At 68.9% G+C, this 56,277-nt stretch carries 47 protein-coding genes and 2 pseudogenes (1 of these 49 only partly in view); 17 read left to right on the top strand and 32 right to left on the bottom strand.

The features are described from left to right. A protein-coding gene (locus tag ACO2Q2_RS01700; RefSeq protein ID WP_423254238.1) for a RelA/SpoT family protein crosses the window boundary here: on the bottom strand, positions 1–1,181 show its 5' portion. Its footprint begins 955 nt before the window's first position; only the first 1,181 of its 2,136 coding nucleotides appear in the window; its start codon is at positions 1,179–1,181; its stop codon lies off the left edge, out of view. 124 nt (positions 1,182–1,305) lie between these two features. On the opposite strand from ACO2Q2_RS01700, the gene ACO2Q2_RS01695 reads away from it, so the two are divergent. Further along, positions 1,306–1,803 (top strand): hypothetical protein, encoded by a 498-nt coding sequence (locus ACO2Q2_RS01695; RefSeq protein ID WP_423254039.1) that lies wholly within the window; start codon positions 1,306–1,308, stop codon positions 1,801–1,803. Positions 1,804–1,818: 15 nt separating this feature from the next. Here ACO2Q2_RS01695 and hrpA read toward each other — a convergent pair. After that, positions 1,819–5,861 (bottom strand): annotated as a pseudogene (gene hrpA, locus ACO2Q2_RS01690) (ATP-dependent RNA helicase HrpA). 121 nt (positions 5,862–5,982) lie between these two features. On the opposite strand from hrpA, the gene ACO2Q2_RS01685 reads away from it, so the two are divergent. Further along, positions 5,983–6,450, top strand: coding sequence for a Dps family protein (locus ACO2Q2_RS01685; protein WP_423254037.1), 468 nt, complete (start codon positions 5,983–5,985; stop codon positions 6,448–6,450). Here ACO2Q2_RS01685 and ACO2Q2_RS01680 read toward each other — a convergent pair. After that, positions 6,443–7,171 carry a transposase gene (locus ACO2Q2_RS01680; protein ID WP_423254036.1) on the bottom strand — a complete coding sequence of 243 codons (729 nt, stop codon included), beginning with the start codon at positions 7,169–7,171 and terminating at the stop codon, positions 6,443–6,445. The genes ACO2Q2_RS01685 and ACO2Q2_RS01680 overlap by 8 nt on opposite strands. A 669-nt stretch (positions 7,172–7,840) precedes the next feature. Here ACO2Q2_RS01680 and ACO2Q2_RS01675 point away from each other — a divergent pair. The 4 genes from ACO2Q2_RS01675 to ACO2Q2_RS01660 all read left to right on the top strand — a co-directional run bounded on the left by ACO2Q2_RS01675 (position 7,841) and on the right by ACO2Q2_RS01660 (position 18,292). Continuing rightward, positions 7,841–10,381, top strand: coding sequence for a glycosyltransferase family 2 protein (locus ACO2Q2_RS01675; protein ID WP_423254237.1), 2,541 nt, complete (start codon positions 7,841–7,843; stop codon positions 10,379–10,381). A gap of 132 nt (positions 10,382–10,513) precedes the next feature. Further along, entirely contained in the window at positions 10,514–12,277 is a 1,764-nt protein-coding gene (locus ACO2Q2_RS01670) for an autotransporter assembly complex protein TamA (RefSeq protein WP_423254035.1), read from the top strand. A gap of 10 nt (positions 12,278–12,287) precedes the next feature. After that, positions 12,288–16,091 carry a translocation/assembly module TamB domain-containing protein gene (locus ACO2Q2_RS01665; protein ID WP_423254034.1) on the top strand — a complete coding sequence of 1,268 codons (3,804 nt, stop codon included), beginning with the start codon at positions 12,288–12,290 and terminating at the stop codon, positions 16,089–16,091. Positions 16,092–16,180: 89 nt separating this feature from the next. Then, a complete protein-coding gene (locus ACO2Q2_RS01660; protein WP_423254033.1) occupies positions 16,181–18,292 on the top strand; it encodes a M13 family metallopeptidase in 2,112 nt (703 codons plus the stop codon). A gap of 403 nt (positions 18,293–18,695) precedes the next feature. Here the strand turns inward: ACO2Q2_RS01660 and ACO2Q2_RS01655 are convergent, their stop codons facing one another. From ACO2Q2_RS01655 to dksA, 9 genes and pseudogenes are all read right to left on the bottom strand, one after another. Further along, complete coding sequence (locus ACO2Q2_RS01655; protein ID WP_423254031.1) at positions 18,696–21,671, bottom strand: EAL domain-containing protein; 2,976 nt, start codon at positions 21,669–21,671, stop codon at positions 18,696–18,698. An 84-nt stretch (positions 21,672–21,755) separates the two neighbouring features. Further along, entirely contained in the window at positions 21,756–22,901 is a 1,146-nt protein-coding gene (gene dapE, locus ACO2Q2_RS01650; RefSeq protein ID WP_423254030.1) for a succinyl-diaminopimelate desuccinylase, read from the bottom strand. Continuing rightward, a complete protein-coding gene (locus ACO2Q2_RS01645; protein ID WP_423254029.1) occupies positions 22,898–23,275 on the bottom strand; it encodes an ArsC/Spx/MgsR family protein in 378 nt (125 codons plus the stop codon). The genes dapE and ACO2Q2_RS01645 overlap by 4 nt, the downstream gene beginning before the upstream one ends. After that, positions 23,268–23,618: a Spx/MgsR family RNA polymerase-binding regulatory protein gene (locus ACO2Q2_RS01640; RefSeq protein WP_423254028.1), complete on the bottom strand. Its 351-nt coding sequence runs from the start codon at positions 23,616–23,618 to the stop codon at positions 23,268–23,270. Before ACO2Q2_RS01640 ends, ACO2Q2_RS01645 begins: the two co-directional genes overlap by 8 nt. Beyond that, a complete protein-coding gene (gene dapD, locus ACO2Q2_RS01635) occupies positions 23,615–24,442 on the bottom strand; it encodes a 2,3,4,5-tetrahydropyridine-2,6-dicarboxylate N-succinyltransferase (RefSeq protein WP_423254236.1) in 828 nt (275 codons plus the stop codon). Before dapD ends, ACO2Q2_RS01640 begins: the two co-directional genes overlap by 4 nt. A 138-nt stretch (positions 24,443–24,580) precedes the next feature. Continuing rightward, positions 24,581–24,862 (bottom strand): annotated as a pseudogene (locus tag ACO2Q2_RS01630) (DsrE family protein); the annotation flags it as partial. A 482-nt stretch (positions 24,863–25,344) separates the two neighbouring features. Further along, complete coding sequence (locus ACO2Q2_RS01625) at positions 25,345–26,982, bottom strand: alpha/beta hydrolase (protein ID WP_423254027.1); 1,638 nt, start codon at positions 26,980–26,982, stop codon at positions 25,345–25,347. Between the two features lie 168 nt (positions 26,983–27,150). Further along, the gene (locus ACO2Q2_RS01620) at positions 27,151–28,821 is read right to left on the bottom strand and encodes a serine hydrolase (RefSeq protein WP_423254026.1); all 1,671 of its coding nucleotides are present in this window, start codon (positions 28,819–28,821) and stop codon (positions 27,151–27,153) included. Between the two features lie 118 nt (positions 28,822–28,939). Continuing rightward, positions 28,940–30,094 carry an RNA polymerase-binding protein DksA gene (gene dksA / locus ACO2Q2_RS01615; RefSeq protein WP_423254025.1) on the bottom strand — a complete coding sequence of 385 codons (1,155 nt, stop codon included), beginning with the start codon at positions 30,092–30,094 and terminating at the stop codon, positions 28,940–28,942. A 124-nt stretch (positions 30,095–30,218) separates the two neighbouring features. Between dksA and yidD the strand changes: the two genes are divergently transcribed. Genes yidD through ACO2Q2_RS01600 form a run of 3 tightly spaced genes read left to right on the top strand, consistent with a single transcriptional unit; the run spans position 30,219 to position 30,828 of the window. After that, entirely contained in the window at positions 30,219–30,497 is a 279-nt protein-coding gene (gene yidD / locus ACO2Q2_RS01610; protein ID WP_423254024.1) for a membrane protein insertion efficiency factor YidD, read from the top strand. A gap of 34 nt (positions 30,498–30,531) precedes the next feature. Next, positions 30,532–30,654, top strand: coding sequence for a hypothetical protein (locus ACO2Q2_RS01605; protein ID WP_423254023.1), 123 nt, complete (start codon positions 30,532–30,534; stop codon positions 30,652–30,654). A gap of 3 nt (positions 30,655–30,657) precedes the next feature. Next, positions 30,658–30,828 (top strand): hypothetical protein, encoded by a 171-nt coding sequence (locus tag ACO2Q2_RS01600; RefSeq protein ID WP_423254022.1) that lies wholly within the window; start codon positions 30,658–30,660, stop codon positions 30,826–30,828. A 13-nt stretch (positions 30,829–30,841) separates the two neighbouring features. On the opposite strand, the gene folE2 is transcribed toward ACO2Q2_RS01600, so the two are convergent. The 7 genes from folE2 to efp form a co-directional block, all read right to left on the bottom strand. Next, entirely contained in the window at positions 30,842–31,795 is a 954-nt protein-coding gene (gene folE2, locus ACO2Q2_RS01595; RefSeq protein WP_423254021.1) for a GTP cyclohydrolase FolE2, read from the bottom strand. 113 nt (positions 31,796–31,908) lie between these two features. After that, a complete protein-coding gene (locus tag ACO2Q2_RS01590; RefSeq protein WP_423254020.1) occupies positions 31,909–32,757 on the bottom strand; it encodes a squalene/phytoene synthase family protein in 849 nt (282 codons plus the stop codon). Next, positions 32,754–33,431 carry a phosphoglycolate phosphatase gene (gph, locus tag ACO2Q2_RS01585; RefSeq protein ID WP_423254019.1) on the bottom strand — a complete coding sequence of 226 codons (678 nt, stop codon included), beginning with the start codon at positions 33,429–33,431 and terminating at the stop codon, positions 32,754–32,756. The genes ACO2Q2_RS01590 and gph overlap by 4 nt, the downstream gene beginning before the upstream one ends. After that, the gene (gene ubiG, locus ACO2Q2_RS01580; RefSeq protein ID WP_423254018.1) at positions 33,428–34,138 is read right to left on the bottom strand and encodes a bifunctional 2-polyprenyl-6-hydroxyphenol methylase/3-demethylubiquinol 3-O-methyltransferase UbiG; all 711 of its coding nucleotides are present in this window, start codon (positions 34,136–34,138) and stop codon (positions 33,428–33,430) included. Before ubiG ends, gph begins: the two co-directional genes overlap by 4 nt. 22 nt (positions 34,139–34,160) lie before the next feature. Further along, a complete protein-coding gene (locus ACO2Q2_RS01575; protein WP_423254017.1) occupies positions 34,161–34,424 on the bottom strand; it encodes a YciI family protein in 264 nt (87 codons plus the stop codon). After that, positions 34,421–35,752, bottom strand: a complete 1,332-nt coding sequence (locus ACO2Q2_RS01570; RefSeq protein ID WP_423254016.1) for a TRZ/ATZ family hydrolase — start codon at positions 35,750–35,752, stop codon at positions 34,421–34,423. Before ACO2Q2_RS01570 ends, ACO2Q2_RS01575 begins: the two co-directional genes overlap by 4 nt. 180 nt (positions 35,753–35,932) lie before the next feature. Next, positions 35,933–36,514, bottom strand: coding sequence for an elongation factor P (efp, locus tag ACO2Q2_RS01565; RefSeq protein WP_423254015.1), 582 nt, complete (start codon positions 36,512–36,514; stop codon positions 35,933–35,935). Positions 36,515–36,602: 88 nt separating this feature from the next. Between efp and epmB the strand changes: the two genes are divergently transcribed. Beyond that, positions 36,603–37,613: an EF-P beta-lysylation protein EpmB gene (epmB, locus tag ACO2Q2_RS01560; RefSeq protein ID WP_423254014.1), complete on the top strand. Its 1,011-nt coding sequence runs from the start codon at positions 36,603–36,605 to the stop codon at positions 37,611–37,613. A gap of 118 nt (positions 37,614–37,731) precedes the next feature. Further along, positions 37,732–39,777, top strand: coding sequence for an EAL domain-containing protein (locus tag ACO2Q2_RS01555; RefSeq protein ID WP_423254013.1), 2,046 nt, complete (start codon positions 37,732–37,734; stop codon positions 39,775–39,777). 137 nt (positions 39,778–39,914) lie between these two features. On the opposite strand, the gene rplS is transcribed toward ACO2Q2_RS01555, so the two are convergent. The 5 genes from rplS to ffh form a co-directional block, all read right to left on the bottom strand. Continuing rightward, positions 39,915–40,310: a 50S ribosomal protein L19 gene (gene rplS / locus ACO2Q2_RS01550; protein WP_404631244.1), complete on the bottom strand. Its 396-nt coding sequence runs from the start codon at positions 40,308–40,310 to the stop codon at positions 39,915–39,917. Between the two features lie 32 nt (positions 40,311–40,342). Continuing rightward, entirely contained in the window at positions 40,343–41,104 is a 762-nt protein-coding gene (gene trmD, locus ACO2Q2_RS01545; RefSeq protein ID WP_423254012.1) for a tRNA (guanosine(37)-N1)-methyltransferase TrmD, read from the bottom strand. 34 nt (positions 41,105–41,138) lie between these two features. Continuing rightward, a complete protein-coding gene (rimM, locus tag ACO2Q2_RS01540; RefSeq protein ID WP_423254011.1) occupies positions 41,139–41,627 on the bottom strand; it encodes a ribosome maturation factor RimM in 489 nt (162 codons plus the stop codon). Positions 41,628–41,656: 29 nt separating this feature from the next. Further along, on the bottom strand, positions 41,657–41,911 hold the full coding sequence (gene rpsP / locus ACO2Q2_RS01535; protein ID WP_423254010.1) for a 30S ribosomal protein S16: 255 nt from the start codon (positions 41,909–41,911) through the stop codon (positions 41,657–41,659). Positions 41,912–42,190: 279 nt separating this feature from the next. Then, a complete protein-coding gene (gene ffh, locus ACO2Q2_RS01530) occupies positions 42,191–43,573 on the bottom strand; it encodes a signal recognition particle protein (protein WP_423254009.1) in 1,383 nt (460 codons plus the stop codon). Positions 43,574–43,680: 107 nt separating this feature from the next. Between ffh and ACO2Q2_RS01525 the strand changes: the two genes are divergently transcribed. Continuing rightward, a complete protein-coding gene (locus ACO2Q2_RS01525) occupies positions 43,681–44,478 on the top strand; it encodes a cytochrome C assembly family protein (protein WP_423254008.1) in 798 nt (265 codons plus the stop codon). A 302-nt stretch (positions 44,479–44,780) separates the two neighbouring features. On the opposite strand, the gene radA is transcribed toward ACO2Q2_RS01525, so the two are convergent. Beyond that, positions 44,781–46,160: a DNA repair protein RadA gene (gene radA, locus ACO2Q2_RS01520; RefSeq protein ID WP_423254007.1), complete on the bottom strand. Its 1,380-nt coding sequence runs from the start codon at positions 46,158–46,160 to the stop codon at positions 44,781–44,783. 300 nt (positions 46,161–46,460) lie between these two features. Here radA and ACO2Q2_RS01515 point away from each other — a divergent pair, with 300 nt between their 5' ends. Next, positions 46,461–47,021 (top strand): lysozyme inhibitor LprI family protein, encoded by a 561-nt coding sequence (locus tag ACO2Q2_RS01515; RefSeq protein WP_423254006.1) that lies wholly within the window; start codon positions 46,461–46,463, stop codon positions 47,019–47,021. A 39-nt stretch (positions 47,022–47,060) separates the two neighbouring features. Here the strand turns inward: ACO2Q2_RS01515 and alr are convergent, their stop codons facing one another. The 6 genes from alr to ACO2Q2_RS01485 form a co-directional block, all read right to left on the bottom strand. Next, the gene (gene alr / locus ACO2Q2_RS01510; RefSeq protein ID WP_423254005.1) at positions 47,061–48,149 is read right to left on the bottom strand and encodes an alanine racemase; all 1,089 of its coding nucleotides are present in this window, start codon (positions 48,147–48,149) and stop codon (positions 47,061–47,063) included. A gap of 127 nt (positions 48,150–48,276) precedes the next feature. Then, positions 48,277–49,671, bottom strand: a complete 1,395-nt coding sequence (locus tag ACO2Q2_RS01505; protein WP_423254004.1) for a replicative DNA helicase — start codon at positions 49,669–49,671, stop codon at positions 48,277–48,279. 236 nt (positions 49,672–49,907) lie between these two features. Then, positions 49,908–50,354 (bottom strand): 50S ribosomal protein L9, encoded by a 447-nt coding sequence (rplI, locus tag ACO2Q2_RS01500; RefSeq protein WP_423254003.1) that lies wholly within the window; start codon positions 50,352–50,354, stop codon positions 49,908–49,910. 146 nt (positions 50,355–50,500) lie between these two features. Further along, the gene (rpsR, locus tag ACO2Q2_RS01495) at positions 50,501–50,731 is read right to left on the bottom strand and encodes a 30S ribosomal protein S18 (protein ID WP_209619137.1); all 231 of its coding nucleotides are present in this window, start codon (positions 50,729–50,731) and stop codon (positions 50,501–50,503) included. Between the two features lie 15 nt (positions 50,732–50,746). Continuing rightward, positions 50,747–51,181 (bottom strand): 30S ribosomal protein S6, encoded by a 435-nt coding sequence (gene rpsF, locus ACO2Q2_RS01490; protein WP_404631457.1) that lies wholly within the window; start codon positions 51,179–51,181, stop codon positions 50,747–50,749. Positions 51,182–51,362: 181 nt separating this feature from the next. Then, a complete protein-coding gene (locus tag ACO2Q2_RS01485) occupies positions 51,363–51,689 on the bottom strand; it encodes a HesB/IscA family protein (protein ID WP_423254002.1) in 327 nt (108 codons plus the stop codon). A gap of 173 nt (positions 51,690–51,862) precedes the next feature. On the opposite strand from ACO2Q2_RS01485, the gene asnS reads away from it, so the two are divergent. The 4 genes from asnS to can all read left to right on the top strand — a co-directional run bounded on the left by asnS (position 51,863) and on the right by can (position 55,306). Beyond that, on the top strand, positions 51,863–53,278 hold the full coding sequence (gene asnS, locus ACO2Q2_RS01480) for an asparagine--tRNA ligase (RefSeq protein WP_423254001.1): 1,416 nt from the start codon (positions 51,863–51,865) through the stop codon (positions 53,276–53,278). Positions 53,279–53,289: 11 nt separating this feature from the next. Continuing rightward, positions 53,290–54,087: a hypothetical protein gene (locus ACO2Q2_RS01475; protein ID WP_423254000.1), complete on the top strand. Its 798-nt coding sequence runs from the start codon at positions 53,290–53,292 to the stop codon at positions 54,085–54,087. Then, a complete protein-coding gene (locus ACO2Q2_RS01470; protein ID WP_423253999.1) occupies positions 54,084–54,410 on the top strand; it encodes a hypothetical protein in 327 nt (108 codons plus the stop codon). Before ACO2Q2_RS01475 ends, ACO2Q2_RS01470 begins: the two co-directional genes overlap by 4 nt. A gap of 224 nt (positions 54,411–54,634) precedes the next feature. Next, positions 54,635–55,306, top strand: coding sequence for a carbonate dehydratase (gene can / locus ACO2Q2_RS01465; protein WP_423253998.1), 672 nt, complete (start codon positions 54,635–54,637; stop codon positions 55,304–55,306). A gap of 22 nt (positions 55,307–55,328) precedes the next feature. Here can and hutG read toward each other — a convergent pair whose 3' ends face one another. After that, entirely contained in the window at positions 55,329–56,120 is a 792-nt protein-coding gene (hutG, locus tag ACO2Q2_RS01460) for an N-formylglutamate deformylase (protein WP_423253997.1), read from the bottom strand. Positions 56,121–56,277 lie beyond the last annotated feature (157 nt).

The raw sequence follows: 56,277 nt of genomic DNA, 5'->3' as shown, positions 1-56,277 counted from the left end.
AGGTCGAACACCTCGCCCTTGGGCGTCAGCAGGTAGACGCGGTCCTCGACCAGTTCGGTCTGCAGCTCGGCGGCCAGTTCGCCGTCGCCGTCGGCGCGCGGTTCGAGCAGCTTGCGCATCCAGGCGATCTTCGACTCGAACTCCGCGTCGGCGCTGCCGCCCTCCTTGTAGCGCCAGTGCGCGGCCACGCCCAGCTCGTTGGCCCGATGCATCTCGTGGGTGCGGATCTGCACTTCCAGCGTCTTGCCGCGCGGGCCGATCACCGCGGTGTGCAGCGAGCGGTAGCCGTTGGTCTTGGGCCGCGCCACGTAGTCGTCGAACTCGCCCGGCAGGTAAGGCCACAGCGTGTGCACCACGCCGAGCGCGGCGTAGCAGTCGGCCACGCTGTCGACCAGGATGCGCACGGCGCGGATGTCGTACAGGTCGGAAAAATCCAGCGCCTTGCGCTGCATCTTTTTCCAGATCGAATAGATGTGCTTGGGCCGCCCGGCCAGTTCGGCACGGATGCCGACGGCGGTCAGCGCCCTGCCCAGTTCGGCCAGCGACTCGCGGATGAACTGCTCGCGGTCTTCGCGGCGTTCGTCGAGCAGCTTGGCGATGCGGCGGTAGGTGTCCGGTTCCAGGCAGCGGAATGCCAGATCCTCCAGCTCCCACTTCAGCTGCCAAATGCCGAGCCGGTTGGCCAGCGGGGCGTGGATGTCGCGGGTCAGCCGCGCCAGCTCGGCGCGCGCCGGTTCCGGCAGCGCCAGCGCCGTGCGCATGCGCGCCAGCTGCCGCGCCAGCAGCACGAACACCACGCGCAGATCGCGGATGATCGCCAGCAGCAGCCGGCGCAAGCCTTCGGAACTGGCCGCGCCGCCGCGCTGCGCGTGCAGCGCCCACACCTTTTCGGCGGCCTGCTGGCCGTCCACCAGCCGGCGCAGCTCCGGCGCCAGCGCGCCCGCCTGCGCCTCGTAGGCCGCCGGCGCCGCCTGCGCCAGTGCAAACCACAGCGCGGCGGCCTGGGTCTGCGCATCGCAGCCGAGCATCACCAGCAAGTCCAGCACGTCGGCGCATTCGCCCTGCAGCACCGGTGCCTCGGCGCAGGCATCGAGCGCGGCGACCAGCTCGGCGGGCAGCTCGGCGCGGCGCGCCAGCCAGGGCGCGAGCGTGGGCGTGTTGCCGTGGGTGATGGGGATCATCGCGGTGCCGTGGGAGCGAGCGGTCATTCTATGCGAGCCCGGCCAATGCCGCGGCCACCCTGTCCGTCCACCGTGCAGCTCCGGTACGCTGTGCGCCGGCCCCACATCACCACGGTAGAACGCCATGCGCCCGCTCCCGCTGCCCACGCTGCCACTGTTCTGTGTCCTGCTGCTGATCGCGCCGGTGCCTGCGGGGGCGCAACACGCCGACGTCGACCCGCTGCGGCAGCGCATGGGTGAGGCCACCTTCCGCGATGCCGGCCTGGACCACCTCAGCGCGGCACAGCTCGCCGTGCTGGAGCGATGGCTGACGACCCATCCCGACGCGATGGTCGACGCGGTGCCCGCCTCGACCATGCCCATCGCCAGTGCGGTCAGCCACAGCAGCAACCCCAAGGCCGCCGTCGACAGCCGCATCGCTGGTTCCTTCGTCGGCTGGCACAAGGGCACGGTACTGACCCTGGAGAACGGCCAGCGCTGGCAGGTCAGCGACGACAGCACGCTGACCACCGGGCATGCGATCGAGCGCCCCGGCGTGCAGGTGACGCGGGCGCTGTTCGGCGGCTGGTGGCTGCGGGTGGATGGCTACAACACCCGTGCCCGCGTGCGTCCGGCCAACTGAGTCGGCCACCGCCGCTCAGCCGCTTTCCAGCGCCTCCAGCGCCCGCGCCAGCCGCTTCGCCGACACCGGCTCGGCGGTCTTGAGCTCCTGCGCGAACAGCGACACGCGCCACTCCTCGATCAGCCAGCGCAGCTCGTCCAGATCGTCGCGGCCTTCCGCGCGATGGTTGAGGTAGGCGCGCCAGTACGGCAGCACCTGCAGCATGCGCTGCTGGTCTTTGGACGGATCCTGCCGCAGCCGCTCGGCGCGCAGGCGCATGGCCTTGAGATAGCGCGGCAGATGCGCCAGTCGCGCGGTCGACAGCTCGCGCGCGAAGCCGGCGCTGAGCAGGGCGTCGAGCTGCTCGTGCAGGTCGTCGTAGCTGGCGCGGGCGAAGCCCATCAGCGGCGGCTGCAGCCACGGCTTCAGCTCCGCCTGCGCCTCGATGATCGGCTCGGCCAGCTGCAGCCGCTCCACTGCGCAGGCGAACAGCTCGCGCGACGCCTGCGTGCGCAGCGCTTCGAAGGCGCCAGCGGTGCGCACGTCCAGTTCGTGCCGATCGAGCAGGTCGGCGAAGCCGCCCTCGACCAGATCCTCGCGCAGGCTGTCGATGCTGCCCAGCGGCGCGTACTTGAGCGACAGCGCGTGGGCGATCGGCAGGCGACGGCGCGCCTGCTTCATGTCGGCGGCCAGCGCGTTGCGCAGCAGCCGGATCACGCCGGCGCGATGCGCCTGCGCCGCCTCGTCGCGACGCTCGAACACGCGCAGCGCCACCGTCTCGCCCAGATCGACCAGCGCGGGAAACGCCAGCAGCCCGCCAGCCGAGCGCAGCTGCGCGGGAATCTCCTCGAAATCCCAACTGGCCACGTCTTCGCGGGTGAGCTCCACGTCGGTCTTGCGCGAGAACGCCTCGCGCGCCGGGCCTTCCCACTGCGCGCGCAGCGCGGCCAGATCGCGCGAGGCGGCCAGCGTGCGGCCGCTGTCGTCGTGCAGGCGGTAGCGCATGGAGAAATGCGGCGGCAGTTCCACCGCGGCAAATTCCGCGGCGCTGACCTCGACGCCCGTCGTGCGCTTGAGAAAGGCGGCCAACGCCTTCGCCAGCGGCTCGTCGCGCGGCGCCTCGGCCTCGACGAAGGCGCGGGCGAAATCCGGCGCGGGCACGAAGTTGCGCCGCAGCGCCCTGGGCAGGCCGCGGATCAGCTCGGCCACCTTCTCGGCCAGCAGGCCGGGCACCAGCCACTCGCAGCGCGCGGTGGGCAGCGCGTTGAGCATGGCCAGCGGCAGGTGCAGGGTGACACCGTCGGCGTCGTCGCCGGGCACGAAGCGGTATTCCAGCCGGTAGCGCTGCGTGCCCATCTCCAGGCTGGCCGGGAACGCCTTGGGATCGAGTCCCGCGCCACCCACCATCACGTCGTCGATCGACCAGCGCAGCGCCGCCTGCTCGGCCGGACGCGCCTTGCGGTACCACGCCTCCAGCGCGCGGCTGCTGGCGATGTCCCCGGGCAGCTTGCCCTCGAAGAAGGCGACCAGTTCGTCCTCGTGGCGGATCAGGCCCTCGCGCCGCTGCTTCGCCTCGATGCCGCGGGCGTCTTCCAGCACGCGCTGGTTGGCGCGCAGGAAATCCACCTTCGCCTCGATGTCGCCGCGCACCAGCGCCTCGCGCAGGAAGATCCGGTGCGCCAGCGCGGGATCCTGCGGCTGGAACGTCACCGCGCGCCGCTCCACCAGGTTCAGCCCGAACAGGCTCACCTGCTCGTAGGCCACCACGCAGCCGCGCTTCTTCGACCAGTGCGGCTCGCGGCAGCTGGACTTGACCAGCTGCGCGGCCTGCTCCTCGATCCATTGCGGCTCGACGCGGGCACACATCATGCCCCACACCTTGCCGCCGATATCGAGGATCTGCGCGGCGAACACCCAGTTCGGCGGCAGCCTGGCCAGCGCCGAGCCGGGGAAGATCTGGAACCTGCGCTCGCGCGTGCTGCGGAACACGCCCTTCTCGTCCTTGCGGCCGACCTGGGTCGGCAGGCCGGCCAGGAGGCTGCGGTGGATGGACTCGAACAGGCGGGATGCCGCGCCCTCCTGATCAATAGCGGGCTTTTCGCGTTCGCCCCCTCTACCCGTCGGGGAGAGGGAGCAGATCCCGAATGGGCCGAACCATCCAGCACCCAGCCCAACTCCCCCACCACCAGCAACAGCTGCCGATGCAGCTCGCGCCATTCGCGCAGGCGCAGGAACGACAGGAAATGCCGCGAGCACCAGTCGCGCAGTTTGGACTGCGTGAGCTCCTCGCTGGCGTCGTGATAGGCGCGCCACAGGTTGAGCACGCCGAGGAAGTCGGACTTCGGATCGGTGAACGCCGCATGCGCCGCGTCCGCTTGCGCTCGCGCATCGGCCGGGCGCTCGCGCGGATCCTGGATGCTGAGGAAGGACACCACCGTCAGCAGCTCGCGCAGGCAGCCGAGCCGGCGCGCCTCCACCAGCATGCGCGCCAGTTGCACGTCGATCGGCAGGCGCGCCAGCTCGCGGCCGATGGCGGTGAGCTCGCGGCGCTCGTCGATCGCGGAGATTTCGGCGAGACGGCGGTAGCCGTCGGCGATCACCCGCGAGTCTGGCGCTTCCAGGAACGGGAATTGGTCCACCTCGCCCAGCTTCAGCGCCAGCATGCGCAGGATCACGTTGGCCAGCGAGGAGCGCAGCAGTTCCGGATCGGTGTAGGCCGCGCGCGTGGCGAATTCCGCCTCGTCGTACAGGCGGTAGCAGATGCCCGGGCCGATGCGGCCGCAGCGGCCCTTGCGCTGGTCGGCGGCGGCCTGCGAGATCGGCTCCACGTGCAGCCGTTCGAGCTGGCTGCGCTGGCTGTAGCGCTTGACCCGCGCGGTGCCGGTGTCGACCACGTAGCGGATCCGCGGCACGGTGAGCGAGGTCTCGGCCACGTTGGTGGCCAGCACCACGCGGCGCTTCGGGCCGGGCTTGAACACGCGGTCCTGGTCGCCGGCGGAGAGCCGCGCATACAGCGGCAGGATCTCGGTTTCGAGGTACTGCCGGCGCGACAGCAGCAGGTGCGCGTCGCGGATCTCGCGCTCGCCGGGGAGGAACACCAGCACGTCGCCCGGGCCACCGCTCAGGGATCGGTCGGCGACGATCTCGTCGATCACGGCGGCGATGTGCTCGGCGCTGCCCTGCTGGAAATTCGACCGTAGGAGCGCACCCTGTGCGCGACCGCCTTTCGGCACGGCAGGAGAAGCGTCGCGCACAGGGTGCGCTCCTACCGGCGTGTCCACCGGACGCCAGCGCAGCTCCACCGGATACGCCCGCCCCTCCACCGACACCACCGGCGCGCCGTCGAAGTGCTCGGCGAAACGCGCCGTGTCGATCGTCGCCGAGGTGACGATGATCTTCAGCTCCGGCCGCTTGGCGGCGAGCCGCTTGAGGTAGCCGAGCAGGAAGTCGATGTTGAGGCTGCGCTCGTGCGCCTCGTCGATGATCAGCGTGTCGTAGCTCGACAGCCATGGATCGCCCTGCGTCTCGGCCAGCAGGATGCCGTCGGTCATGAACTTCACCAGCGTGCGGTCGGAGACCTTGTCGGTGAAGCGCACCTGGAAGCCGACCTGGTCGCCGATGGCGGTGCCCAGTTCTTCCGCCACGCGGTTGGCCACCGAGCGGGCGGCCAACCGGCGCGGCTGGGTGCAGCCGATCATGCCGGCTTCGCCGCGCCCGGCGGCCAGGCACAGCTTGGGCAGCTGGGTGGTCTTGCCCGAGCCGGTCTCGCCGGCGATCACCACCACCTGGTGTTTGCGGATCAGCTCGACGATCTCGTCGGCGCGCGCGGTGATCGGCAGTGATTCGTCGAGCGTCACCGCCGGCTTGGCGGCCACGCGCGCCCGCCGCTTCGCCACCGAAGCCTCGATCGCCGCGGCCAGCGCGTCGAGTTTCGCGCCATCGGGCTGGCGCGACAGTCCCCGCCAGCGTCCGAGCAGGCGGCCGAAGTCGCGGCTGCACACGCCGTCGAGCGCGCGACGCAGCTCGCGCAGGCGGGCATCAGGCGGAGCAGAGGGAGCGTGGGCGGCGGAGTCGTTCATGCGGCCGCACATGATAGCGGCAGGCTATCGCCGGCATCGGCAGGTTTCATTTCACCACCACGGTGCCTCCGACTATGCTGGAAACCCTGACACGACAAGCCACCCGAAGGAGCCCCCCCCCATGGCCATGAACATCGGTATTGCCAAGAAGGATCGTGAAGCGGTCGCCAAGCAGCTGTCCAAGCTGCTGGCCGACACCTACTCGCTGTACCTCAAGACCCACAGCTTCCACTGGAACGTCACCGGCCCGCAGTTCAACTCCCTGCACGCGATGTTCGAGACCCAGTACAACGAGCTGTGGCTGGCCGCCGACGAAGTGGCCGAGCGCATCCGCACGCTGGACGTGTTCGCGCCGGGCTCCTACAGCCAGTTCGGCAAGCTCAGCTCGGTGAAGGAAGAGTCCGGCGTGCCGGAGTGGAAGGAGATGGTGGCCCAGCTGGTGGAAGGTCACGAGATCGTGGCGCACACCGCGCGCAGCGCGATCAAGGCGGCCTCGGCCGCCGGCGACGAAGGCACCGCCGACATGGTCACCGGCCGCCTGAAGGAGCACGAGAAGACCGCCTGGATGCTGCGCTCGCTGCTCAAATGAGCTCGTACCGCTCGACCAGCAGCGCCACGAATATCAGCAGCATCCAAGTGCCGGCACTCAGCCCCCGGTCTCCATCCCGCCAGCGCTCGCGCAGCGAGCGAAAGGCGATGGGATAACGCTCCGTCCTCTTCATTTCGCTTCCCATGCGCAAGGCGGTGGGCAGATCGCCCACCGCCTGACCTCGATCAACCCTGATGCCGTCCCGATGTTTCTTCATGGTGGCCGCCAGGCGCTTGAACGGCGCCAGCCGACAGCGGCGCGCCCAACGGATCCAGGCGTCCAGCAGCGCCTTGGCCTGCGTGGCATCGGCGCTGCGGGAAAACACCTCGCGCAGCGCCTGCTTGAGCCGCCACGCGCGCGCCGTTTGCAGGTTCGAGCGCTGCAGCCAGTGCATCTGCTCGACCTGCTTGCGTGTCCACGTGGTGGCGTCCTTGAGCGTGCCCCAGCGGATGCCTTTGAGGTCGGCCTCGTGCTTGACCTCGGCCCGGCGCACCTGATCCAGCGCCGTGTTGGCCAGCGCCACCACGTGGAACGGATCGAAGCTGACCTTGGCGTTGGGACAATGCTTGCGCGTTCCGGCCTGGTAAGCCGCGCCCAAGTCCAGACTGACGTCCGTGATCGCCGCGGCGTCGCCGCCGTGGGCGGCCAGATCCTCGGCGAAGGCCTCGAAGGTCGCCGCATCCTTGCCTTGGGTGGCAAACAACAGGCGGCGCGCATCCATGTCGCAGAACATCGTCAGGTAGCGGTGCCCTTGCGCGCACTGCGTTCGTCGGCGCTGACACGGCGCACCGTGGAATAATCCTCGCGCGCCCGCGCCGCCTCGACGTGAAAGTCCAGCACGCGCCACACGCGGTCGGGTCGTTGCGCGCGTCCGGAAGCCTGCGCAAAGGCTTGCGATTTCCAGCATGGCGTGTGCGACAACCTGCCGCATGAGGCGCGCACCATCCGCGCTTGAAAAAAAATATTCGGCGCTCCGGCGTGTCACTTCACCCATCGCCAGTCCATGGGAAGACCAAGCACGGCGGCACCCCATGCTCCGAACTTGAGGATCGTCATCCCGGCGACTCTCCACCGCCGCCGGGATGACGAAAGGTGGCGAACTCCGGAGCTCGGTGCATGGGAGTGACGCCTACCCCTTCGCCACTCGATGTTCTCGTCGATGCGCAATGGCGATCAAATCCCGAGAATCCCGAGGCTGTCATTCCTGCGAAGGGCTTTCCGGTACATCGGCATCGATTGGCCCTGCGCCGGGGTTTCGGTAAGCTCCGCAGGCTTTCCGGCCTCATCGTGGAGGCTGTCCCGGGGATTTTCTTTGAGCGCCACACCAGCAACGAACGACCGTCGCCATCCCCTGCTGGTTGCCCTCCTGCTTGCCCTGATCGTGGCCGCGATGAACATCGGCCTGTGGTGGTGGGGCAACCTGCCGCACGGCCCGGACGACTGGCATGGCCCGATCAACGGCTTCTCGGTGTCGGTGTTCCAGCGCTACCAGAACCCGCTCAAGCAGGATTTCCCCAGCGACGCGCAGATCGACAGCGACCTGAAGCTGCTGCGCAAGTACACCGGCCGCATCCGTACCTATTCCACGCTGGAGAACCCGCAGATCTACCGCCTAGCGCGGCAGGACGGCCTGAAGGTGATGGCCGGCGCCAACATCGACACGCGCGAGCGCAACAACGAGCGCGAGATCGACCAGCTGATCGCGCTGGCCAACCGTTACCCCGACACCATCGAGCGGGTGATCGTGGGCAACGAGGTGCTGTTCCGCGGCGACCAGACGCTGGAGCAGATGATCCGCTATCTCGACCGCGTGCGCGCCCATGTGCGCCAGCCGGTGTCGATCGCCGAGCCGGACTACATCTGGATCAAGTATCCGGAGCTGGCCGAGCACGTGGACTTCGTCACCATCCACCTGTTCCCGTTCTGGAACGGCGTCGGCACCAACGTCGACGCGCGACGCGACGGCGCGCTGGACCAGGCGCTGGGCGCCTACGACAACATCCAGCGCATGTATCCGACCAAGCACATCGTGGTCGGCGAGATCGGCTGGCCGTCCAACGGTGACCGCCAGAAATACGCGCGCCCGTCGGTGTCCAACGAGGCAATCTTCATCCGCCACTGGCTCAACGCGGCCAAGGCACGGAACATCGACTACTACCTGCTGGAAGCATTCGACCAACCGTGGAAGGAGAACCTGGGCGAAGGCCGCACCGGCGCCTACTGGGGCATGTTCAATGCCGACCGGCAGATGAAGTTTCCGTTCACCGGGCCGGTGGTGGAGGACACCTCCTGGCCGGCCAAGGCGCTGGCCGCCAGCCTGCTGGCGCTGATCCCGATGGTGTGGTTCGGCCGGCACTTCAGCCGCTTCAAGCTGATGGGGCGGTTCTTCTACGCCGCGTTGATCCAGCTGGCCTGCGGGTTGATCGTGTGGTCGGCCACGCTGCCGTTCAACTTCTACCTGAGCTGGGTCGACTGGACCATGCTCACGCTGCTGTTCCCGGCGCAGATCGCGATCCTGGCGATCCTGCTGATCAACGGTTTCGAGTTCACCGAGGTGCTGTGGCAGAGGGACTGGATCCGCCATGCCGGCATGCTGCGTCCCGATCCGCCGGAAAAGCAGCCGTTCGTGTCGATCCACCTGGCCTGCTACAACGAGCCGCCGGAGATGGTGCAAGTCACGCTGGACTCGCTCGTCGCGCTGGACTACGACAACTTCGAAGTGCTGGTGATCGACAACAACACCAAGGATCCGGCGGTGTGGAAGCCGGTGCAGGCCTACTGTGAAAAGCTCGGACCGCGCTTCCGATTCTTCCATCTGGAGCCGTGGCCGGGCTTCAAGGCCGGCGCGCTGAACTTCGGCCTGAAGGAAACCGATCCGCGCGCCGACGTGGTGGCGGTGATCGACGCCGACTACGTGGTGCGCCACGACTGGCTGGCCAGCCTCACCGGCTACTTCCACGACCCGAAGGTGGCCGTGGTGCAGTGCCCGCAGGCGCATCGCGATTTCGAGCACAACGCGTTCCGCCGCATGACCGCGTGGGAGTTCGACGGCTTCTTCCGCATCGGCATGCACCACCGCAACGAGCGCAACGCGATCATCCAGCACGGCACCATGACCATGGTGCGGCGCTCGGCGCTGGAAGGCACCGGCGGCTGGTCGGAGTGGACCATCTGCGAGGACGCCGAGCTGGGCCTGCGCCTGATGCACGCCGGCTACGAGCTGGTCTACGTCGACGAGCTGATGGGCAAGGGCCTCACCCCCGCCGACTTCAAGGCGTACAAGAGCCAGCGCTACCGCTGGGCGTTCGGCGCGATGCAGATCCTCAAGGGTCGCTGGAGCTGGATGGTCAAGAAGGGGCCGCTGTCGGCGGGCCAGCGCTTCCACTTCCTCACCGGCTGGTTCAGCTGGTTCGCCGACGCGCTGCATCTGATCTTCACCCTGATGGCGCTGTTCTGGACCGCCGGCATGGTGGCGTTCCCGCAGTACTTCAGCCTGCCGATGCAGCTGTTCCTGATCCCGGTGATCGGTTTCTTCTTCGCCAAGGCGATCTTCGGCATCGTGCTGTACCGGGCTCGCGTGCCGTGCAGCTGGTACGACGCGCTCATGGCCTCGCTGGCCAGCATGAGCCTGTCCCACGCGATCGCCCGCGGCATCCTGCACGGGCTCACCCGCCAGAAGACCTCGTTCGTGGTCACCGCCAAGAGCCGCCGGCTGGGCGAATCGGGCTTTGCCGCCTTCGCCCCGGTGCGCGAGGAGCTGCTGATGGCGCTGGCGCTGGTGGGCTGCATCGTCGGCATGGCGCTGTCCTACGGCACACGCTACATCGAGGGCACGCTGTGGATGTTCATCCTCGGCGCGCAGGCGATCCCGTATTTCTCCGCGGTGATCGGCGCGTGGATCGCGCACAAGGCGGGCGACAAGGCCGGCTGAGCGGCCCGCTCCATCGCGCTTGTCGATGCCGGCCGGGAGCGGCCTGCGGCGCCGCGTTCATCGGATGCGCACCCGCGCTCCGGTAAGCTGCCACGCCGCATTCGTCATCCGACAAGGACGTAGCCGCACGTCATGCGCCGCCTCCGACGCCTGAGCCTGCTCGCCCTGCTCGCCCTGCTTCCCGCGGCGGCGCAGGCCGGCGTGACGCTGGTGGTGGACGGCGTGGGCAATGACCTCAAGGGTGCCGTCACCGCCGGCGTGGAGCTGTCGCAGTACGCCACGCGCGAGGTCAGCGATGCGCAGGTGCGCCGCCTGTACGCGCGCGCGCCGAACCAGGTGCGCGCGGCGCTGCGCCCCTACGGCTACTACGAGGCTTCGGTCGATGCGGACCTGCAGCGGGTCGGCAAGGACTGGCGCGTCACGCTGCACGTGAAGCCCGGCGCGCCGGTGAAGATCACCGAAGTGAACGTGGCGCTGGACGCCGGTGCCGCCGCGATCGGCCCGATCCGCCGCGCCCGGCGCGCGATCGAAAAGCTCAAGGGCCAGACCCTCAACGACGGCGCCTACGACGCCGCGCGCGACGCGCTGAGCGGCCAGCTCACCGCGCACGGCTTCCTCGGCGCGAAGCTGGTCACCCATCGGGTGGAGGTGACGCGCGCCAGCCACAGCGCGGTGATCCGCCTGGCGTGGGAAGCCGGCCCGCGCTACCGCTTCGGCACGGTGCGGTTCGAGGGTTCGCCGTTCCGCGAAGGCTTCCTCGATCGCTACCTGCCGTTCAAGCCGGGCGACTACTTCTCGCAGGACAGGCTGCTGGACCTGCAGCAGGCACTCAACGGCGCGGACTATTTCTCGGTGGTCAACGTGCTGCCCGAGGTGGACGACGCGAAGGACGGCACGGTCGCCATCGTCGTGCAGCTGGTGCCGGCCAGGCGCACCGTCTACACCGGCGGGCCGTTCATCGGCACCGACACCGGTGTCGGCCTGCGCGGTGGCGTCACCCGGCGCTGGGTCAACGACCGCGGCCACACCTGGAAGAACGAGCTGGTGGTGGCACAGCGGCTGAAGACGCTGTCCACGCTGTATTCGATTCCCCTGCCCGGCCGCAACCAGCGCAGTCTCAACGTCGGCGCCAATTTCCGCGATGCCAACACCACCACCTCGCAGTCGCGCACGCTGGAGCTGGTCGGCAACGAAACCCGCCTGTGGCACGGCTGGACACGCACGCTGGGCGCGCACGCGCTGATCGGCACGTTCACCGTGGGCAAGCGCGGCAACGAGCCGGACAACGCGCCCGGCATCGAGCACGGCCGCAGCCAGCTGCTGTTCGCCGAGGCCGCGCTGGCGCGCAAGAAGGGCGACAACCCGATCTTCGTGCGCAAGGGCTGGTCGGTGAACCTGGCCGTGCGCAGCACCGCCGGCACGCTGCTGTCGGACACCCGCTTCACCCAGCTCACCGCCGACGCCAAGTGGATCCGCGCCTTCAAGGGTCGCAACCGGCTGATCCTGCGCGGCAGCGCCGGCATCACCTCCACCGGCAACTTCGACGCGCTGCCGCCGCAGCTGCGCTTCTTCGCCGGCGGCGACCGCTCGGTGCGCGGCTACGGCTTCCAGTCGATCGGCCCGAAGAACAGCTACGGCCGCGTGATCGGCGGGCGCAACCTGCTGGTGGCCAGCACCGAGGTGGAGCACTACTTCACGAAGCACTGGGGCATGGCCGCGTTCGTCGACGCCGGCAACGCGTTCAGCGGCACCGACTACCAGCCGAAGATCGGCGCGGGCCTGGGCGTGCGCTGGCTGTCGCCGGTAGGCATGATCCGCGTCGACCTGGGCACCCCGGTGCACAACGCCGAGAAGCACGGCATCGAGCTGCACATCGTGATCGGACCGGACCTGTGAGGACGCGCGCATGACCGACGCCGCCACCCCGTCCACAGTCGGCCGCCGCCGCTGGCCGCGGCGGCTGGCGCTGGGCCTGCTCGCCGTGATCGCACTGCTCGGCGCCGCCGGCTTCTGGCTGCTCGGCACCGGCGCGGGTCTGCGCTTTGCGCTGGCGCGCGCGGCGAGCGCCAGCGGCGGTGCGCTGCAGGTGGACCAGGCAGCGGGACGGCTGATCGGCCCGCTGACCCTGCGCGAGCTGCGGTATCGCGACGCCAGCGGCCTCGACGTGCGCGTGGCGCAGGCGCAGCTCGACCTGGCCGTGTGGCCGCTGCTGCGCCGTCAGTTGCACCTGCTCGACCTGCAGGCCGACGGCATGGCCGTGGCGCTGGCGCCCGCGGCGCCGCCGACGGCCAGCAAATCCCGCTTCAGCCTGCAGCCGCCGCTGGACATCGTGATCGATCGCGCCCACGTGGGCCGCGTGCGCATCACCCGGCCCGATCGCGACGGGAAGGCGCAGCCGGTGTTCGCCTCCGACCGGCTCGACCTGGCCGGCGCCTGGACCCGCGACGGCCTGCGCCTGCGCCAGCTCGACCTGCGCGGCCCCGACGGCAGCGTGCAATTGACCGGCGAGCTGGCCATCGGCGGCGACTACCGCGGCCGCAGCGATGGGCGCTTCGACTGGAGCGTGGCCAGGGTGAACTACGCCGGCGCGTTCCAGGCCCGCAGCGACGGCCGGCAGGCACAACTCACGCTGACGCTGACCCGCCCGGCCGCAGCCACGCTGAAGCTGTCGCTGGCGCCGAGCGGCGACTATCCGTGGACGGCCACGCTCGACGCGCCGCGCTTCGACCCCGCGCCGCTGCTCGGCCCCGACTCGACGCTCACCGCGCTGGCCGCCTCGCTGCGGGCCCGCGGCGACCGTCGCGGCGGCAGCGTCGAGGGGCGCGTCGATCTCGACGACTACACCGTGCGGCTCCAGCCGCTGCGCGCACGCTTCAGCGACAACTTCGGCACGTTGCAACTGGAGCAGCTGACGCTGTCCTCGCCACAGATTCCGGGCCAGCTCGATGCCAGCGGCCTCGTCCAGCTCTCCGCCGCACCGGTCAGCGCCGCGCTGGTTCTGCGCTGGAAGGGCGTGACGCTGCCGGCCGCGCTGGTCGGCCAGCCGCTCGCCAGCGAGGGCCATCTTTCCGTCAAGGGCAGCGCCGCGCGCTACCACGCCGGCGGCGAGCTGGCGCTTGGCCCGCCCGGGCAGACGGCGCAGCTGGCACTGGACCTGGACGGCACGCCGCGGCAGATCGCCCTGCACACGCTGCGCCTGGTGCAGGCCAAGGGCCAGCTCGATGCCTCCGGCACACTGACCCTGCAGCCGGCACTCGCCTGGCAGGGCGAAGCCACCGCCGAGCGCTTCGATCCCGGCCAGCTGTTCGCCGGCTGGAGCGGCGCGCTCGACGCCGACCTGGCCAGCACCGGCGCGCGGCAGGCGCAGGGGCTGGATGCCACGCTGGAGCTGCGCCGGCTCGCCGGCACGCTGCGCCAGCGTCCCGTACGCGGCCGCGGCCGGCTGCACCTGTCGCCGGCGCAGGTGCTCGACGGCATGCTCGAACTCGCCTCCGGCGGCAGCACCGTGCGCCTCGCGGCCAAGCCGGGCGCCAGCAACGACGCCAGGCTCACACTGGCGATCGCCTCGCTGGCCGACTGGCTGCCCGACGCGGGTGGCCGTCTGGACGGCCATCTCGCCATCCGCGGCAAGATCCCGCGGCTCAGCGTGAACGGCACGCTGCAGGGCCAGCGGCTGAGCTGGCAGCAGCAGCATCTGGACGCGCTGCGGCTGATCGTCGGCGTGCCCGACATCCACGCCCCCAGCGGCAAGCTCGACGTGGACGGTCGCGGCCTGCGGGTGGCCGGCGGCCTCGCCTTCGACCGTCTGCACCTGCTCGCCGAAGGCAGCCAGGCGACCCATCGCCTCGCGCTGCAGGCCGACGGTCGCCAGCTGTCGATCAACCTGGCCCTGGATGGCTCACTCAAGAACGGCGCGTGGAGCGGCACGCTGGGCCGGCTCGACCTCGCCCCGCAGGGCCTGCCGCGCTGGCGCCTGCAACAGCCGACCGCGCTGGGATATCGCGACGGCGCGGCGAGCCTGGGCGAGCTGTGCCTCGGCGCCGGCGATCCGCTGCTGTGCGCCTCCGGCCGCCGCGACAAGGGCGGCAATCTCGACGCCAGCTACCGCCTGCGCGCGCTGCCGCTGGCGCTGATCCTCAACGCCGCCGGTATGGCCGACCTGCCGCTGCGCGCCGACGGCACGCTCGATGGCGACGGCCAGCTGCGCCGCAGCGCAAGCGGCGCGCTCAGCGGCCACGCCGCGATCCGCTCGGATGCCGGCACCGTCACCTACACCGACCATGCCGACCAGCCGCTGCTGGCCTATCGGCAGTTCGCCCTGCAGGCGCGGCTGACGCCCGGCGACCAGCGCGCCACCGTGCATGCCGAGCTCGACCACGATGGCCGTCTGGACGGCCAGCTGCGCATGCACGGCCCGGCGCAGACGCTGGACGGGACATTGGACCTGCGCCTCGACCAGCTGGCCGCGGTCGAGCTGCTCACCAGCGAGCTGGCCAACGTGAAGGGCGCGCTGGCCGGGCATGTCGTCATCGGCGGCACGCTCGGGCATCCGGCCGTGAGCGGCAACGCCCGCGTCGACGGCTTCGCCGCGGAAGTGCCTTCGGCCGGCCTCAAGCTCGGCGACGGCCGGCTCACCCTGACCAGCGCCGACGCCCGCACGCTGCAGATCGACGGCCAGGTGCACTCCGGCGAAGGCACGCTGGCGATCCGGGGCAGCGCCGGCCTCGCCGACGGCGGCACGGCCGAGCTCACCCTCAAGGGCAGCCGCTTCACGGCGGCGGACATCCCGGCGGCGCGCGTGGTGGTGTCGCCCGAGCTGGTGGTCAGGCAGGGCACGCAGGGCGTGGACGTCACCGGCCGCGTCGCGCTGGACAGCGCCGACATCGACCTGGCCCGGCTGCCCGGCGCCGGCGCCACCCGGGCATCGCCCGATGTCGTGGTAATGGACGAACAGACGCAGCAGGCAAAGGCCAAGGCGCTGCCGATCAGCGCCACCGTGGCGGTCGAGCTGGGGCCGCGCACCCACGTGGTCGGCATGGGCCTGGACGGCAAGCTGCGCGGCCAGCTGGTGGTGCGCGAGCGTCCCGGCCAGGCCACCACCGGCCAGGGCCAGGTGGACGTGGCCGGCACCTACCGCGCCTACGGCCAGAACCTGACCATCGAGCAAGGCCAGCTGCTGTTCGCCAGCACGCCGATCGACAACCCGCGCCTGAACCTCCGCGCGGTGCGCAAGCTCCATCCCAACGCCACCGTCGACGAAGGCCAGAAGGTCGGCCTGTACATCGCCGGCACCGCGCAGCGCCCGGTGCTCACGGTGTTCTCGCAGCCGGCGATGGAGCAGTCCGACGCGCTGTCCTACCTGATCACCGGCAAGCCGCTGTCCGAGGTGAGGGGCGGCGAAGGCTCGATGGTGAACTCCGCCGCGCAGGCGCTGGGCTCGGCCGGCGGCGACCTGCTGGCCAGGCGCATCGGCGCGCAGCTGGGCATGGACGACATCGGCGTGTCCAGCAACCAGGCACTGGGCGGCAGCTCGGCCTTCACCGTGGGCAAGTACCTGTCGCCGCGGCTGTACCTGAGCTACGGCGTGGGCCTGTTCCAACCGGGCCAGGTGATCACCCTGCGCTACCGGCTCAGCCAGCGCTGGAACTTCGAGGCGCAGAACGCCACCGACTTCAGCCGCGCCAGCTTCAACTACCGGCTGGAGCGCTGACCGAGGAGCCTGTCGGACTTTGGTCGGTCATGCTGCACACCGCACCGGGCAGCGCTAAGGTGGGTGACTTTCCCACCCCGGAGCCACCGATGACCTCTGCCCGCTGGATGCTTGCCGCCGCTGTCTGCACCGCCCTCGCCGCCTGCGGCCATTCGGACACCTCTGCCGACAAGACGCCGGCTCCCGCCAGCACGGCCGCCGCACCGAACGCGACCGCGGCCGCCACGCCATCGGGCATCGACCTGGCCGGCATGGATACCTCCAGGCCCGCCGGCGACGGCTTCTTCCAGTACACCAACGGCACCTGGCTGAAGAACACCCCGATTCCCGACGACCGCTCCAGCACCGGCGCCTTCCTGGCGCTGTACGAAAAGGCGCAGAAGCGCACCGCCGAACTGATCCAGAAAGCCGGCGAAGGCAACCCGGCGCCCGGCTCCAACGCGCGCAAGATCGCCGACTACTACGCCGCCTACATGGATACCGACGCGATCGAGCAGGCCGGACTCGCCCCGCTGAAGCCCGAGCTCACCGCGATCGGCGACATCAAGTCACGCGCCGACCTGGCCCGCGTGCTCGGCAGCCGCCTGCGCGCCGACGTCGACCCGATCAACGCCACCAACTTCCACACCGACCACCTGTTCGGCCTGTTCGTGACCCAGGGCCTGGAAGACCCCTCGCAGAACATCGCCTACCTGCTGCAGGGCGGCCTGGCGCTGCCCAGCCGCGACTACTACCTGTCCGACGACGCGGCGACCAAGGCCATTCGCGACCAGTACCACGCCTACGTGGTGGCCCTGCTGAAGCTGGCCGGCGACAAGGACGCGCAGGCCGAGGCCAACACCATCCTTGCGCTGGAAACCAGGATCGCCAAGGCGCAGACCAGCCTGGTCGACAGTCAGGACGTGCACAAGGCCAACAACCTCTGGTCGATGGCCGACTTCGCGAAGAAGGCGCCGGGGCTGGACTGGCCGGCCTACTTCAAGGCGGCCGGGCTGGACGGCGTGCAAGCCATCGACGTGTGGCAGCCGCAGGCCATCGCCGGCCTGGCGAAGCTGGTCGGCAGCGAACCGCTGTCGGCATGGAAGACCCTGCTGCGCTTCCACACCCTCACCCGCAATGCCACGCTGCTGCCCAAGGCCTACGCCGACCTCGCCTTCGGCTTCTTCGGCCACGACCTGCAGGGCATCCCGCAGCAGCGTCCGCGCGCCAAGGACGCGATCGACGCCACCAGCACCGACCTGGGCGATGCCGTCGGCCAAATCTACGTGAAGGACTACTTCCCCGCCTCGTCCAGGGCCGAGGTGGAGACGATGGTGAAGAACATCGTCAACGCCTTCGACCAGCGCATCGACACGCTGGCCTGGATGACCCCGGCGACCAAGGCCAAGGCCAAGGAGAAGATCAGGACGCTGCGGGTCAGCGTGGGCTATCCCGACACCTGGCGCGACTACAGCGCGCTGCAGATCAAGCCGGACGACGCGCTGGGCAACCATCTGCGCGCCGAAGCGGCCGAGTACGCCCACCAGAAGGCCAAGATCGGCCAGCCGGTGGATCGCGGCGAGTGGTGGATGACGCCGCAGACGGTGAACGCGGTGAACCTGCCGCTGCAGAATGCGCTGAACTTCCCGGCGGCGATCCTCGAGGCGCCGTTCTTCGACCCGAAGGCCGACCCGGCCGCCAACTACGGCTCGATCGGCGCGGTGATCGGCCACGAGATCAGCCACAGCTTCGACAACACCGGCGCCGACTTCGACGCGCAGGGCAAGCTGGCCAACTGGTGGACGCCGGACGACCTCAGGCACTTCGAGGCTGCCGGCCAGAAGCTGGTCAAGCAGTACGACGGCTACGAGATCCTGCCGGGCCTGCACGTCAACGGCCAGCAGACGCTGGGCGAGAACATCGCCGACGTGTCGGGCCTCACCGCCGCGCTGGCCGCCTACCACGCCTCGCTGGGCGGCAAGCCGGCGCCGGTGATCGACGGCCTCACCGGCGACCAGCGCTTCTTCATCGCCTTCGGCCAGACCTGGCGCTCGAAGATCCGCGATGCCGCGGCCCGCGTGCGCGCGGCCACCGACGTGCACGCCCCGGCGCAGTTCCGCGCCGAAACCGTGCGCAACCTGGACGACTGGTACCAGGCGTTCGACGTGAAGCCGGGCCAGACGATGTATCTCGATCCGGCGCAGCGCGTGAAGATCTGGTAAGGCCCACCCGCCGGCCGTCGCGACGGAAGTCGCTCCCACAGAGGATGGGAAAAACCAGGACCCATGTGGGAATCGCCTCGGCCGCAACACCCTCGTCATGAAAAGCGTCGGGCCGAAGCCCTGCCCACAGATCCGTCGCCGATTTCTTGTCGCAGCGCTTCATCGACGCCGAGGAGCTGGCGCAGGACGCGCTGGTCGCCACGCTGGAACGCTGGCCGGCTGATCGCGCCCAGAGGCCGGGAAAAAATCGACCACCACAGCGAGCGCGCCGCCAAGCGTTCGTGGCAAGGTGCGTGGGGGGCGAATCCGTGGAGTTTGGCGAGACCCCGATTTGCCCGCAGCGCGCCGCCGGCACGGGCGTTTGGCGACGGTCGCGGTAGGCGGGCGATTTTTTCTCGACCGGTCAGCCGGGCTGCAGCCCGGCCAGCAGCGACTCGAACTGCGCCGGCGGCATCGGCCGACCGAGCAGGTAGCCCTGGAACGCATCGCAACCGTGCTCCATCAGGAACGACCGCTGCGCCTCGGTTTCCACCCCCTCGGCAATCACCTGCAGGCCGAGCCCGTGTCCCATGGCAATGATGGTCTGCGCCACGGTCGCGTCACCGGTCACCTCGGGCAGGCGGCTGACGAAGGACTGGTCGATCTTCAGCTGGTCCAGCGGCAGGCGCGACAGATAGGCCAGCGACGAGTAGCCGGTACCGAAATCGTCCAGCGACACGCGCACGCCGAGACGACGCAGGCTGGCCAGCGTGGATGCCACCGATGCCAGGTCGGAGACCAGGGCCGTCTCGGTGATCTCCAGCTCCAGCCGCGCCGGGTTCGCGCCCGTCTCGGCCAGCACCGTCAGCACGCTGTCGACGAAGTCCGGGTGGGCGAACTGGTGCGCGCTCACGTTCACCGCCAGCACGAGGTCGCAGGTTCGGGCCGCGCCGGCCCAGGCCACCAGCAGCAGGCAGGCGCGCCGCAGCATCCATCGCCCCAGGGCCAGGATCTGCCCGCGCTCCTCGGCAATGGGAATGAACACGGCGGGTGAGACGCTCTCGCCATCGGGGCGCTGCCAGCGCACCAGCGCCTCGGCGCCGGTCGCGCGTCCGGATCGATCCACCTGCAGTTGCAGGTGCAGTTCCAGCGCATCGGTCGCGATCGCCTGATGCAGCGCTTCGGCGATGACCTCGTTGCGCTCTACGTCGGCCATCATCGCCGGCGCGAAGCGCATGCTCCGGTCGCGTCCGGCACGCTTGGCGGCGTACATCGCCATCTCCGCCTGCTTGAACACCGATGCCGCCGTACCCTGCCCCGGCACCACCTCGGCCACGCCGATGCTGCAGGTCATCGTTACCCTGGCCTCGTCGTCCAGCTCGAACGGCGGGCGCAAGGCAGCATGCACGCGTTCGGCGACGGCCATCGCCTGGGCCATAGGGTCGCCCGGTTCGCTTGGCGGGCACGCGGCCAGCAGGGCGAAGGTATCGCCGCTGAAGCGGCTCAATACGCCATGCTCGTCCAGCAGCGGACGCAGGCGCATCGCCACCAGCCACAGCAGGCGATCGCCGGCCATGTGGCCGCGCAGGTCGTTGACGCGCTTGAAATGATCCAGATCGATCGTCAGCAGGACGCCGCCCCTGCCCCCGTCCAGCAGGTGCTGGATTTGGCCATGGAGATAATGTCGGTTGGGCAGATCGGTCAGCGGATCGAAGAAAGTCATCCGCTCGGCCCGTGCATGGGCCTCCCGCTCGCCGGTCAGGTCGGTCATGGTGCAGACGTGGTGGCTGACCTGCCCGCCGCCGTCCCTCACCGACGAGATCGTCGTACGCACCACCTTGGGCACACCGGCCCTGGTGGTCACCCACTGCTCGCCTTGCCAGAAGCCTTCGGCGCGCACCTGCTCCCACAACTGCCGGTAGTAGTGCTCGTGCTCGTGATCGTGATCGTGGCGTGGCGTACCCAGCAGTGCGGGGGTCTTGCCCAGCACTTCCTGCGGCGCATAACCGGTAAGCGCGCCGAATGCCTCGTTGACCCGCTGGATCACGCCCGTGGCACTGGTCACCATCAGGGCCTCCTGCGTCTGGAAGGCCACCGCCGCGAGGCGCAGTTCGCCCTCCACCCGCAGGCGCTCGGTGATGTCGCGCGCCACGCTCAGCACGCCGGTTGCCTTCCCGTCGGGGTCGGGCATCGGTACCTTGATCACCTCGTACTGCCGCTGCGTGCCATCGTCCGCCTCAAGCGGCAGGACTGCGGCACAGGGCTGCCCGGTCGCCAGGATCTGCCGGTCCAGGGCTTCGAGCCGATCCGCGAAATCCGCCGCGGACAGATCACGCGCAGTCCGGCCCGGCAAGCCCTTGCGGCCCAGGCCCAATGCACTCTCCGCCCGCTCGTTGCGCTCCAGCAGCTTCCCGTTGCCGCCGCTCACCCACATGGCGTCGGGACTGGCGTCGAACACCGCGCGCAACCGGCGCCTGCCCGCGAACAGCTCCCGGGTTCGACGCGCGACGGCACTCCGCAGCACCCAGACCCGGAAGCCCAGCAAGGCCAGCGCAGCGAGAGCGAGCACGACGCCGATCACGATCGGCGTCAGGTACTGCCGCAGCACCGACGGCTTTCCGAGCCAGCGCGCGCGCATGGCCGCAAGCTCGGCCGGCGTGATCTCGGCCATGCCCCGCTCCACCAGCGAGAGCATCGCCGCATTCCCCTTGCGCACGGCAAAACGGAATTGGCCGGTGTAAAGCGGAAAGGCCTCGTGGAACTGGGACAACGCGTCGTTGCGGTAGAGATAGAAGTTGGCCGGATACTCGTCCATGCAGAAAATCCGGCTGTCCCTTTGCCTGGCCGCCTGCAGAAGTTCGTTGTAGTCGGCGAACAACTGCAGGTTGGACACTCCCAATGAACGCAGCTTCTCCACGCAGGCGTCGCCGCGCTGCACGGCGACCGGAAAGCCGCGCAGCGAGGCCACGTCACGCACGCCGAGGATGCGTCGATCGACGTAGATGCCCACCGGCAACGTGGCGTAGGGCGCGGAAAAGTCGTAGAGCGCCTCGCGCTCCGGCGTGCGGAAGATCATGTCGACCACGTCCGCCCGGCCACCCAGCAGCTCGCGCTGGGCATCGACCCACTGCATCGGCACCAGGTCGACCTGGATCCCCGTGCGCTGCTCGAACAGCCGCCAGCGGTCCACTTCCATGCCACGCGGCTGGCCGTCGGCATCGATGAACAGGAACGGCGGGTAGTTGTTGTCCGTCACCACGCGGATGTGCGTGGGCACGGCCGCGGCCGAAGCCGGGGCGGCGGAGGCGGTCGCGGCGGGCGCCATCGGCCCGTTCTCCGCGAGAACCACGGAAACGCCACACCAGCCCAGCAGCAGGAAGGCGAGCCCCTTCGACAGCATCCGTTGGTTCGTCCATCGCCTCGACCGAGGCACAGTTTCAAAAAACCGCGGCCGAAGCAAGCCGCACGGCCGCGGCCACCGGGATCAGCCGGCGATGCTGCCGAGCAGGCGCCCGCAGATCGCTGCATAGAACGTCGGCAGGCGCACCAGGTCGGCCACCGCCACGCACTCGTCCACCTGGTGGATGGTGGCGTTGACCGGGCCCAGCTCCACCACCTCGGCGCCCAGCAGCGCGACGAAGCGGCCGTCCGACGTACCGCCGCCGGTGCTCTGCTCCGGCACCTCGCCGGCCAGTTCGCGGCACACGGCCACCACCACCTCGCGCAGGCGTCCGCCCGGCGGGGTAAGGAACGGCTCGCCGGAGAGATTCCACTCGAGCGCGTAGTCGAGCCCGTGGCGATCGAGGATCGCCTCGGTGCGGGCCTTGAGCTGATCGGCCGTGCTGGCGGTGCTGTAGCGGAAGTTGAACAGCGCGGTGAGCGTGCCGGGAATCACGTTGCCGGCACCGGTGCCGGCGTTGAGGTTGGAGACCTGGAACGACGTCGGCGGGAAGTCCGCGTCGCCCTCGTCCCAGCGCTCGGCGGCAAGCTCGGCCAGTGCGGGGGCGAAGGCGTGGATCGGATTCCTCGCCTTCTCCGGATAGGCCACGTGACCCTGCACGCCGCGCACGCTGAGCGTGCCGCTGAGCGAACCGCGCCGCCCGACGCGGATCAGGTCGCCCAGGCGCGCCTTCGACGACGGCTCGCCGACCACGCACCAGTCGATGCGCTCGCCCTCGGCGCGAAATTGCTCGGCCACCCTGCGCACGCCGTCGAGGTTGGTCGGGCCTTCCTCGTCACTGGTGAGCAGCAGGCCGACGCGGCCGGCGTGCCCGGGATGCGCGGCGACGAAGGCCTCCAGCGCCACCACCATCGCGGCCACCGAGCCCTTCATGTCCGCCGCGCCGCGGCCGTACAGCACGCCGTCGACCACGGTCGGCTCGAACGGATCGAAGCGCCACGCCTCCACCGGCCCGGTCGGCACCACGTCGGTGTGGCCGAGGAAGGCCAGCGTGGGGCCGCCCGCGCCGTGCGTGGCCCACAGGTTGTCGACCTCGCCGAAGCGCAGGTGGCGCACGGTGAAGCCCGCGCGCGTCAGGCGGTCGGCAATGGTCTCCTGGCAGCCGGCGTCGTCGGGCGTGACCGAACGGCGGCGGATCAGCTCGCAGGTGAGGTCGAAGACGTCGCTCATGCGGTGGCCCTGCCCTTGCCGAATCGCTTTTCGTATTGCCCGCCGGTGAAACCCACCAGCAGCGTACCGTCAGGCAGCACCGCCAGCGGCTGGCGCAGCACGCCGGGATGCTCGCGGATCAGCAGCATCCATTCCGGATCGCTCTCGGGATTGCGCCGCTGCGGCAGCAGGTTCTTCCAGGCGCGGCCGCTGCGGTCGACCAGCGCGTCCCAGCCGCCGGCGGCCTGCGCCCAGGCCTTCAGCGCCTCGGGCGCGGGTCGTTCGCGCCGGGTGTCGACGAACCGGTAGGCGTGGCCGCAGCGGACCAGCCACGCGCAGGCCCTGCGGCACGCCTCGGTGCCGGCCAGGCCATGGAGCACGGCCGCTTCAGCCACCGAACAGCTCCGTGAACTTCTTCTCGGTGAAACCGACGCTCACCGCGCCATCCTTCACCACCACCGGACGCTTCACCAGCGCGGGGTATTCCTTGATCAGGGCGAGCCACTCGGCATCCGTGGAGGCCGCCTTCTGCGGCTCGCTCAGCTCGCGCCAGGTGTAGCTGGCGCGGTTGACCAGCTTCTCCCAGGTCAGCTCCTTCGCCCACGCCTTCAGCGTGGCCGGGGCGATCGGCTCGTCGCGGTAATCGGTGAAGCTGTGCCTGACCTTGTGCGCATCCAGCCAGGCGCGCGCCTTGTCGCAGGTGCCGCACTTGGCCAGGCCGTACAGTTCGACGCTCATTCGAAGCTCCGCAGCAGGTCGTTGATGCCGGTCTTGGACCGGGTCTTCTCGTCCACCTGCTTGACGATCACCGCGGCGTAGAGGCTGTGCGATCCGTCTTTGGCAGGCAGGCTGCCGGATACGACCACGGAGCCCGCCGGGATGCGTCCGTAGCTGACTTCACCGGTGGCGCGGTTGTAGATGCGGGTGCTCTGGCCGAGGAACACGCCCATGCCGATCACGCTGCCCTTCTCCACCACCACGCCCTCGACCACTTCCGAGCGCGCACCGATGAAGCAGTCGTCCTCGATGATGGTGGGGTTGGCCTGCAGCGGCTCCAGCACGCCGCCAATGCCGACGCCGCCCGAGAGATGCACGCGCGCGCCGATCTGCGCGCACGAGCCGACCGTGGCCCAGGTATCGACCATGCTGCCGCTGCCGACGTGCGCGCCGATGTTCACATAGCTGGGCATCAGCACCACGTCCCGGGCGATGTGCGCGCCGCGGCGCACCAGCGCGCCGGGCACCACGCGCGCGCCGAGCTGCTGCAGCGAGGCGTCGTCGCCGTGGGCAAAGCGCAGCGGCACCTTGTCGAAGGCGCCGGCCGGGCCGCCGTCCACCACGCGGTTGTCGTTGATGCGGAAGTACAAGAGCACCGCCTTCTTCACCCACTGGTTGACGGTCCAGCCGCCCTGGCCGTCCGGCGCGGCGACGCGCAGCTCGCCGCTCTCCAGCAGGTCCAGCACCTGAGCGATGGCCGGGCGCAGGTGGGTTTCGATCTCGCTCTGCACGAGCGAGGCGCGGCGCTCGAAGGCGTCGTCGATGAGGGAGGCGAGCTGCTGCATGGGCGGATACGGCCTGTGATCGGAGGTCGGGCCGCCAAGATTACTGCACTTGGCGGCGCGCGCCCGTCCGAAGGCATGGCGTCCAATGATCGAATGGCCGTCCAGACGTCCGTGCGGGTGCCTACAGCTGATGTAGCTGTAGCCGCGCTGGCCGTAGACCACCGCATCGGTGAGCGCGGACAGCGTCACCGTGACATCCGGCGACACCTCGCTGTCGGCCATGCCCATGCCGGCCAGTGTCTGGCTGCACACCACCAGGTGCACGCCGGCGGCCTTGAGCGCATGGAGGATCTCCAGGTTGGGGTTGTCCACCTTGAAGTGCCGGCGATACACCGCGTTGCCGAACACCGCCGGGGTCGCCTGGCGCTCGATCAGCGCCACGATGTGGACATGGCTGGCCGGCACCTTGGCGTAGGCCATCAGGTTGACCAGCCGCGCCAGGCGATCGAGCGATGCGAGCGGCTTGGCGCGGTCCGGGTTGCCGCTGACCACATCGACGAACACCTTGTAGTCGACCTTGGGATCGGGCTGTCCGGGCAGGTCCGGCCGCGGGTGCACGGCGCCGAACCCGGGAATCAGCGGATAGATCCACTCCGTCGCCGGCTTGGCGGCAGGTCCAGCCGCGAAGGCCGGTGCGATCAGCGCGCCCCACAGGCACAGGCCCGCCGCAGCGAGCGCAAGGATGCGTTTGGTCGACATGACACTTTCCGTACGTGGACCGCCCATTGCGGCTGACCGACGATACTCCCAGTGGACGCCGAGGCTTTGCTCCCTCCCGAGCCGGCTCGGGGGAGAGGGCTCAAGCGTGGAGCCGCGGAGGATGTCGCGGATACCGCAGCTCCCTCTCTCCCGAGCAAGCTCAGGGGAGAGGGAGCAAGCGTGAGCTTGCCGTGCAACGGAGATCAGGGCGCCGTGCGCTTGAGCGAGGAAGCCGGGCGCGCCACGGCGTACATCGACCAGGCGATTTCCTTGAGCAGGCCCTGGCGGTCCATGCCGACGGCGTAGAGGTCGAAGTGGGTGCGGCCGGGGATGAAGCGGAAGTCGGTCTTGGCGCCCAGATCGTCCAGCACGGCCTTGAGCCGGTGCGCGGCGCCGTCGAGGTAGAACGTGTCGGCGGTACCCACGTAGAGGTGGATCTTGCCGTCAAGTTGCTTCTTCAGCATCGGCCACTGCTGCTGCAGGCGATGGGCGATGTCGTAGTGGTCGCGCCAGTAGTCGATCACGGCCGGATCGACGTCACCGGTGTCGCGATCGAACATCGGCAGCGGGCGGCCGTCCTTGCCGCGTGGGGAGAACACCCACTCGAACGAGGCAAGCTGGCCGCCGTAGGGGCCGAGCACGCGCTCCATCTGCGCGAACTGCTGGAACGTGCCGATCACCTTGCCCTTGTTGCGCACCAGCGGATAGGCCGAACCATCGGCGCGGCGATAGACGTTGGCGTGCGGCGCGTACAGGTCGATGCCGGTGAAGTCGTGGAAGTCGCTCGGATCGGGCGAGGTGGACCAAGTGCCGCCGAACACGCCCGGGTAGCGCGTCTGCAGCCACAGCGTGGCCCAGCCGCCGGAGGAGTGGCCGTTGAGGAAGCGGCCGCTGGCCTTGCCGTCCATGCGGTACTGCTTTTCCAGCGACGGGATCAGCTCGGTGGTGAGCGCCCGGCCCCACGGGCCGTTGTTCACCGAGTCGGCGAACTCGTGCGTGCCGGTAGGGCTGGATTCGTCCAGGAACACCCAGATCATCGGCGGCATCTCGCCCCTGGCCATCGCGTCCCACACGTAGGCGAGCGTGCCGATCACGCGATCGTTGTTGCCGCCGTAGCCCTGCGTGTAATAGACGGTCGGATAGCGCCTGGCGCCCTTCGGGTCGTAGCCGGGCGGCGTCAGCACGCGGCCCTTCATCAGCATCGGGCGTCCCCAGAACGCGCTGAGCGCGGCGCTGGTGAAGTCGATGTCGTGGGCATGCTGGCGCGCGGTGGCGATCAGTTGCCTGCGCTCGGCCGGGGCCGAGTCGGGAAGCTGCCACGGATCGCGTGCGGACAATGCCTTGACCAGTGACAGGCTGGGGATCGAGGCGCTGGGAAGGTGCACCTTCACCACGTCACTCACCAAGTCGCCCGCGCCGCGGCCGGCGTAGTTGTAGTCGTGGTTCACGTCGAGCACGGCCTGCACGTAGTAGTCGCCCTCGGGCAGCTGCGAATAGCCGGCAGGGAACGCGACTTGGTCGGCATCGATGTCCAGCGTCTGGCCGGGTGTCCAGTGCGGCACGTCCATCGCCGCGACGCTGGTGCTGGCGGGCGAGAGCGGGCTGGCATCGACCTCGCGCACCGTGCCGTCCTTGCCGGCCGAGGCCTTGAACGCCTCGGTCTTGGCCGCCTCCGCCCCGGTGGCGAACAGCAGCAGCCGACCCGAGGTGGGCTGGCTCGACGCCGCCCCCAGCGTGACGTGGAAGAAGCGGTGCGCGGGCAGCGCATCGGCGGCGTGGACGATGCCGAGCATGCCGGCGACGAGCGCCGCAGCAGCGAAGGCATTGAGACGATGACGCATGGCGGATTCCCCGAAGGCAGGCGTGATGGTGGTGGCGCTCAGAGGCTGAGAAAAATTCGACCGCCGTAGCGAGAGCGCCGCCAAGCGTTCGTGACAAGGTGCGTTGGGCGCCGCCGGCACGGGCGTTTGGCGACGGTCGCAGTAGGTGGGCGATTTTTTCTCAGCCTCTCAATGTGCGGCGGCCGGCGCGATCGGCTTCAGCCGCAGGTCCTGGAAGTCGAAGCTGAAGTCGGTCAGCGGCGAGATCGGCTGCATGCGCAGTTCGGTGATCCTGCCGTCGGCATCCAGCGTGTAGGTGGCGAAGGCGTCGGCATTGAGCGTGCGGTCGTCCCACTTCACCACGAAGCTGCTGTGCTGCCACGGCGTCATGGTGCCGATCAGTTGCCGGGTCTTGCTGAAGCGCATGCGCAGCCTGCCGCCCTCGTTCGACACCACCACGTCGCCGTACCACGGATCGCGGAAGGTGCCGGCGTAGCGGGCCTGCGGCAGGTCGGGCGTGGCGTTCCTGGCGCGCGCCTTCAGATGCTTGGCCCAGCTGTCGTCGGCGTTGGCCTCGCCCTTCTTCACCAGCTTGTCGTACACCGCCACCCAGTCGGTCTTCTGGCCCGGATGCAGGTAGGCGTCGAGCACGCGGTAGGTCACCGCGTTGAACGCGGCGCCGGACTCGGCGTTGGTCAGCACCACCACGCCCAGATGCTCATCCGGCACCAGCGTCACGCGCGAGACGAAGCCCGGCCAGCCGCCGGTGTGCCACGCGAGGCGATGGCCGCGGTAGTCGGACAGGAACCAGCTTTCGCCGTAGCCGTAGAAGTTCGGCATGATCGGCGCCAGTTCTGGGATCGGCGGCTTGCCCACGGTGATCGGCGTGAGCATGGTCCACATCTGGCGCTGGCTGTCTTCGCTGAAGATGCGCTTCGGCTTGCCGTCGGCACCCTTCTGCGGCAGCGCGCCGCCGGCCAGTTGCACGTTCATCCACTTGGCCAGGTCGTGCACGCTGGCGTAGATGCCGCCGGCGCCGGGATCGTTGCTCCACGCCATCGGCGGCACCGGCCTGAGGTCCTTGAAGTTTTCCTTGGCGTAGCCGGTGGCCACGTCCATGCCGGGCCTGATGTCGTTCTTGTCGATCAGCGACTCGTCCATCCCCACCGGCGCGAACAGGTGCGTGCGCACGTAGTCGGCGTAGCTCTGGCCCGAGGCCTGCTCGATCACCAGCGTGGCGACCGCGAACAGGATGTTGTCGTAGGCGTAGCCGCTGCGGAAGCCGTTCTTGATCGGCACGTGCTTCAGGCGCTCGACCACTTCCCTGGTGCTGTACGAGGTGGGTGGCCAGTAAAGCAGGTCACCGGCGCCCAGCGACAGGCCACTGCGGTGGGCGAGCAGGTCGCGGAGGCGCATCTCGTGGGTGACGTACGGATCAGACATGCGGAACCACGGCAGATGGTCGATCACCCGGTCGTCCATCTTCAGCTTGCCGGCCTCGTCCAGCTGCTGCAGCGCCGCGGCGGTGAACGCCTTGGTGTTGGAGGCGATCGCGAACAGCGTGTGTGCGTCCACCGGCTGCTTGGGGTCCAGCGACCTGTCGCCGAAGCCCCGCTCCATCACCACCTGGCCGTCCTTGACGATGGCCACGGCGATGCCGGGCACGCCGAAGGTGCTGCGGGCGCTGTCCACATAGGCGGCGAAGTCGGCCAGCTCCGGCGGCAGCGCGGGGCGCACGCTGTCGTTGATGCCGATCGGCGGCGGCGCGCGCCTGGCCGGCACGCTCTGCGCCGCGGCACCGCAAGCCACCACCAGCAACGCGGCGGCGACGGCCACACGCAAGGACACTCCACCGGACATAGGCAACCCCTGGGCGATCACGAATCGATCCGGCCACTATCGCGGCATTGCCCCGGTTTGCCTAGCAGCCTGTCGGGCTTTGCTCGGTCGGCCGGGCAAAGTCCGACAGGCTGGTAGACTAGTCGCCCATCTGCTTCTGCAGGTGCTCGCGGCGCTCCTGGGCGTCGAGTGAGAGCGTGGCGATCGGGCGGGCGTCGAGACGGTCCACGCCGATCTCCTCGTCGGTCTCCTCGCAATAGCCGTAGCGACCTTCCTCGATCCGGCGCAGCGCCTTGTCGATCTTGGAGATCAGCTTGCGGTAGCGGTCGCGGGTGCGCAGTTCGAGCGAGTTCTCGGTCTCGCGCGTGGCGCGCTCGGCCTCGTCGCCCACGTCGCGCACTTCGTCGCGCAGGTTTTCCATGGTCTGGCGCGATTCCTCCACCAGCTGCTCGCGCCAGTCGCGGAGCTTGTTGCGGAAGTACGCCAGCTGCCGCGGGCTCATGTACTCCTCGTCGGCGGAGGGGCGGTAACCCTTGGGCAGTTCGATCGTGGTGGTCGCCGGGAGCGCGTAGCGCCCGTCTTCCTTCGTCACGCCATTGTCGGAAATTGCAGCAGCTTTATTCATTGAGGACGACTGGGACTTCTGTTTCTTGGGGAGAGTATGGCTGGCGGTGGCCGTGGCCACGCGCGGAGTCGCCAGCGCCGTGGCGCTGGCGACCTTGCCCTGGACGGGAGCGGCCGGCGCGGGGGCCGGGCCCGTCGTGACGGGCCTGGCGGCGGGTGCAGGCCTGGCCGCCACCGGAGCCGGCGCGGGTTTCGCCGCAGCGGGTTTCGCTGCAGCCTTTTTCACCGGAGCCGGCTTGACGGGTGCCGCCTTCTTGGCGACGACCTTGGCCGGTGCCTTCTTCACGGCGACGGGTTTGGCAACTTTCCCGGCCGGCGCCTTCCTGGCAACGAGCGGCTTCTTCGCCGCAGCCTTCTTGGCCGCAGCCTTCTTGACCGCGGGCTTCTTCACCGGCGCGCTCTTCTTGGCGACGGGCTTCTTCACGACCGCCTTCCTGGCGACCGGCTTCTTCACCGGCGCGGCCTTCACGGGCGCCTTCTGCGCCGTTTTCTTGGCAGCAGGCTTGGTGGAGGCCGCGGCTTTCTTCGGTGTGGGCCCGACCGCCTTGCTGGCGCCGCGCGAGGCGGCCACAGCGGGTTTCGCCTTCCCGGGCCTGGAGGATTTTGCCGGGGCCGCAGGCTTGTTCTTCTGCGCCTTGCCGGCGGTCGAGCTACGCGTGGTTTTCGCCATTTCCCTTCACCGTTTTGGCCGTGGCGGCCGGGTGTTATAGCCCATGTGCCTTGCACCAGCAAGCGCACTTTCTGGAATACTGGCGCACTACCAACCGCCAGCCGTCTCGGCCGCGTGAACCGTCTTGACCCGATTCCTGCTGCTTCTGCTCCGCTTGTACAAACGCTGGCTCAGCCCCTTGCTGGGGCAGCACTGTCGCTTCTACCCCAGTTGTTCCGATTATGCACGCATTGCCGTGGCGCGCTTCGGTCCGCTGCGCGGCGGCGCGCTGACGCTGTGGCGGCTGGCCCGCTGCCAGCCGCTGTGCAGCGGCGGTGAGGATCCCGTGCCCGAGCGCGTGGTTTTTCGTCGCTGCGGGGATCACGACATCCACTCGCACGCGGAGCCCCCAGGTGATCCTTGATCGGCTGACCCGAAAAGGCCAATCCGCGCGGCGCATGGCGGAGGCTTCTGGTGCTGTCGTCGGTGCCGGCCTGATCGCCCTGCTGGACTGCATCGGGCTGACGATCCATGCCAGGCAAACCCCCAGGCACGCCGGCCGCACGCTGTCCAACGGATAACTGGTGGATGATCCTGTTCGGCGCCGCGGGTGCGCCGATCTACCTGTACATGCGCGCATACACATGCGCGCACGGCGGCTGGGCGATCCGTGGAACTATGTGGTTGCGAGCGTGCTCACGCTGCTGCTGTTTGCCGCCATCACGCTGCTGGTGTGGCTCGACGCAGCGGTCTGAGCGAGGTGATCGCTCAGGTGCAGTCGCCGTTGCCGAAACCGCCCGGCACGCCCTTGCTGGCATAGGCCACGGCGTCGTGCGGGTGCAGGCTTTCCTGATGCTCCAGCCGCACGTGGAAGTCGGCGATCGTGGCGTCGGCGTCCAGCGCGCGCTGGATGCGCCGGGCGGCGTCCTCGCAGAACATCAGGTTGCCGCCGTTGGCCAGCGCGAAGGCCTGCTCGTCCTCGCGCTTCACCGCCGTCTGTACCGGCGTGCCCAGCGCCTGCTCGACGCGGTCCAGTAGACCGATCAGGTTCAGCGGCGCCTGACTTTCGAAGCGCACCAGCAGGCGCGCCACGCTGCGCTGCGCATGCGGCGTGGCGACGATGCCCTGCTCGCTGCCCAGCCAGGCCAGCACGGCGGCGCGATCCAGCGCGGCGCCTTCGGCGAAGTCCTTGGCGAACTGTTCCTGGATCAGCTGCCGCGACAGCGCGGCCGAGGCCGGACAGGTGGACGAATAGACCACCTCGGTGCCCAGCTCCATGCGGAAACCGTCGGCACCCAGGCTTGCCTCGATCGACACCGGATAGGCGCGCCAGCCGCTGTTGGCGCTGCGCAGGGCGGCACGGCGCACCAGCTGGTCGAAGCGGATGCTGATGCGTGCGCGGTCGGCCAGATCCTTGTGCGACTCCAGGAACGCCTTCAACAGGCCTTCGAGCATCGCCGCATCGAGCGTGCGCTTGCCCAGGTGCTCGTCCACCAGCAGATACAAACGCGACATGTGGATGCCGCGCTGGTCCGGCCGGGTGAGGTTGACGAAGGCGCCGACCTGGGCACTGGCGCGTTGCACGTCACCATCGCCGGCATCGAAGCGTACCGGCACCTCGATGCCGTCCATGCCGACCCAGTCGAGCGCGCCGGCCAGGTGCGGCTGGGCCTGATGGGCGACATCGGGCATCAGGCGGGCGGTGTTCTCGTGGCTGTGCATGGGCGTGTCCTGGAGCGATCGTGCGAGGGTTTCGCCTCGAAGCGTTTATTTTGGGGCAGTGCCTGTCAGCACAACAGGCGGTCGCAGTAGGCGGGCGATTTTTTCTCAGCCTCTCAGCCCGTGGCCCGGCGCCAGCGGCGTGCCGCGTGCCAGGCGGCAAGCGTGTTGCCGAAGCTGCCACCGTCCAGACCCCGTTGCAGCGCGCGCAGCGGATCGTCCGCCCGCTGCGCCACACGCACCAGGCGCGCATCCTGACGCGCCTCCAGGGCACGGAACACGCCCAGCGGCCCGGGTAGGCGCGACGCCTCGTCCCACGCCGCGGCCAGATCGGCCAATTGCGCGCGAATCGCCCGGTCGCGCGCCTCGCTGCGCGTGCGCAGGGCGGATCGCGCCAGGCCAAAACGGGCCAGCCGCGCCATCGGCAGCGGCAGGCGATCGCGCTCGGCGTCGTCGTGCAGGCGGCGCAGCGCATGCAGCAGATGCGCCAGCACCGCGACGCGCGCGGCGCGCTCCGGCGACGCCTGCGCGCCGAACCACCACGCCGTCTCCAGCGCCGCCAGCGCGCCGTGCAACGGCTGCGCCGCGGCCAGTTGCGCGGCGAAATCCGCCGGCGTACCGTCTTCCAATTGGGTGATGGCGGCGCGCACCGGCGCCAGCCAGTATTCGGCCGGCAGCGCGTGGGCGCGCTCGTCGTCGAACAGCACCTGGGTCAACGGATGACGACCGCCGCTGTGCGCGGCGCCGGCCAGCTCTTCCGCCCACCAGTTCAACTTGACCGCGGCCACCTGCGGCTCGCGGATGCCGTAGGCGGCGCCGAGCAGTTCCTGTTCCAGCGCCGCCAGCGCGATGTGGCCGGCGTGCTCGCGCGGATCGACGAAGGCCAGCGCCACGCGCTGCTGCGGTTGCACCGCCAGCCACTTGTCGACGTAACTCTGCAGCGCGCCGTGGCCGGTGTCGCTCATGCCGACACCTCGGTCGCGAACCACGCCGCGAGCTGGTCGGGATGATCGATCACGCAATCGGCCTGCCAGTCGTCCGGGTTGCCGCCATCGAGATAGCCCCAGCGCACGGCCACGGTGTACAGGCCGGCGGTGGCGCCGGCGATCACGTCGCGCCGGTCGTCGCCCACGAACACGCTGCGCGCCGGGGCGATGCCGGCGCGCTCGCAGGCGAGCAGCACCGGCGCCGGATCGGGCTTCTTCACCGGCAGGGTGTCGCCGGACACCACGGCGGCCGCGCGTGCATCCCAGCCGATGCGCGCGAGCAGCGTATCGGTGAGAAAGCCCGGCTTGTTGGTGACCACGCCCCAGCGGATGCCACGCGCCTCCAGCTGCGCGAGCAGCGCTTCGACGCCGGCGAAGGCGTGCGTCTCCTGTGCCGGCAGCTGTTCGTACAAATCGAGATAGCGCGGCACCAGCGCCTCGATCGCCGGCTCGCCGCGATCGGCGAAGGCACAGCGCAGGATCGCCCGCGAGCCGCGCGAGACCACTTCGCGCACCATCGCGTAATCCGGCACGGCAACGCCCTCTTCCGCGCACTGGCGCACCAGCGCGGCGTAGAGGTCGGGCGCGCTGTCGAGCAGGGTGCCGTCGAGGTCGAACAGCACGCCTTCGATGCGGGTGGGTCGCGGCTTCATGCCGGCTTGCGCGCGCACAGCACGTAGTTGACCGCGGTGATGCGGCTCAGCCACGCCTTGCGGGTGAGCGGGTTGTAGGCCAGGCCCGAGACGTCCTCCAGCTCCAGTCCGGCATGGCGCAGCAGGCGCGCCAACTCGGACGGCTTGAGGAACTGCGCGTAGTGATGGGTGCCGCGCGGCAGCAGGCGCATCAGGTATTCGGCGCCCAGGATCGCCGCGCCGAACGCCGCCGGCGTGCGGTTGAGGGTGGACATGAACAACCGCGCGCCCGGCCTGAGCATCACCGCCAGGTCCTGCACCAGCGCCTCGGGATCGGGCACGTGCTCGATCATCTCCATGCAGCACACCGCATCGAAGCCGGCCGGCTCGGCGGCCGCCAGCTCGCTGGAGGACTGCACGCGGTAGTCCACGGCGAGCTTCGATTCGTACAGGTGCAGCCTGGCGATCTCGATCACCTTCTCGCCCAGGTCGATGCCGGTGACCTGCGCACCGTCGCGCGCCAGCGCCTCGCTGAGCAGGCCGCCGCCGCAGCCGACGTCGGCCACCTTCGCACCCTTGAGCGCGACGCGCTCGGCCACGTACTGCGCACGCACCGGATTGAGATCGTGCAACGGGCGCGACTCGCCGTCCGGATCCCACCAGCGGGCGGCCAGCTTGTCGAAGCGGGCGATTTCCTCGGGACTGACGTTGGCGTGCGAGGTCTGCATGATCGGAACTCCCGGCCTGCGCTCAGAGCGCCTGCCATTCATGGATGGTGACGTCCCAGCCGCCGCTGGTGCTGGCCGGATCGCGCGCCACGATCGCCTGGGCCGCAGCAAGGTCGTCGGCGTGGATCAGATACGCGCCGCCGCGCTTGTCGGCGAAGGGCCCGGAGCGCTCCAGCACGCCCTCGGCGCGCAGGGCGTCGAGGAAGGCGCGATGCGCCTCGACGGCCGCCGGGTCCACCACCGGACGGCGCATCAGAATGACGAGGAACACGGGCCGCGTGTTCATGCCGCGGCAATCCGTTCACGCCACTGCCGCGTGCGGGCCAGGATCGCCTCCACGTCCATGTCCACCAGCTGGCGCGCCGCCAGCTTGCGACGGCCGGCGATCCACACGTCGGTGACCTGGTGGCGCCCGGTGGCGTAGATCAGCTGCGAGGCCACGTGGAACAGCGGCTGGGTCTCCAGATCGCTCAGGCGCACCGCGGCCAGGTCGGCCTGCTTGCCGACCTCGATCGAGCCGACCCGGTCTTCCAGACCCATCGCGCGGGCCGCGTTGAGTGTGCCGGCGCGCAGGGCGGAAGCCGCATCGAACGCGGCCGCGTCCTGCGCCACCGCCTTGGCCAGGATCGCCGCGGTGCGCATCTCGCCGAACATGTCCAGATCGTTGTTGGAGGCGCAGCCGTCGGTGGCCACGGCGAGGTTGACGCCGGCCCGGCGGAACTTCTCCGCCGGGCAGAAGCCGGAGGCCAGCTTGAGGTTCGACTCCGGGCAGTGCACCACCGACACGCCGGCCTCGGCGCAGGCGGCGATCTCGGCGTCGGTGACATGGGTCATGTGCACGGCGATCAGGCGGTCGTTGACCAGGCCCAGCTTCTGCAGCCGCTGGAACGGGCGCAGGCCGCTCTTGCCCTTTTCCTCGTCCACCTCGTGCGCGGTCTCGTGCAGGTGCAAGTGGACCGGGATGTCGAGCTGGTCGGCCAGCATGCGGATGCGCTCGAAGCTGGCGTCGGACACCGTGTACGGCGCATGCGGCGCGAACGCGGTGCCGACCAGTGCGTCGCCGAGGAAGCTGTCGTGCACCTCGGCGGCGCGCTCGAAATATTCGTCCTGGGTCTTCGCCCACGCGGTGGGGAACTCGATCACCGGCAGGCCGACCACGGCGCGGAAGCCGAGCTTGCGATAGGTGGCGCCGATCGCGTCGGGGAAGAAGTAGTTCTCGTTGGCGCAGGTGGTGCCGCCACGCAGCATCTCGGCCACCGCCAGCTCGACGCCGTCGCGCACGAATTCCGGCCCGATCACCTTCGCCTCGGCCGGCCAGATGTGCTCCTGCAGCCAAGTCATCAGCGGCAGGTCGTCGGCCAGTCCGCGCAGCAGGGTCATCGGGTTGTGCGTGTGGCTGTTGATCAGGCCGGGGATCAGCGCGTGCTCGCCCAGTTCGACCCGCTCGCGCGGCGCGTAGGCGGCGCGCGCCTCGGCGATCGGCAGCAGGGCCACGATGCGGTCGGCGTCGACCACCACGGCGTGCTGCTCCAGCACCACGGCGTGGGGCTCCACCGGCACGACCCAACGTGCCTCGATGACCAGATCGACCGACTTCGGCGGCATGGGACTCATCTTCACCTCACTGTGTCCGGTACGCGGACGGCCATCGTGGCCGCCGCGTTCGATGCGAATACGACAAGGGGCGGTACCTTGCGGCGCCCGCCCCTTGGCTTCCTGGCTTCAGGATCCCGACGTTCGCCGGGACGACGAGCCGGCGAAGACGCGGGCGTTGCCCGCGTCTTCGCCGGTGCATCACTTGCCGACGCGGCTGTCGTACTCACCGGTACGGGTATCGACCTTGATGATCTCGTCCTGGTTGACGAACAGCGGCACGCGCACCACCGCGCCGGTCTCCAGCGTGGCCGGCTTGCCGCCACCGCCGGAGGTATCGCCGCGCACGCCCGGGTCGGTCTCGACGATCTTCAGCTCGACGAACTTCGGCGGCTGCACCGCGATGATCGCACCGTTGAACAGGGTCACCACGCACTCCTCCTCGCCCTTGAGCCACTTCCAGGCATCGCCCATCGCGGCCAGCGTGGCGGGGAGCGTCTCGAACGTCTCCATGTTCATGAAGTGCCACACGCGGTCGTTGCCGACGCCGTCGATGAAGGAAAGCTGCATGTCGGTGTCGACGGCGTCGGCCTCCTCGAACGAGTCGCTGGACTTCAGCGTCTGCTCGGTGGTGCGGCCGTCCTTGAGGTTGCGGATGCGGATGCGGGTGAACGCCTGGCCCTTGCCCGGCTTGATGAAGTCCGCCTCGGTGATGATCCACGGATCACCGTTGTGGAGGATCTTCTTGCCCGTTTTGACGTCATTGAGGCCAAGGGTCGCCATGCGCTATCTGCTCCAGAGGTAATTCCACCCCGCGGGGCGGCTAAAATGAGGGCTTTGCCGGGCTGATTGGCCCGTTTCAGGGTCCGCCATGATAACCGCAAGCCCCAGCGCCCGCCTATCGCCGCCCGCCCCCGACTGGCGCCAGCTCTGGCGCGAGGCCGTCACCGATCCGGCCGAGCTGCTGGCGCTGCTGGGCTTGCCGCAGCTTGCGCAACAGTTGCCGCCGGGCGATGCCGGTTTTGCGCTGCGCGTGCCCCGGGGCTTCGTGGCGCGCATGCACCCCGGCGATGCGCGCGATCCCCTGCTGCTGCAGGTGCTGCCCCAGCTGGCCGAACTGGAACAGATCGACGGCTTTGCGCTGGACGCGGTAGGCGACTTGGCCGCGCGCGAGACGCAGGGCCTGCTGCACAAGTACCACGGTCGCGCCTTGCTGATCGCCAGCGGCAGTTGCGCGGTGAACTGCCGCTACTGCTTCCGCCGGCACTTCCCCTACGGCGAGGAGATGGCCGCCGCCGGGCAATGGCGGCGGGCGCTGGCTCATCTGCGCAGCGATCCCGGCATCACCGAGCTGATCCTCTCCGGCGGCGATCCCCTGTCGCTGGCAACCGCCAAGCTGGAAGAGCTCAGCCGTGGGCTGGCCGAGCTCCCGCACGTCACCCGCCTGCGCATCCACACGCGCCTGCCGGTGGTACTGCCGGAGCGCATCGACGATGCCTTCCTCGCCTGGCTGACCGCCCTGCCGCTGCAGAAGGTGGTGGTGCTGCACGCCAACCACGCCAACGAATTCGACGCCGCGGTGGAGGCCGCCTGCGCCCGCCTGCGCGAGGCGGGCGCCACGCTGCTGAACCAGTCGGTGCTGCTCAAGGGCGTCAACGACGAGGAGCATGCGCTGGTGGCGCTGTCCGAGCGGCTGTTTGCCGCAAACGTGCTGCCCTACTACCTGCACCAGCTCGACCGCGTCCAGGGCGCCGCCCATTTCGAGGTGGACGACGGACGCGCGCTGGCACTGGTGGAGGCCATGCGCACGCGGCTCCCCGGCTATCTGGTGCCGCGACTGGTACGCGAAGTGGCCGGCGAGGGGTCCAAGCGGCCGCTGTGATCGCGAACGCCGTCGCTGGCGGGCCGTGTCGGAATCCGCTACAAACCTTGCCTATGTCCCGTCCTGCGCGTGCCCCTCGACGCGGCGGCCGGCGCTCCACCCGTCGTCTGATGTGTCCATGAAAAAAGATTCCGTCATCAAGATCCTGTTCGTCGAGACTCCGGTGGAGGACGCCGAACAGATCATCAGCCTGCTGCGCAACGGCGGCATCGCCGTGCGGCCCGCGCGGGCGACCAGCGCCGAGGAGATCCAGGCCGCGCTGGACGAGCTGGGACCGGACATCGTGCTGTACGACCCGGCCCCGGCAAGGATGCCGGTGCGCGAGGTGTCGCAGCAGCTCGAAGCGCACGGTCGCGACCTGGCGCTGGTGGCGCTGGTGGCGCAAATGGACAACCAGATCGCTGCCGACCTGTTCAATGCCGGCGTGCGCGGCATCGCCATCCGCAGCCAGCCCAAGCAGTTGCTCACCGTGCTGCAGCGCGAGCACGAAGCGCTGCAGACGCGCCGCCAGGTGCGCCTGCTGGAGGCGGCCCTGCGCGAATCCGAGCGCCGCGCCGACGCGCTGCTGGATTCGTCCACCGATCCGATCGCCTTCGTCCACGACGGCATGCACGTGCGCGCCAACAAGGCTTACCTGGACACCTTCGGCTACGAGGATTACGACGACCTGCTCTGCCTGCCGGTGCTCGATCTCATCAGCAGCAACGACGCGGAGGAGTTCAAGAACCTGCTGCGCAGCCATGCGCGCAAAGAGAAGGCCGCGCAGCACATCGAGCTGCAGGCGCGCCGTGCGGACGGCTCCACCTTCCAGGCCACGGTCGAGTTCGCCCACGCCACGTTCGAGGGCGAGCCGTGCCTGCAGATCGTGTTCCGCCGCCAGCAGATCGATCCGCAACTGGTCGAACAGCTGCAGCGCGACCCGGTCACCGGCCTGTACAACCGCGCCCGCATGCTGGAATTCATCGACGACGCGGTCAGTGCCGCGGCCAAGGGCACCAAGGGCCAGAGTCTGCTGCTGGTGGAGCCGGACAACTGGAACGGGCTGATCGACAGCATCGGCATGGGCAAGGCCGACGAACTGCTGGCCGCCTTCGCCCACCGGCTCGGCAACGACCTGGGTGCGGACGACGTGGCCGGCCTGCTGGCGGAGCACACCATCGGCGTGGTGCTGCGCGAGCGCAACGACGAAGCGGTGAAAGCCTGGATCACCGGCCTGCAGCAGCGCATCGCGAGGGAGATCTTCGACCTTGGCCACCGGTCCATCACTGTGTCCGCAAGTGTCGGCGGCGCCCTGCTTGGCGAGAAGAACGCCAACGCGGAGCTGTTGCTCAACCAGGCCAACCAGGCGCTGCGCAACGCGCTCAGCCAGGGTGGCGGTCGCGTCGAGGTGCACGACCCGGCGGCGCGTGAGAAGGCCGACGCCGAGCGCGAGCGCTACTGGCTGCAGCTGCTGCAGCAGGCGCTGGCCAACGACGGTTTCGTGCTGTACCACCAGCACACCATCAGCCTGCAGGATGCCGAGGGTGAGTATTCGGAAATCCTGCTGCGCATGAACGGCCCGCAGGGCGAGGTACTGCCGGGCTTCTTCATGCCGATCGCCGAGCAGCACGGCCTGAGCGTGGCGATCGACCGCTGGGTGCTGAACAAGGCGATCGAGATCCTGCGCGCGCGCGACGGCCAGGGCATCCACACCACGTTTTTCGTCAAGCTCACCGCCGACTCGATCCAGGATGCCTCGCTGCTGCCCTGGCTCGGCGAGCTGGTCCGCAAGGCCGGCCTGAAGAACGGCCAGATCGTGCTGGAAATGACCGAGAGCAAGGTGGTGACGCTGCTGCGCCCCGCGCGGGAATTCGTCACCGGCTGGAAGAAGCTCGGCGGTCGCTTCGCGCTGGAACAGTTCGGCTCGGGCCTCAACTCGTTCCAGTTGCTCACCCACGTGGACGCGGACTACCTGAAGATCGACCGCTCCTACATGGCGCAGCTGCCGCAGCACCCGGAAAACCAGAAGAAGATCACCGAAATCTGCCACCAGGCACGCGAGATGAATCGCGTCACCGTGGCCGAATGGGTGGAGGACGCCAGCAGCACGTCGCTGCTGTTCGCCTGCGGCGTGGATTTCGTGCAGGGCAACTTCCTGCAGGAGCCGCAGCGGCTGGTCAACTGAGAGGTCGAATTTTTCTCAGCCTCTGACTCGATCCACCGGTATTGCCGGTATTGCGCCGCCGGAATCCAGACAGATGCGCAGCAAAAAGCCGCAGAGGTTGCCCTCCGCGGCTTTTTCCCTGCCCTGCCTGGGCTGAATTACTCGGCGGCGGCAGCGGCCTTCGAGGCCGCCTTCGCGGCCGCGGCGGCGGCGATGTCTTCCTTGATGCGCGCGGCCTTGCCCTCGAGGTTGCGCAGGTAGTACAGCTTGGCGCCGCGCACCTTGCCCTTGCGCTTCACGCTGACCGATTCGATGGTCGGGCTGTGCGCCTGGAACACGCGCTCCACGCCGGTGCCGTGCGAGATCTTGCGCACGGTGAAGGCCGAATGCAGGCCGCGGTTGCGCTTGGCGATGACGACGCCCTCGAACGCCTGCACGCGCTCGCGGTTGCCTTCCTTCACCTTGACGTTGACCACCACGGTGTCGCCGGGGCCGAAGTCCGGCAGCTGGCGGGTGATCTGCTCGGATTCGAACTGTTCGATGATCTTGTTCATGGCAACACCTGTGTCAAATGCAATAACTGCGGTCACGCGTTGGCCGCATCGTTGTGCCGCAGATAGTCGCGGCGGAATTCGTCCAGCAGCGCGGCGGACTCTGCATCCAGGGTCCGTCGCGCCAGCAGGTCGGGACGGCGCAGCCAGGTTCGTCCCAGCGACTGCTTCAGGCGCCAGCGGCGGATCGCCGCGTGGTCACCGGACAGCAGCACCGCCGGCACGTCACCCAGTGCGTCATGCACCGGCTTGGTGTAGTGCGGGCAATCCAGCAGGCCGTCCGAGAACGAATCCTGCTGCGCCGACTGCGCGTCGTTCAACGCACCGTCCTGCAAGCGGCCCACGGCATCGATGACCACCGCGGCGCCCAGCTCGCCACCGGACAGCACATAATCGCCGATGGAGAGCTCCTCGTCGACCTCGTGCGCCAGCAGACGCTCGTCCACACCTTCGTATCGTCCGCACAGCAGGGCGATCCGCGGCAGCTTTGCCAGCGATTCCACCCGGCCCTGCGTCAGCCGCGCTCCCTGCGGACTGAGGTAAATCACGTGCACCGGTTCCGGTGCCGCCTCGCGCATCGCCCCGAGGGCCGCGCGCAGAGGCTCGATCAGCATCACCATGCCGGGTCCGCCACCGCAGGTGCGGCCGTCCACGGTACGGTAATTGTCGCTGGCGTAGTCGCGCGGGTTCCAGGTTTCCACCTGCAACAGCTCGCGCTGCTGCGCGCGTCCCACCACGCCGACGGCGGCGCACTGGAGCATGAAGTCGGGAAACAGCGTGACGACATCGATGCGCATCAGATCCTCCACTTCCGAGCGGCGGTCCGCGGGCTCAGAATTCGGGATCCCAGTCCACCACCATGCGCCCGGCCTGCAGATCCACCGATCGCACGTAACTGCCCTGGATGAAGGGGATCAGCCGCTCGCGCTCGCCGTCCCGCATCACCACCACGTCGTTGGCGCCGGTGGCGAACAGGTGCGTGACCCGACCCAACGCGACGCCTTCGGTGGTGACAACCTCAAGCCCTTCGAGGTCGACCCAGTAATACTCATCCTCGCCGGGCGGCGGCAGCAGTTCGCGGGCGACAAAGATGTCCTGCCCCACCAGCGCCGCGGCCTTTTCCCGGGTATCCACGCCGGGCAGGAAGCAGACCAGCCCCTTGCCCTGTGGACGGCCCTTGATGCCAGTCACCTCGATCATTTCGCCCGGCGCCGCGGAGAGCTGCCAGGGCTGGTAATCGAAAATCCGCGTGCGGGGCTCGGACCAGGACTCGATCTTGAGCCAGCCCTGCACGCCGTACAGCCCGACGATGCGTCCCATCAGGACGCGTCGACCGGCTGCCGTCACGCTCAGGCCGCCTGCTGCTTGCCGGCTTCCTTCACGAGGGCGGCGACCTTGTCGGTCAACTGCGCACCCTTGCCGACCCACTCCCTGACGCGCTCGACGTTGAGCTCAAGGCGCTTGTCCTTGCCCGCCGCGACCGGGTTGTAGAAGCCCACGCTCTCGATGTTGCGGCCGTCGCGCTTGCTGCGCTGGTCGGTCACGACGACGTGGTAGAACGGACGGCCCTTGGCGCCACCGCGCGAAAGACGAATCTTGACCATAGTAAAAGCTCCAGAGTTGCCGGAATCGCCGGCCGCACGCACGAGACCGTGCGCGGTAAACGCGGCATTTTAGTGGATTTTCGGTAAAAGGGAAGCCCTTGGGGGGGGCAGCGCACCGCGGATCACCTGACAACGAAGCGAGCGTCATCCCCGCGAAAGCGGGGACCCATTTTGACTTTGGTGCCAAGAGCACAATGGATCCCCGCTTTCGCGGGGATGACGTTCGCGCTGTAGCTGAATCGGGGCGCGGGGTCGACGACCGCGGGATACCCCGGTTAATCAGCGCATCGGCGGAAACCCGCCGCCCATGCCACCCATGCCCTTCATGGCGCCGCGCATCTGCCGCAGCAGGCCCTTGCTGCCGCCCTTGGCCAGCTTGGACATCATCTTTTCCATCTGCATGTACTGCTTGAGCAGGCGGTTGACGTCAGCCGGCTGGGTGCCCGAGCCGCGGGCCACGCGGGCGCGGCGCGAGCCGTTGAGCAGATCCGGGTGGCGGCGCTCTTTCTTGGTCATCGACTGGATGATCGCAACCATGCGCTTGAGCTCGTTGTCGTTGACCTTGGACTTGACGCTGTCCGGCACGCTGGCCATGCCCGGCAGCTTGTCCATCAGGCCGGCCAGGCCGCCCATGTTGTTCATCTGCTCGAGCTGGTCGCGCATGTCGTTCAGGTCGAAGCGCTTGCCCTTCATCACCTTGGTGGCGAGCTTCTGCGCCTTTTCCTGGTCGACCTTGCGCTCGACCTCCTCGACCAGCGACAGCACGTCGCCCATGCCGAGAATGCGCTGCGCGACGCGATCGGGGTGGAACGGCTCCAGCGCATCGAGCTTCTCGCCCGCACCCAGGAACTTGATCGGCCGACCGGTCACGTAGCGCACCGACAGCGCCGCACCGCCGCGGGCGTCGCCGTCGGTCTTGGTCAGCACCACGCCGGTCAGCGGCAGCGCCTCGGCGAAGGCCTTGGCGGTATTGGCCGCGTCCTGGCCGGTCATCGCGTCGACCACGAACAGCGTCTCGACCGGGGTGATCGCGGCATGCAGCGCCTTGATCTCGTCCATCATCGCCTGGTCGATGCTGAGGCGGCCGGCGGTATCGACCAGCAGCACGTCGATCACCTCGCGGCGCGCCGCCGCGATCGCGGCCTTGGCGATATCGATCGGATTCTGGCCAGCCGCGGAGGGAAAGAAGCTCACCCCGACCTGCTCGGCCAGCGTGCGCAGCTGCTCGATCGCCGCGGGGCGGTAGACGTCGCAGCTGACCACCATCACGCGCTTCTTCTTGCGCTCGACCAGGAAGCGCGCCAGCTTGCCCACCGTGGTGGTCTTGCCGGCGCCCTGCAGGCCGGCCATCAGCACCACCGCCGGCGGCGTCTGGGCGAGGTTGAGCTCGGTGTTGACCGTGCCCATCACCGCGGTCAGCTCGTCGCTGACCACCTTCACCAGCGCCTGGCCGGGCGACAGGCTCTTGAGCACTTCCTGGCCGACCGCACGCACCTTGACCCGCTCGATCAGCGCCTGCACCACCGGCAGCGCCACGTCGGCCTCGAGCAGCGCGATGCGCACCTCGCGCAGCGACTCGCGGATGTTTTCCTCGGTCAGCCGGCCGCGACCGCGCAGGCGGTTGACGGTGGCGGACAGGCGTTGGCTGAGCGACTCGAACATGGGTGGAAACCGTGGCGCGGAAAGTCGCCGATTATAGCCAGCGGCACTCCTTGCCGGCGAATGAAGCCCCTGCAATGGCGCCGGACGCTGTGCGACACTGCCCGGCCATGATGCTTCCCGTCCTCAGCACCCTCGCCATCGTCCTCTACCTTGCCGCGGCCGGTGCGCTGGCCTGGCCGCTGCTCGGGGACAACCGACCGACCGGCCGCTGGCCGCTGGCCGTCGGCGCGCTCGCCGTGCTGCTGCACGCGGCGATCCTGCTGGGCATGCACCGCGGCGCACTGGACTTGCACTTCTTCGCCGCACTGTCGCTGGTGGCCTGCGTGGTGTCCGCGCTGACCCTGCTGGTGAATCTCTCCCGCCCGGTGGCGGCGCTGGGGGTGATCGTGTTCCCGCTGTCCGCACTGCTGGTGGCGGTGGACGGATTCCTCGCCCCGCCCACGCTGCCGCAGCCGATGGACTGGCAGATCAAGCTGCACGTCACCGTGGCCCTGCTCGCCTTCAGCGTGCTGTCGATCGCGGCGGTGATGGCGATCGGCCTGGCGGTGCAGGAACGCGGCCTGCGCCATCGCCAGTTCGGCCCGTGGCTGCGCGCGCTGCCGCCGCTGACACTTACCGAAACCCTGCTGTTCCAGCTGATCGGCGCCGGCTTCGCGCTGCTCACCCTGACCCTTGTCACCGGCACTCTGTTCGTCGACAACCTGTTCGGCCAACACCTGGTGCACAAGACAGTGCTGTCGATCATCGCCTGGCTGATCTTCGGCGCCCTGCTCTACGGCCGCTGGAAGCACGGCTGGCGCGGGCGCCGCGCGGTGAACCTCACGTTGTCGGGCATGGCGCTGCTGGTGCTGGCGTTCTTCGGCACCAAGGCGGTGCTGGAACTGGTGCTGCACCGGGGCCTGTGACATGAGCGGGGACGCAGCGCAGTTCGTGCTCACCCTGTCCTGCCCGACCGCCCCGGCATCGTCGGCGCCGTGTCCAGCCACCTCGCCGCGCAGGGCAGCAACATCCTTGAGGCGCAGCAGTTCGACAGCGTGCAGCCGGGCAGTTCTTCATGCGGCTGGTGCTGGACGACCGCGTGCTGATCGACGGCCGCAAGACGGTGGTGTTTTCCCCGTAGGAGCGCACCCAGTGCGCGAATGCTCTTGCTCCTGATCGACAGCAAAGCCAAGAGCATTCGCGCACAGGGTGCGCTCCTACATGGGCTTCAGCGGCAGGCGTCGATGGCCTCGGCCAGCCGCTCCACGCCAACCACCTCCAGCTCGCCCACCTTGCCCTTCTTCGGTGCGTTGGCCTTCGGCACGATGGCGCGACGGAAGCCATGGTGCGCGGCCTCCTTCAGGCGCTCCTCGCCGTTGGGCACCGGCCGGATCTCGCCGGACAGACCGACCTCGCCGAAGGCGATGGTCTTGTCCGGCAGCGGCCGGTCGCGCAGCGAGGACAGCACCGCCAGCAGCACCGGCAGGTCGGCCGCGGTCTCCTGCACGCGGATGCCGCCGACCACGTTGACGAACACGTCCTGGTCGTACGCCGCCACGCCGCCGTGCCGGTGCAGCACCGCCAGCAGCATCGCTAGCCGGTTCTGCTCCAGCCCCAGCGCGACGCGACGCGGATTGCCCAGCGAGCTCTGGTCGACCAGTGCCTGCACTTCCACCAGCAGCGGCCGGGTGCCTTCGCGGGTGACCATCACCGCGCTGCCCGAGGTCGGGCCGGAGTGCGTGGACAGGAAGATCGCCGAGGGATTGGGCACCTCGCGCAGGCCCTTCTCGCTCATCGCGAACACGCCCAGTTCGTTGACCGCGCCGAAGCGGTTCTTGAACGCGCGCAGCACGCGGAAACGCGAGCCGGACTCGCCCTCGAAATACAGCACCGCGTCGACCATGTGCTCCAGCACGCGCGGGCCGGCGATGCCGCCCTCCTTGGTCACGTGGCCGACCAGGAACACCGAGGTGCCGGTCTCCTTGGCGAAGCGGGTGAGCTTGGCCGCCGACTCGCGCACCTGGCTCACCGAGCCGGGCGCGGCGGTGAGCAGCTCGGTCCAGATCGTCTGGATGGAGTCGATCACCAGCACCCGCGGACGGCTGGCCGACGCCTGCTCCAGGATGCGTTCGATGCAGGTTTCGGCCAGGCCGTGCAGCGGCGCCAGCGGCAGGTCCAGCCGCTGCGCGCGGGTCGCGACCTGGGCCAGCGATTCCTCGCCGGTGACGTAGACGCTGGGCAACTGCCCGCCCAGCGTGCCCAGCATCTGCAGCAATAGGGTGGACTTGCCGATGCCCGGATCGCCGCCGATCAGCACCACCGAGCCCTCGACCAGGCCGCCGCCGAGCACGCGGTCCAGCTCGCCGATGCCGGTGGAGCTGCGCGCCTCGGTGGTCAGCGCCACCGCGGTGAGCGGGGTGACCACGGGCGATCCGGCCGCCTTGCCGGCGTAGCCGACGCTGCGCTGCGCCGCCACCGACCTGGCCGCCGGCTGCAGCACGATTTCCGACAGCGTGTTCCACACCCCGCACTCGACGCACTGCCCCTGCCACTTGGAGTGCTCGGCACCGCAATCGGTGCAGACATAGGCGGTCTTGGCCTTGGCCATGGGTGCTCCCGGAAGATGAAAAACCAAACGACGAGCTTAGCGTGGGCGCATCGCAGGTCGCGAGACGCGTCCAACTCGATGCTTTGGATCAGGCCTCATCCGCGCGCACGCGCTCGCGCATGCCGGAACAAATCAAGTATGAGGCGTCGGGAAGAGCTGGGGGATGGCCGCGTGCACTGACCAGCGCTGTGCCACGCTCTCGCCACTCCTTGCCACGATGCCGACCGTTCTCGACGCCACACCTCCCGGATTGAGGAGCATCATTCGTATCCTGGAAGCCCGCCAGCATGGAATAGCTCGATGATCCGCAAAGCGTCCCGACTTCGGCCACACTCGCCCTCGTTCTCTCCAAGACAGGAGTCAGGTGTCTCGCCAGATGATTGCACTCGTGCCCCGGTCAGGCGCTCTGCAGGGAATTACACAGACCAAAGCTCTGCCTGGAAGTGCCTGCTCAGCCTCGTCGCAGTGGTGATGCTGGCTGTGGCGCAAGCTGCGTGGGAGAAGTTCGCGCGAGCCGAATGCACATTTGAAGCAGGCGAGCCCGGACCCGATAGTGGCACCGGATATCCGGAGCGTTGGGCGCGATGCATGCAGGCGGTAGTGCAGGCGCGCATTGGCCAAGTGAAGGGTATCTCGCGTGTCAGCACGACGGGTGTTGGCCGAAGCCGTAAAGCCTGGTGGCACAGTGCCGCCCCTCCACTCGCTCTCCTGTCGCTTTCGAAAGGCTTTTCCAGGCAGTGGAACAGCCATTCGATAACGACGTTTGTCGGCGATCGCGTAGCCAAGCAACGCGGTGAAAGCGACCACATCACAAGTCCGGGGGGAGCGCTTATGAGTAGTCAAGGATGGCGGTCCTTTTGAGACCTTTGATCCGGACAGATCAGGGTTACCAGCGCCTAGCTAGCCTTCGTCTTCGACGAACAGCACGCGCCGGGTCATGCCGCAGGTGAGGTCGTAGCTGATGGTGCCCGCCTGCGCGGCGACGATCTCCACCGGCAGCCGTGGCCCCCACAGGGTGACGCAGTCGCCCACCTTCGCAGCGGGTGTCTCGCGCAGGTCCAGCGTGACCAGGTCCATCGAGACGCGGCCGACCAGCGGCACGCGGCGGTCGCCCACCAGCACCGGCGTGCCGGCCGCCGCGCTGCGCGGATAGCCGTCGCCGTAGCCGATCGCCGCCACGCCGACCGGCATGTCCTCCGGGCAGGCCCAGGTGCCGTTGTAGCCGATGCGCTCGCCGGCGCGGACGCGGTTGATGGCGATCAGGCGGGTGGACAGCGTCATCGCCGGGCGAAAGCCGAAATCGCTGCCGCTCTTGCCGCCCACCACCGACAGCCCGTACAGCAGGCCGCCGCTGCGCACCCAGTCGGCGCGCGCCTCAGGCCAGCCGAGCACGGCGGCCGAGTTGGCCAGCGAGCGGGGCCCGTCGAGCCCGGCGGTCACCTCGTTGAAGCGCGCGATCTGCGCCCGGGTCACCGCGCCGCCGAACACTTCCGATTCGGCGAAGTGGGTGAGCAGGCCGATCTGCGGATCGATGCCCGGCATCGCGGCCAGCCGCGCATGCACGGCGGTCACCTGTTCCGGCGCGAAGCCGAGCCGGTGCATGCCGCTGTCGATCTTGATCCACACCCGCAAGCGCCCGCGCCGCGGCGAGGCCTCGGCCAGCCAGGCGAGCTGCGCCTCGTGGTGGATCGCCGCATCCAGATCCAGCCGCTGCATCTCGGCGATGTCGCCGGGCTGATCGGGGCCGGACAGCACCGCGATGCGCTGGCGATGTCCGGCCGCGCGCAGGCGCAGGCCGTCGCCCAGGGCCGCCACCGCAAACGCTTCGGCCTGTTCGTCCAGCGCGCGCGCCACCCGCTCAAGGCCGTGCCCGTAGGCATCGGCCTTGACCACCGCCATCACCCGCGCGGGGGCGGCCGTGCGCTGGATCAGCGCCAGGTTGTGGCGCAGCGCGCCCAGGTGGATGGTGGCGACGGTGGTGCGGCTCATGACGGCCGGGATTCGGGATTCGGGATCCGGGATTCGGAAAGGCGGATGTCGGCCGATGTCCGGTGAGGCAAATCTTGCCGCGCCATGCTTCGTCCAATCCCGAATCCCGATACCCGAATCCCGGTTCTCACTCGAACGCCCCGACGAACGAATCGGGCGCGTAGTTCTCGAACTTGGTGTAGTGGCCGAGGAAGGTCAGCTTCACGGTGTCGGTGGGGCCGTTGCGCTGCTTGCCGATGATGATCTCGGCCAGGCCCTTGTCCGGCGAATCCTTGTTGTAGTACTCGTCGCGGTAGATGAACATGATCACGTCCGCGTCCTGCTCGATGGCGCCGGACTCGCGCAGGTCGGACATCATCGGACGCTTGTCGGCGCGCTGTTCCAGCGAGCGGTTCAACTGGGAGAGGGCGATCACCGGCACGTTCAGCTCCTTGGCAAGGCCCTTGAGTGAACGCGAGATTTCTGAAATCTCGGTGGCGCGGTTCTCCTTGTTGCCGGGCACCTGCATCAGCTGCAGGTAGTCGATCACGATCAGGCCCAGCCCGCCGTGCTCGCGGTGCAGGCGGCGCGAGCGCGAGCGCAGCTCCACCGGCGACAGGCCGGGCGTGTCGTCGATGAAGATCTTCGCCTCGGACAGGATCGCGATGGCGTTGGTGACGCGCGGCCAGTCCTCCTCGGCCAGGTCGCCGTTGCGCAGGTGCTGCTGGTGGATGCGCCCGATCGAGGAAATCATGCGGAAGGCCAGCTGCGAGGCGGACATTTCCATCGAGAAGATCGCCACCGCCTTCTTGCCGCGCAGCGCGGCCGCCTCGGCAATGTTCACCGAGAACGCGGTCTTGCCCATCGAGGGGCGCGCCGCGACGATGATCAGGTCCGACGGCTGCAGGCCCGAGGTGATCTCGTCCAGGTCGTTGAAGCCGGTGGAGATGCCGGTGAGCTGGCCCTTGTTCTGGTAGCGCTCGTGCAGCAGGCGGAAGGCGTCCTTGACCGCCTCGCGCATCGACACCGAGTCCTTCTTGCCGCGCGCACCGGACTCGGCGATCTTGAAGACCCGTTGCTCGGCGCTCTCCAGCACCTCCTGCACGCCCCTGCCTTCCGGCCGGTAGCCGTCCTCGCTGATCGACACGCCGGCGTCGATCAGCTGCCGCAGGATCGACTTCTCGCGCACGATGTCGGCGTAGGCGGCGATATTGGCCGCGCTGGGCGTGGTGTTGGCCAGTTCGGCCAGGTAGCTGGCGCCGCCGACCATCTCGGCCAGGCCGTTCGCCTCGAACCAGTCGCCCAGCGTCACCGCATCGCAGGGCATGCCCTTGTTCGCCAGCTCGGTGATGGCGCGCCAGATGAGGCGGTGATCCTTGCGGTAGAAGTCGCCCTCGGAGAGCCGGTCGGCCACCTTGTCCAGCGCGTCGGGCGCCAGCATCAGGCCACCCAGCACCGCCTGCTCGGCATCGATGGAGTGCGGCGGCACGCGCAGCGATTCCACGCTGGAACCGATGGATTTGCGATCGGGCACGAAGGACATCGGGATACTCGCAGGATGGTCGGCGCAAACCGGCGCGCACGCGGCAAGGATACGCGCCGCCATCGCAGGGCACGAGACAACAAGTCTGTGGATAAGCTGTGGCCTGGCGTGGATAAGCGCCGTGGGTCGCCGCGCGATCGACCCCATCCGCCGGGCCCGCAACGGAGCGGCCGCAAAGCAAACGGGCGCCTTGCGGCGCCCGTTTGGCTTGACGGCGGGGAAGCCGGGCAAACGGATCAGCCGCCGACCACAACCACCTTGACGCTGGTCTGCACGTCCGCGTGCAAGCTCACCACCACCTCGAACTCGCCGGTGTGGCGCAGCGGGCCTTCACCCAGGATCACCTCGCCCTTGCTGACGGTCTGGCCGGCAGCAACCAGGGCCTCGGCGATTTCGCGCGGGCCGACCGAGCCGTACAGCTTGCCCTCGGGGCTGGCGTGGGCGGTGATCGTGACCGACGCATCGGCCAGCTTGGCCTTGCGGGCCTCGGCGTCGGCCAGCTGGCTGTTCGCCTTCGCCTCGTACTCGGCGCGGCGCCGCTCGAAGGCTTCGAGGTTGGCGGCGTTGACGCGAACCGCCTTGCCCTGCGGCAGCAGGTAGTTGCGGCCGTAACCCGGCTTCACGCTGACCTTGTCGCCAAGGTTGCCGAGGTTGCGCACTTTCTCGAGAAGAATCAGTTCCATGGTTTTTTCCTTTCGTTAGCACCGACCGGGCCGGTGCAGCCGTGGTGGCTGTCCGAAGGCGGGAGTCGGCGATGGCAAACCGGGAATCGGGAAAGCCGCGCGGGCCCACTGCCGATTCCCTGTTCACCCATCCCGATTCCCGGCAATTAGACGTCGTGGTTGTCGGTGTACGGCAGCAGGGCCAGGAAGCGGGCGCGCTTGATCGCGGTCGCCAGCTGGCGCTGGTAGCGGGCCTTGGTGCCGGTGATGCGGCTGGGAACGATCTTGCCGTTCTCGGTCACGTACTGGCGCAGGGTGTTGAGATCCTTGTAGTCGATCTCTTTGACGTCTTCTGCGGTGAAACGGCAGAACTTGCGGCGGCGGAAGAACTTGGACATGGCTGTGGGCTCCTATCAGTCGCTGTCGCGATCGTTGTCGCGGTCGTCGCGGTCGCGACCACGCGGGCGGCTGTCGCCCTCACCTTCGCTGTCGTCGTCGCGGCGACGCGAACCCTTGGCGTCGTCCTTCTCCTTCGACTTCAGGATGAAGGACGGTTCGGTGTCGGCCTCGTCGCGACGGATGCACAGGTGGCGCAGCACCGCGTCGTTGAAGCGGAAGCCCGACTCCAGCTCGTTCAGGGCGTTCTGCGTGACCTCGATGTTGAGCATCACGTAGTGGGCCTTGGCCAGGTTGACGATCGGGTAGGCCAGCTGACGGCGGCCCCAGTCTTCCAGGCGGTGGATCTTGCCACCGTCAGTCTCGATCAGCGCCTTGTAGCGCTCGAGCATCGCGGGGACCTGCTCGCTCTGGTCCGGATGGACCAGGAACACAATTTCGTAATGACGCAGGGTCATTGGGTTTGACTCCTCGTGGATGCGGCCCTTGCGGGCCTGGCAGCCTCCCGTCGGCGCGGTGAGGCAAGGTTCCATCCGGCCCGATCGGGCGCAGACAGAAGCGGAATTGTACGGCGGCGCCACAAGTGGGCGCAAGCTTTTGATTTGCGGCGGGGAACGCGCCCGCCGGGACCGCTCAGCCGACCGTGAAGCTCTCTCCGCAACCGCACTCGCCGGTGGCGTTGGGGTTGTGGAACACGAAGCTGGCGTTGAGACCCTGGCGCTGGAAGTCGATCACCGTGCCGTCGACCAGCGCCAGGCTCTTGGCGTCGACCACCACCGGCACGCCGTCGATGTCGAGCACCTTGTCGTCGGCCACCAGCTCGTCGGCCAGATCCACCACGTAGGCGAAACCGGAGCAGCCGGTGCGCTTGACGCCAAAACGCACGCCCCGGGCGGACGGGGTCTGTGCGAGGAACTGGCGCATGCGCTGGCTGGCGGCGGGAGTGATCGAGATGGTCATGGCGTGCAATCGGTGTCGTGTCGGCGGGGAAAGGGTCGCGGGGGGCTCGGAACCTACATTATCATGCGGGTTTGGCCGGCTTCCGCCCAGGCTCCTAGGTCGGCGCCCTCGCCGCCACCCTTCTCATCATTCACATGTGCCCAGATGCGGCGCAACAGCAGGAGTTTCAATCCATGGCGTTGGTCAGCGCGACGGTGTGCAGCGTGAAGCAGGCTCTCTCGGGCGCGCTAGAGGCGGGCAGCCGGGTGACCGTGCGAGGCTGGGTGCGTACGCGGCGTGATTCCAAGGCGGGGCTGTCGTTCGTGAACGTCAGCGACGGCTCCTGCTTCGACCCGATCCAGGCGGTGGTGCCGGCCACCGTGGCCAACTACGAGAGCGAGGTCAAGCACCTCACCGCCGGCGCCGGCGTGATCGTCACCGGCACCCTGGTGCCCTCGCAGGGCAAGGGCCAGAGCTTCGAGCTGCAGGCCGAGGAAGTGATCGTCACCGGCCTGGTCGACGATCCGGAAACCTACCCGATCCAGCCCAAGCAGCACTCGATGGAGTTCCTGCGCGAAGTGGCCCACCTGCGACCGCGCACCAACCTGTTCGGCGCGGTCACCCGCGTGCGCCACACGATGATGACGGCGATCCACCGCCATCTCACCGAACAGGGCTTCTTCTGGGTCAACACGCCGATCATCACCGCCTCGGACGCCGAAGGCGCCGGCGACATGTTCCGGCTGTCCACGCTGGACCTGGCCAACCTGCCCCGCCTGCCCGACGGCAAGATCGACTTCCGCAAGGACTTCTTCGGTCGCGAGGCGTTCCTCACCGTGTCCGGCCAGCTCAACGTGGAGGCCTACTGCCTGGCGATGAGCAAGGTCTACACCTTCGGCCCGACCTTCCGCGCCGAGAACTCCAACACCCCGCGCCACCTGGCCGAGTTCTGGATGGTGGAGCCGGAGATCGCCTTCGCCGACCTGGCCGCGAATGCCGACTGCGCCGAGGCCTTCCTCAAGGCGATCTTCAAGGCCGTGCTGGACGAGCGCGCCGACGACATGGCGTTCTTCGCCGAGCGCGTGCAGCCCGATGCGATCACCCGGCTGGAGCAGTTCATCGCCCAGCCGTTCGAGCGCATCGACTACACCGACGCCATCGGGATCCTGAAGCAGTCCGGGCAGAAGTTCGAATACCCCGTGGCCTGGGGCGTGGACCTGCAGACCGAGCACGAGCGCTACCTCGCCGAGAAACATGTCGGCCGCCCGGTGGTCGTCATGAACTACCCGGAAGCGATCAAGGCCTTCTACATGCGCCTCAACGACGACGGGAAAACCGTGGCCGCGATGGACGTGCTGGCACCGGGCATCGGCGAGATCATCGGCGGCAGCCAGCGCGAGGAGCGGCTGGACTACCTCGACGCGCGGATGGACAGGTTCGGCCTCGACAAGACCACCTACGGCTGGTACCGCGACCTGCGCCGCTACGGCACCGTGCCGCACGCCGGCTTCGGCCTGGGCTTCGAGCGGCTGCTGGTGTACGTCTGCGGCCTGTCCAACATCCGCGACGCCATCCCCTACCCCCGCGCGGCCGGTTCGGCCGAGTTCTGATCGATCACGCCATGCGAACGCTGTTCCGCCTCCCCGCTCTCGTCATCGCGCTGACGCTGTGCCTGCTGCTGGGCGCCTGCCACAGCGACGGGGTATTCGTACCGCCGAACCTGCGCCCGCCGACCGATACCGGCGACGCGTTGAAGCTGGCCAGGCAGCGCCTGCAGGAGGCCACGCCCTGCTGCACCAGCTTCGCCGACTTCTCCTACGCCAGGCTGCTGCCGTGGCGGCCGAAGAAGTTCGTGCTGGGGCCGAACAGCCCGGTGGCCAACCTCAACGGCGTGCGCAGCCACTTCCTCGCCTTCAAGTTGCCGACCGACGTGAAGCTGCCCTACCGCATCGCGGTGAAGTCGGAATTGAACGGCCGCTGGCTGCACTCCAGCTACCTGTTCGCGCCCACCACGGTGGTGCTCGACGAGGCGTTCCAGCCGATCGACGGCAAGGACATCGCGCTGTGCGAATACATGGGCTGGAGCAAGTCCAGCACCGGCGCGTTCGGCAGCGCCACCATCGACAACCCCAAGGCGCGCTACCTGGTGATCTACTCCTCCGCCGACCAGCAATCGGGCGACACCTACTGGGAGCAGTCGCCCGCCGCGTTCTCCGCCGAAGCACCGGTGAACATGACTTCCAAGGGCAGCTTCAGGATCCCGCACGGGCCGGACGGCACGGTGTGGGTCGGCCTGATGAACGACAGCTACAAGACCGCCGTGGATCAGGCCATTTGCGGTGAGGCGCCCAAGGGCGACGGCGTGCTGAAGACGCTGCGTACCGCGCTGCCCACCCACTGGATCGGGAGTAGCAAATGATGTCTCTTGGCGCGATCTATCTCGGCCTGTTGTTCGCTGGCGTGGCCTGTTTCCTGCTGCACTACCTGGCGTTGTCGCAAGCGGCCCGGCGCCTGCGCGAGGCGCATCCGGACCAGTGGAAGATCATCGCGCAGGACGAGCGCGGCCTGGCGGTGCGTGCGCCGTTGCGCTGGATCCGCCTGCAGAATGCGCTGCGCTCGCCGGTGTTGCCGGCGCTGGAAGACGCCGTGCTCAACCGCTGGCGCCTGCTGTGGCGGATCTTTCCGCTGCTGGCCTGGGCCTGCCTGATCGCCGCGTTCGTGCTGCGCTGGAGCGCACGCTAGCAGCCTGTCGGACTTTGCTCGGCCGGGCTGGGCGCCGGCGTCACGGTGCTGACGCGCGCCGCCGATGCGCTCGCCAGGGCGGTGGTCGGTGCGCCGCTGACGCGGGTGTGGTTCGCGTTCGACACGCCCAAGCGCTGCCAACGGCTGAGCCACGCGGCACGGCCGGGTTACCATACGCGGCTGCGGGCCGCCTACCGGTGGCCACGCCCACGCAAGGATCTCTCATGAGCCACAACCCCCTGCAGGACCTGATCGACAGCAACCGCCGCTGGGCCGAAGCGGTGCGCGAATCCGATCCGGCGTTCTTCGAGCGGCTGGCCAAGCAGCAGTCGCCGAAATACCTGTGGATCGGCTGCTCCGACTCGCGCGTGCCGGCCACGCAGATCGTCGACCTGCCGCCGGGCGAGATCTTCGTGCAGCGCAATGTCGCCAACGTGGTCTCGCACACCGACCTCAACTGCCTGAGCACGATCCAGTTCGCCGTCGACGTGCTCAAGGTGGAGCACATCATCGTGGTCGGCCACTACGGCTGCGGCGGTGTGCAGGCGGTGCTGGACGAACGCCGCATGGGGCTGGTCGACAACTGGCTGCGCCACGTCGGCGACGTCGCCAAGAAGCACCACGCCATGCTCACCGGTCTGGAGAACATGACGGATCGCAACGTGCGCCTGTGCGAACTCAACGCACTGGAGCAGGCGGTCAACGTGTGCCACACCACCATGGTGATGGACGCGTGGGAACGCGGGCAGCCGCTGAGCGTGCACGCCTGGTGCTACAGCCTCACCAACGGCCACATGAACGATCTGGGCGTGCACATCGACAGTCACGGCGCAATCTGGCCGGGCTACGAAGCGACACTCGAACGTCTGGCCAGCCGCGTCGGCGAGCCCGACTAACCTCGACCAGTCTTGAGCTCGGCTAGTCAGCGGCGAGGTAGGCGCGCAGCAGCTCGCCGATCAGCGCCCGCGCGCCGGTCGCCGGCCCGGGCAGGAAATCGAGGCTGTCCTCATCCATGTAGGTGCACTGTGCCAGCTCCAGCTGCACCGCCTGCAGGTTGTCCGCCGGCCGGCCGTAGTGGCGGGTGATGTAGCCGCCCTTGAAGCGGCCGTTGACCACGTGGCTGTAGCCATCCTGCCCATGCAGCACGGCATCGAGCCGCGCCTGCAGCGGTGCGCCGCAACTGGCGCCGTCGGCGGTGCCGAGATTGAAGTCCGGCAGCCGGCCGTCGAACAGCATCGGCACGCGGCTGCGGATCGAATGACCTTCCCACAGCACGGCGTGGCCATGCTCGCGCACCAGCCGCGCCAGCTCGTCGGACAACGCGTCGTGGTAGGGCTGCCAGTAGTGCGCCACGCGACACGCGACCTCGCCGGCGTCCGGCTCGCCGCCTGCCACGTACAGCGGCGCGCCATCGAAACCGACGGTCGGCACCAGCCCGGTCTCGCGCTGCCCCGGGTACAACGCGTGACCGTCGGCCGGCCGGTTGAGGTCGACCACGTAGCGCGACAGCGAGGGCCGCAGCACGCTGGCGCCGAGCGCCTCGGCCAGCGGCGCGTAGAGGCGGCCGACGTGCCAGTCGGTATCGAGCGAGCGCCGTGCCTGCGGCGTCATGCGCGCGGCGATGTCGGCGGGGATCGCACTGCCGTCGTGCGGCAGGCTGATCAGCAGCGGCGCGCGGCCGCGGGTAAGAGTGACGATGGGCTGGTCCATGCCGACAGTGTAGCGACGTGCCGCGCGGCGCTCAGAGGGTGTCGACAAAATAATCAGCTTGCGAGTCTGGTAGCAAGGATACGCGCCTCGACCAGCCAAACCCAAGCCACCGGTGCCCATGACGAACGGTCGTGGTGCGCCATCAGGCGGCGGGCGC

The sequence above is a fragment of the Dyella sp. KRB-257 genome (assembly GCF_049445995.1).
Lineage (GTDB): Bacteria > Pseudomonadota > Gammaproteobacteria > Xanthomonadales > Rhodanobacteraceae > Dyella_A.
The sequence above is the reverse complement of the archived record's forward strand: the minus strand, read 5'-3'. Positions and strand labels throughout refer to the sequence as shown.

Excerpts from the sequence above, each read along its gene's own strand:
- ACO2Q2_RS01695 (WP_423254039.1), top strand. The coding sequence starts at position 1,306 with ATGCGCCCGCTCCCGCTGCCCACGCTGCCACTGTTCTGTGTCCTGCTG.
- ACO2Q2_RS01685 (WP_423254037.1), top strand. The coding sequence starts at position 5,983 with ATGGCCATGAACATCGGTATTGCCAAGAAGGATCGTGAAGCGGTCGCC.
- ACO2Q2_RS01680 (WP_423254036.1), bottom strand. The coding sequence starts at position 7,171 with ATGGATGCGCGCCGCCTGTTGTTTGCCACCCAAGGCAAGGATGCGGCG.
- ACO2Q2_RS01675 (WP_423254237.1), top strand. The coding sequence starts at position 7,841 with ATGAACATCGGCCTGTGGTGGTGGGGCAACCTGCCGCACGGCCCGGAC.
- ACO2Q2_RS01670 (WP_423254035.1), top strand. The coding sequence starts at position 10,514 with ATGCGCCGCCTCCGACGCCTGAGCCTGCTCGCCCTGCTCGCCCTGCTT.
- ACO2Q2_RS01665 (WP_423254034.1), top strand. The coding sequence starts at position 12,288 with ATGACCGACGCCGCCACCCCGTCCACAGTCGGCCGCCGCCGCTGGCCG.
- ACO2Q2_RS01660 (WP_423254033.1), top strand. The coding sequence starts at position 16,181 with ATGACCTCTGCCCGCTGGATGCTTGCCGCCGCTGTCTGCACCGCCCTC.
- ACO2Q2_RS01655 (WP_423254031.1), bottom strand. The coding sequence starts at position 21,671 with ATGCTGTCGAAGGGGCTCGCCTTCCTGCTGCTGGGCTGGTGTGGCGTT.
- dapE (WP_423254030.1), bottom strand. The coding sequence starts at position 22,901 with ATGAGCGACGTCTTCGACCTCACCTGCGAGCTGATCCGCCGCCGTTCG.
- ACO2Q2_RS01640 (WP_423254028.1), bottom strand. The coding sequence starts at position 23,618 with ATGAGCGTCGAACTGTACGGCCTGGCCAAGTGCGGCACCTGCGACAAG.
- dapD (WP_423254236.1), bottom strand. The coding sequence starts at position 24,442 with ATGCAGCAGCTCGCCTCCCTCATCGACGACGCCTTCGAGCGCCGCGCC.
- ACO2Q2_RS01625 (WP_423254027.1), bottom strand. The coding sequence starts at position 26,982 with ATGCGTCATCGTCTCAATGCCTTCGCTGCTGCGGCGCTCGTCGCCGGC.
- ACO2Q2_RS01620 (WP_423254026.1), bottom strand. The coding sequence starts at position 28,821 with ATGTCCGGTGGAGTGTCCTTGCGTGTGGCCGTCGCCGCCGCGTTGCTG.
- dksA (WP_423254025.1), bottom strand. The coding sequence starts at position 30,094 with ATGGCGAAAACCACGCGTAGCTCGACCGCCGGCAAGGCGCAGAAGAAC.
- ACO2Q2_RS01605 (WP_423254023.1), top strand. The coding sequence starts at position 30,532 with ATGGCGGAGGCTTCTGGTGCTGTCGTCGGTGCCGGCCTGATCGCCCTG.
- folE2 (WP_423254021.1), bottom strand. The coding sequence starts at position 31,795 with ATGCACAGCCACGAGAACACCGCCCGCCTGATGCCCGATGTCGCCCAT.
- ACO2Q2_RS01590 (WP_423254020.1), bottom strand. The coding sequence starts at position 32,757 with ATGAGCGACACCGGCCACGGCGCGCTGCAGAGTTACGTCGACAAGTGG.
- gph (WP_423254019.1), bottom strand. The coding sequence starts at position 33,431 with ATGAAGCCGCGACCCACCCGCATCGAAGGCGTGCTGTTCGACCTCGAC.
- ubiG (WP_423254018.1), bottom strand. The coding sequence starts at position 34,138 with ATGCAGACCTCGCACGCCAACGTCAGTCCCGAGGAAATCGCCCGCTTC.
- ACO2Q2_RS01575 (WP_423254017.1), bottom strand. The coding sequence starts at position 34,424 with ATGAACACGCGGCCCGTGTTCCTCGTCATTCTGATGCGCCGTCCGGTG.
- ACO2Q2_RS01570 (WP_423254016.1), bottom strand. The coding sequence starts at position 35,752 with ATGAGTCCCATGCCGCCGAAGTCGGTCGATCTGGTCATCGAGGCACGT.
- efp (WP_423254015.1), bottom strand. The coding sequence starts at position 36,514 with ATGGCGACCCTTGGCCTCAATGACGTCAAAACGGGCAAGAAGATCCTC.
- epmB (WP_423254014.1), top strand. The coding sequence starts at position 36,603 with ATGATAACCGCAAGCCCCAGCGCCCGCCTATCGCCGCCCGCCCCCGAC.
- ACO2Q2_RS01555 (WP_423254013.1), top strand. The coding sequence starts at position 37,732 with ATGAAAAAAGATTCCGTCATCAAGATCCTGTTCGTCGAGACTCCGGTG.
- rplS (WP_404631244.1), bottom strand. The coding sequence starts at position 40,310 with ATGAACAAGATCATCGAACAGTTCGAATCCGAGCAGATCACCCGCCAG.
- trmD (WP_423254012.1), bottom strand. The coding sequence starts at position 41,104 with ATGCGCATCGATGTCGTCACGCTGTTTCCCGACTTCATGCTCCAGTGC.
- rimM (WP_423254011.1), bottom strand. The coding sequence starts at position 41,627 with ATGGGACGCATCGTCGGGCTGTACGGCGTGCAGGGCTGGCTCAAGATC.
- rpsP (WP_423254010.1), bottom strand. The coding sequence starts at position 41,911 with ATGGTCAAGATTCGTCTTTCGCGCGGTGGCGCCAAGGGCCGTCCGTTC.
- ffh (WP_423254009.1), bottom strand. The coding sequence starts at position 43,573 with ATGTTCGAGTCGCTCAGCCAACGCCTGTCCGCCACCGTCAACCGCCTG.
- ACO2Q2_RS01525 (WP_423254008.1), top strand. The coding sequence starts at position 43,681 with ATGATGCTTCCCGTCCTCAGCACCCTCGCCATCGTCCTCTACCTTGCC.
- radA (WP_423254007.1), bottom strand. The coding sequence starts at position 46,160 with ATGGCCAAGGCCAAGACCGCCTATGTCTGCACCGATTGCGGTGCCGAG.
- ACO2Q2_RS01515 (WP_423254006.1), top strand. The coding sequence starts at position 46,461 with ATGATCCGCAAAGCGTCCCGACTTCGGCCACACTCGCCCTCGTTCTCT.
- alr (WP_423254005.1), bottom strand. The coding sequence starts at position 48,149 with ATGAGCCGCACCACCGTCGCCACCATCCACCTGGGCGCGCTGCGCCAC.
- ACO2Q2_RS01505 (WP_423254004.1), bottom strand. The coding sequence starts at position 49,671 with ATGTCCTTCGTGCCCGATCGCAAATCCATCGGTTCCAGCGTGGAATCG.
- rplI (WP_423254003.1), bottom strand. The coding sequence starts at position 50,354 with ATGGAACTGATTCTTCTCGAGAAAGTGCGCAACCTCGGCAACCTTGGC.
- rpsR (WP_209619137.1), bottom strand. The coding sequence starts at position 50,731 with ATGTCCAAGTTCTTCCGCCGCCGCAAGTTCTGCCGTTTCACCGCAGAA.
- ACO2Q2_RS01485 (WP_423254002.1), bottom strand. The coding sequence starts at position 51,689 with ATGACCATCTCGATCACTCCCGCCGCCAGCCAGCGCATGCGCCAGTTC.
- asnS (WP_423254001.1), top strand. The coding sequence starts at position 51,863 with ATGGCGTTGGTCAGCGCGACGGTGTGCAGCGTGAAGCAGGCTCTCTCG.
- ACO2Q2_RS01475 (WP_423254000.1), top strand. The coding sequence starts at position 53,290 with ATGCGAACGCTGTTCCGCCTCCCCGCTCTCGTCATCGCGCTGACGCTG.
- ACO2Q2_RS01470 (WP_423253999.1), top strand. The coding sequence starts at position 54,084 with ATGATGTCTCTTGGCGCGATCTATCTCGGCCTGTTGTTCGCTGGCGTG.
- can (WP_423253998.1), top strand. The coding sequence starts at position 54,635 with ATGAGCCACAACCCCCTGCAGGACCTGATCGACAGCAACCGCCGCTGG.
- hutG (WP_423253997.1), bottom strand. The coding sequence starts at position 56,120 with ATGGACCAGCCCATCGTCACTCTTACCCGCGGCCGCGCGCCGCTGCTG.